Below are 56,135 nucleotides of genomic sequence, written 5' to 3' on the forward strand. Positions count from 1 at the left end.
CGAAGGTTTCGGCATCCGCATCAGCGCCATCGAAATTTGCTGATATTGAGTCTATGGCTTTTGGCATCGTTCTCTATGTCAGCGTCCCCTCACGCGGATCGAGAAGCTTGTCCAGATCGAGCTTTTGGCCTTCTGAGATCCCGCCGGCCAAGGCCCGATGAGCAATACGAATGCCGCACCTGATCGCCACATTAATGATGGCTTCGAGCGCCGGCCGCGCTGGTAAGAGAATTCTCCTGCGTCGCAGTTCTTCCACCACCATATCCGCCAATACATCGGCCTGGCGCGGGGGTTTGCGCGGCAGGTGTCAGCCAGCCTCAGCCTGTGAGTGCCCGCACGTTCGAAGGCACAAACGGACGCATCTTCATTCTGTCGAAAAGCAGGGCCAGATGCTCGCGCCGCGTCTGCGGGCGCTTGAAATAACGATCGATCTCATGGTGATCGACGCCGATCTGCCGCGCCAGAAATCGTAAGACGCCAGCCGGCAGGACCTCGCCATCCGCAAGCGGTCAGCCCGGATATCGTAGCGTGGCCAGAACACAGGCGAGGCCCAGCCTATTCGAGGCCTTGTTCTGTCGCATGATCAGGTCGAGATCCGATCGATCCAGCGTGTAATGTTTGGCGATCTCCCTTTCGTCATCCGGGATGATCGTCGCCTGTTGCCACCATGCCTCGCTCAGTAGTGCTCTTCGCGCCATTCTCTGATCTTCCCGTTTCGTTGCGGAGAGTGCAGCGAACCGGAAAATGCGTGTCCGACAAACGAACGTTTCGCGGCATCCACAGTTCTTGTCCGCAAACCTTGTCATGAAACGGCAAATCGGACAATGTCCGTATTCAACGGAAAAACGGACAAACCACGTCTCATGACCGCTATCGGCTATGCAAGGGTCTCCACCGGCGACCAGGACACCGCCCTGCAACTCGACGCTTTGCGCAAAGCAGGTTGTGAAAGGCTGTTCGAGGATAAGGCATCCGGCATGAAGACTGACCGACTCGGATTGGCGGAGGCGATCCGCTACGTTCGCGACGGCGACACGCTCACAGTCTGGAAGCTCGACCGCCTCGGCCGGTCGATGAAGCACCTCATCGAGATCATCACCGAACTGGAGGCCAAAGGCGTCGGCTTCCGATCCATCACCGAAAACATCGACACCACGACATCCGGCGGTCGCCTGGTCTTCCACCTGTTCGGCGCGCTGGCACAGTTCGAGCGCGATCTGATCCGGGAACGAACACGTGCCGGTCTGCAAGCCGCAGAGGAACGCGGCCGACGCGGTGGCCGACAAGTCGTCGTAACCCCGGACAAACTTGCCAAAGCCCGCCAGCATCTGGCGGCCGGTTTGAACGTCCGGGAAGCCGCGGCCCGCGTGAAAATCGGGAAAACCGCCCTCTACGAAGCTCTCAAGGCCGAAAAAGCAACGACATCCACGGTCAAACCAACCTGAGTTCCGGATACGTTCTTAAAAGTCGGACAGATTCGCCACCTTCGTGTCGTGACGCCGGCTTGGCATGTTTGGCATGTGGTTTCCTCTTATAATCCGGACTATTCGGCGGCCCGCACGGCTAAGTTCTCGGCCGCCGGTTGCGGATCCCCGGCCAGCGCCAGCGCGGCATCGACGAGACGTGTCATATCGCGGTCATCCACCGACAGGTAATTGCCCGCCATCGTGCGAACTGGATCGCCGGCGTAATAGCGCTCGTACTGAAGAGCGCGCGTGCCGAACGCCTCGCCTGCCAAGTCCCAGGCCAACTTGAAGAGCCTGACACGATCGACCGATGACATGCCTGCCCCTTGGTAGTACCGGCTCATGTCTTCCTTCAGTTCGGGCACTGTGAAGTCGCGCCCCGTCGGCATCATCATGAATCCGCCAGCCGCGATGGTCTGGATCGTCTCGATGACTTTCGGGTAGGCCTTGGGCAGGAACGTGCGCAGGGTCTGCAACGGCGCCAGCGACGTGCGCACGGTTCCGACTGCGGTCTTCTCGAATTCGACTTCGGAGCGAACAAGACCGCTCTTCAGTATCTCGACCGAGTTGAGGCACTCGCCGAGCATCTGCTGGACGTGCAGGAACTGGTCGGCCTTGATCGCGCGCGCAATCTGGATGGCGACACCGACAGCAAACTGCATCTTGATCAGCGCGCGGGTGTTGGTCTGGTGCGCGGTATGGTTGCGAAGCGCCGTGTCCGGATAGATCGAGTTAGACAGTTGCACATCCCGGTAGCAGAAGACGCGGTCCCACGGCACCAGGACGTTGTCGAAGATCAGCAGGGAGTCGTTCTCCTCGAAGCGGCTCGACAACGGATGGTCGAAGCTGGTCCGGTCGCCGCTGAGGGCGTACGGCTCGCGGCAGATCTGACGCAGGCCCTTGATACCGGTCGGGACCGCGAACATCAGCGCGTGGTCCTCGTCGCCGGGTTTGAGGCCGGGCAACGAGAACATCAGCATCTCGTCGGAGACCGGGCCCAGCGTAGCAATCATGCGGGCGCCGCTGACATAGATGCCCTCGTCGGTTTCCTTGACCACCCGCATATGCAGGTGTGCCTGCTCGGACGACTGTTTCGAACGGTCGTTCTGCGGGGTAATTAGCGCATGGCTAAGGAAGAGGTCGTTGTCGCGAACATATTTGTAGTATTTCTCGATATTGTCCGCATAGCGCTGTCCGCCGCGGGCGAGCACGTCGCGCGCTTCCCACAGGGCAAGGAGCGTCACGTTCAGGAAGTCCGGCGACCGGCCCATGAGGCCAAAGCCCACATCGCCCCGCCCGAATAGTAGCCCGCCGACTGGCCCTGATAGGCCGACGGCCCGGTCACATTGGCCTGCGCGCCCATTTCGGTCATGAAACTTTGCATCTCGCTTTCGACGCCGGCCAGGGCGGGAACCGGCGCCGCCAGCACAAGCGAAGCGGTAAGCACGGCAGCGACCGCGCGGCGCGAGACTTTATAAGGGACCCACCGAATATAGCAGTTTCCTTGGGAATCTCTGAGAATATTAGCCATCCAAGTGTCAAAGCACCCACGATTTGAAAATAGTCAAGCGGCGCTAGAACCGACACTTGTGTAGTGTGCAGCGACTCAGTCATTGTGATTTGCATTATTCCGGCCGCGACACCTGCACCAGCGAGAATGGCCAACGTCTCTGCGTCATGCTGCCTTCCGACGTAAAAGAGCAAGATGCCGCCTATTATTGCTGAGGACGCAAAGAACCAGAACACGATCGCCGCGACATGCTCGGTGTGCCGCAGTTGCCGAACCGTGGTGACGACACCGGCTGTGCCGAGGGCGCCAAGCAGAGCGATCGCAACTCCCTGGAGAGGAGCAGCATGAGCATCGGGCCCAACGGGCAGCATGATGATCGCGATGCCTGCCAGGCCCAGCATAACCGCCAGCCAGCGATGGCTTCCGGCCCGCTCACGGAGAATGAGCGATGAGAGGATTGTCGCAAACATCGGCGCGGTAAAGCCAATCGTAGTGGCAGTGGCCAACGGCAGCACGATGAGCGCTTGGAAGGCACAAAGTATCGAGGCGATACCCAGCGCGCATCGGCCGAGGTGCGCCCAAGGTCTACGCGTGCGGAGAGCGCTGATCCCCCTGCTTTTGAGCGCCCAGAACAGCACGACCGGTAATGCGAAGATCGCCCGGTAGAATAGCATCTCGCCGGCCACCACACCGTGTTCCGAGGCCTGCTTGAGCAGCGCCGCCATCAGTGAGTAGCTACCAACCGAGATCAGCCGGAAGGCAATGCCGCGCGGAACACTCTGGCGCTTGGGTTCGAAGGGGCTAGCTGACACTGAGTGAGCCCGCGATTTTGTCGCCCAACCCCTTCGCCCAAACGTCTTCGCCTGATACCAGTGTCGGGATCAAGTTCCCTCGACAATCATGACACGCCAATCGCCGCCTTTGAGACGATGGACGGTAGCCTCCTGATACAGCGGGCTATCGTACCATGCCCTGGCCTCTTCGGCCGATGGAAACTCGAGCACAACCACCGCCTCACTCGGCTCCCCCTCGAGTACGAGGGGTTTGCCGCCGGCAAGCTTGGTCGCTCCGCGCCCCTCAAGGGTGGCACCGACCAACGGTCCATAAAGCGCAAGCTCAGCCGCATCGGTTGTCTGCCTTCGGTCGAAGATGATATACGCACTCATATCGTTTCCTTTCAAAAATCTGCACTGCACTTCGCTCTAAGGATGTGCTTCTGGACTTTGCCCGAAGCGGTTTTCGGCATTCTATCGGGTATAAACATACATTCCCCAAGTGGCATGCCGTCTGACGTGAGTTTCGCCTGAATCCGACCGCAGGACAATCATTTTCCGTCCCGAGCGGCGTCGTCGGGCGCGCAAGGCGCTGAGACAGGGCAGATCGGCCCGCGAAGCCGCCGTGTTGTGCCCTGGTGGCGGTGTTTTTCAGCGCAGCGGACAGACCCATCCTGCCGTTTTCGTTCAGTTTGGGCGTGGATGGCGGTCATGCGCATAGCGGAGGCGCTCGCAATCGGCGGATGGCGGCGAGGATGGCGCGGACCATCGGACCGGTGACGGCCACCTCGGCCAGCTGGAAGGTGATGGCGCGGGCATGGCGGACGACACGTGCCCCGATCTTGATCAGCTTCAGTTGCAGGCTGGTCAACGACCAGTCGGCCATCGTCTCGGGCAACTCGATGCAGCGCAAGAAGATGGCCAGGTTGTAGGCCAGCGCATGCAGTTGCAGTCGCACCTCATTGTCGCGGAACTTCCGGCATGACAGCCGCGTCCAGTGGAAGGCATATTTACCTTCCTTGATGTGCTGCTCGGCGGTGCCGCGCTGGTTATAGAACCGCACCACCCAGTCGGGCTCCATCGGCAGGTTGGTGACGATGAAGCCGACACGCGGGAACAGTTCGCCCGGATGCCATTCGATCTTGGCGATCACCCGGCGTTCCTTGTCCCAGGATGCCGCCTGATACTCGAAGTCTTCGTAGAAGCGCTTGACCTTGGTCAGCGAAGGTCGCCCGACAGGGCGCGTCAGCCGATGCGCGATCTTCTCGCGCAGGACGTTGTTCGCAGGCAGCCGGATGGCGTAGAAGAATCGGGCTTCTTCCAGCCGCTCATAGATCGCGGGGATCGCGTAGGCGGCGTCAGCCCGGAAGAACCGGCCGCAAAGGTCGCGCTCCGCGTAGCGGGCGATGACGGGGTCGAGAACGTCCCGCCAGCCATCGGCGCTGTGGACGTTGCCATGGCGCAAGGCGCAGCGCTCCAGCATGCCGAACTGGTTGAACAAAAAGTTCGGGTGATAGCAGGTGCAGTCGAAATGCCCGTTCCAGGCCGCGCCCTCCTGATCGCCATGGGTGGGGCTGACCGAACTGTCCATGTCCAGAACGATGTACTTCAGCCCGTTACGGTCATGGAACCGGTCGATCCATTGGCCATTCAGGTCGGCCAGCGCGGCACGGTTCTCGGGCTGTGCCAGTGTCTCGGTCTCGAACCGTCCCATCTGCGAGGCCGAGGCCGCTTGCGCATCGACAGCCCTTCCACCCACGACCTGGCGCATCACCGGATCGAGGGCCAGGCGGTCGGCGTCGTTCACATCCTCGTATCCGGCCAGTCGCCCGAACACCGATTGCCGGAACAACCCGTCAAGCCGGTGGACCGTGTTCTTGCCGCGCCGGGTGTCGCGCAATGCTTTTGCCGCCAGATCGGACAGCCCGAGCGCGTCATCCAGCTCGCGCATCACCAGCAGGCCGCCGTCGGAACTGAGCTGCGCACCTCGGAACTCCACATGCACCCGGCGGTCGAACTCGACCCGATCTGCCCGCTTCGAACCCGCACCCTCTGGGTGATCCATCAAACGCGCCCCTCACGGCCATCAACACCATGATTTATATCGGAAATATTGAGATCCTGACAGCAAAATCAGCGATTTACTTGGGGAATGTGGGTATAAGCGCGATCGCCCTACCTGTCCGGTCGAGAAGGCGCGTCGTCGGGGCCATCAACATCGTCTTCTTCCGCCGCGCTCTATCGCCCGAGGAGGCTGCGCGCAAATATCTGGACCCGCTCAGGGACTGCGTCCGCCGTGCGGAGCAGGCGCTCGCCGAAAGGTTGGCGGGTTAGGCGCAGGCCCTCTTAAAAATGTTCACTCTGCAAACAAAAGCCAGATCAAAATTGCCCGCGATAGCCTTTCCGGCGAAGGATGCCGCTTTAAGGGGGCCGTCCCTCGGCCTCGTCAACAGGGAGGAATCGCTCGATGAATATTCTCGCCAGTGTGTCACGTCGCACCTTTGTCGGGCTCGGCCTTGCGTCGATGATGACGCTCGGCACTTCGGCCGCTTGGTCGCAAGAAGCTACGACGTTGAAGTTCGCGACATTTGTCGGCCCGACATCATTCCTGAACGTCCAGATCTTCGAGCCGTGGTTCAAACAGATCGAGGCGGAGTCCGGAGGCTCGCTAAAGATCGAGTTCCTGTCGGGCGGCTCCGCCGCCAAGCCCCAGGAAATCATCGACTCGGTGCGCGCCGGCATCGTGGACATCGGCTGGAGCATCACCGCATACAATCCGGGCCGCTTCAACGCCGCCGGCGTTTCCGAGCTCCCACTTCTGATCGACGGCCCCGTCCAGGGCTCGGCCGGAATGGCGTCGCTCTACGAACAAGGTCTTCTCGACGGCTTCGACGGCGTTAAGGTCCTCGGGGTCGGTACCGCGGATGTCGCGCGTCTCCACCACACTGGCGATATCGGTGGTCTCGCCGGCTTCAAAGGTGCCAAGGTGCGCGCCGCCGGCGCCGTTTTGTCGGACATGATCAGCCGCATCGGGGCCACGCCGGTCGGCATGCCCATTCCCACCGTTGCTGAAAGTCTTGCTAAGGGCGTCCTCGATGGGGCGGCGTCCGACTGGTTCGCGCTCGACGGCTTCCGGCTGATCGATGTAACCAAGACCCACATCGATCTTCCGCTGGGTGCGGCAGGGATTTACCTTATCATGAACAAGGCCAAATACGATACGCTGCCGGATGCCGCCAAGGCCGCACTCGATAAGTACTCCGTGCGCGATTTCTCCGAGTTCTGGAGCGAACGGCTCGAGGCTGAGAGCAACCGCGTCCGCGAACTGGTCTCGACGACCGAGGGACATAGCATCATCACGCCAAACGCGGAGGAAACCGCAACTTGGGAAGCGGCGGCCAACGAGGTGATCGCCGCGTGGTCGAGTTCGACCGCCAACGGCGAGGCGATCCTCGACAGCTTCCGCAAGGGCGCCGTCTCGCAATAGCATCCGGGTCGAACATCCATGGCGGGGGCAAGGCTCCTGCCATTTTTTCGCATTCTCCTGCCAGTGGGCGAACCAGCCATGATTGTGTCGATTTCCAGGCTCGCCGGTTACGTGGCAGGCAGCGCCCTGCTCCTCACCGCGCTCATCATCACCATTGACGTCATCCTGCGATGGGCGATCGCCGCGCCGATTCGCGGCCTTTTCGAATTGTCGGAACTCGCCTTCGCCTGCATCATCACGCTTGCATTCGCCTTTGCGAACTACCGCCGCGCGCATGTTTCGATGGGCTTGTTCGGCGGCATGACCGGCCGGACAAACGGTCTCAACTTCGTCGCCAGCATCCTGACGGCGCTGGTATTTGCCCTGTTCACCTACGTCCTGTTCGATCACGCGGCTTCCAAGGTGGAGTTCGGTGAGCGCACAGTCGTCCTCGGCCTCGGGCTTGGCCCGTTCTGGTATGCGGCCGCGGCGATGACGAGCTTGGGACTGATCGTCCAGGTCGCGGTGACCGCGGAGGATTTCACAGCCCTGATGCGCGACCGAACCGCCCTCATTCGCGAACTGGCGGCGCCCCTGCTGACGCTCGCCGTCGCGATTGCAGCCGCGGCGCTGCTGGTGTTCTACCACGCCGAGATGAGCCCCTTGACGAAGGTCCTTCTCGGCTTCGCCATGCTCTACCTGCTAGCGCTGGCGCATGTACCGATCGGCATCGCCATGGCGCTCAGCGGGCTCGCCGGCTGCTATGCGATCCTTGGCGGCAACGCGATGCTGCTGGTCGGCGGCAACAACCTGACCAGCGCGCTTGCAAGCGCCGACCTCGCCTCCGTGCCGCTCTTCCTGCTAATGGGCAACCTGGCGATCACCGCCGGTTTTGCCGACGATATCTTCGCCGCGGCGACCTCGCTGTTTGCGCGCCTGCGCGGCGGTCACGCGATCGCCACCGTCATGGGATGCGCCGGCTTCGGCGCCATCAGCGGCTCGTCGGTCGCCACGACTGCCACGCTCGGCGGCGTCGCTTATCGCGAAATGACGGCCCGCAACTACGCCCCCAGCTTTGCGACCGGCAGCATCGCCGCCGGCGGCACGCTTGGCGCGCTGATCCCGCCTTCGGTCATCCTGATCATCTACTGCGTCATCGCCGAGCAGTCGGTCTCCGAAGCCTTCATGGCGGCGCTGATCCCCGGTCTTCTGGCGACGCTGCTCTATGTCGTAGCGATCCTCGTCTATGTTCGTATCCGTCCCGACGTGGCGCCGCTGATCGACGATGGCCGCGAAGTCTCTCCGGTGCGGGCCATCCTCACCGCGTGGCGGCCAATCCTGCTGTTCCTGTGCGTCATTGGCGGCCTTTATGGTGGTCTGTTCAATGCCCAGGAAGCCGCCGCTGCCGGAACCGGTTTTGCCTTCGTCTTCTGGCTGGTCTCCGGCCGGGCGTCGGTCGCCGGCCTGCTGGAGTCGATCCGCGATGCGGTCGGCACGAGCGCGGTGCTCTACATCATCATCATCGGCGCAAACATCTTCGGCGCCTATCTCAACTTCGCCGGCGTCACCAATGCCGTGCTGTCGGTGATCGAGCCGGGCGTCACCCCCGCTTGGCTCATCCTGCTGATCCTGGTGATCATGTACCTCATCCTCGGCAGCGTGTTCGATACAGTCGCGGCCATAGTCGTTACCGTGCCTTTCGTCATCCCGATCATCGTCGCGCTGGACTACGACCTGATCTGGTGGGGCGTCGTTACCCTTACCCTTGTCGAAATCGGCATGATCACGCCCCCGGTCGGCATGAACGTCTTCGTCATGAAGAGCCAGGTTGGCGACGAGGTATCGATCACGACCATCTTCAAGGGCGTGGTGCCGTTTCTGATGGCGGACGGCGTCAGGCTGTTTCTCCTGATATCATTCCCGATCATCACGCTCTGGCTGCCGGCGGCGCTGCGATAGTCTTGGCCGGCAACATGGGAAGCGACCATGGCTGACGCCCCGATTACGATCTCATCATTGTCAGCGCCGGCCCGGTTGGCATGACGATCAACAATCTGGTCGCGCCTCACGGACTAAGGAATCTTGATAATCGAGCAACTCGGCGAGCTGATCGATTATCCGCGCGGGGTCGGCATGGACGACGAGTGCCCGCGCGTCTTCCAGGCGATTGGGTTGGCTGACAGGATCGTGCGTCACACCACCCCGCACCAGTGGATGGATTTCCACACTGCCCGCGGCGGCGATTTCACATTAACGCGAATTCGCCGACCGCATGAATGTCGGTCGTGCACAGGTGCGCGAGGCGATGAGCACGCTGGAATCCATGCGTTATCTTGAGCGCAGGCGGGGGTCAGGCGTCTTCTTGTGCAAGGAAACGGATGCGACGTCGCTTGATGCGCTGGTGCTCTTTGCCGGCATGGGGTTGCCGATCGAAAACTCCGTCAACGAGCAGTGTATCGAGGTTCGGCGGATGATCGAGGTGCAGGCGATCCGAATGGCCTGCGAGCGACGGACCGAAAAGGATCTGGCTCGGCTCGAGGATGTGCTTGCGCTCTATCGCGACGACGACGCTTTTGCCGCGGAAGCATCCGGCTATGACTTCGCCTTTCATCTGGCGATCATCAAGGCGACCCAGAACGAGATCCTCGTGCGCGTCATTCACCCGTTCTATCTGATGTCGCACAAGCGTCGCGAGGTGTTCTTCGCCGATCGTGCGCGGCGTGCGGCCTCGCATGCGCAGCATATCGAAATCGTTGAGGCGATCCGGCTGAGGGACGTCGATCTGGCCGAGAAGCGTCTTGCTTCCCACATCGGTCGCGTCGAAACATATTACAAGATGGCTCCCAACGCCGTCCCGGCAAGCCACAAGGTCGGGTAAGGTGGATCCAGCTGCTCTGCTGACCCTGCTGCAAGGCGGCGGCGGGGAAAAAGGATATGCTGGCCTTCCAGGATCGCCGTGGCGCCAGTATCCGGCCGAGCACAATGTTGGAAACCTGTACTCCGCCGAAGCGCCGCTTGCCGACTTCTACCGTGAACTCGACCTGACGAACAGTTTCAACGCGGGTATCGGAAAGATGTCCAAGTTCAAGTTCTATGGCTGCGGCTGCGGCGCGACCGGACATTCGGAGAGCCGCGGCTTCCACGACAAAGGCCGGCACATCGCGCCGGCCTTTGTCATTTTTCAGCCGTCTACGGATATCTGGATCTTCAGCGTATCCTGATTGCCCATGAAGTCTTCGATGGCCTTCTGGACATCGTCGAGCGGGCGAATGACGGAGGTGAAGAATTCGGTCTTGATGCGACCGTATTTCAACAGGGTCAGAGCGTTGTGGAAGTCGTCGCCCGAACTGGCGACCGTGCCTTTCATCGCCACTTCCTTCATGACGAACATCAGCGGGGATAGCGACGATCGAGCCTCGGCGCTCGAGACGCCGAAGGCGGCAACCCGGCCGCCGGGCCGAATCAGGTCGAATGCCTGTTCGTAGAGTTTGGCGCTGCCGACGCTCTCGATCACCACGTCTGCTCCCCGGCCGTCGGTGTACTGCTTTACGACGGCTGCAACCTGCGCCGGGTCCGAAACGGTGACATCAGCACCGGCTTTCTTTGCTGCCGCCAGACGATTTTCGTTGAGATCGACCGCAATAATCGGTGCGGCCCCGACCAGACGTGCCATCTGGATATGCAGATTGCCGATCGGACCGGCTCCCAGGACCACGACGCTTTGCCCGGCGCGGACATCGTTGCGCTCGAACAAGCGAACGCAGCAGGAGAGTGGTTCGGTCAAGGCCGCAATCTCGAACGGCATGTCGTTGGGGATCGGAATGATCAGTCGCTCGGGGACGAGCACATATTCGGCGAAGGCGCCATTGCGGTGAATGCCGATCTGCTTGATTTCGGAGCAGAGCACAACCTCGTTCTTGCGGCAGTAATAGCAATGCCCGCAGCCGACATTGATGTCGGCGACGATAGGCGTCCCGACCGCAACCATATCGACGTCAGAGCCGACGGCGGCCACGACGCCGGAAAACTCGTGTCCCGGAATGAGTGGGATGCTCTCTGCCGCGAAGTGCCCGCGGAAAATGTGGATATCGGTGCCGCAAACGCCGGCGCGCTTCACTTTGACCAATACGTCGCGCGGCCCGCATTTCGGCAGCGGTACCTGCTTGACCTCGAAGCGGCCGGGCTCGACCAGAACCGCGGCCTTCATTGTGTCGGGCAACATATTTTTTCTCCTCCTGAATTGCGAGCTCACTCCATCAGCTCCAAAGTGGCAATATCAATAAGGTTGATCGATCTGGCATGTCAATTGATTAACTTCCGGTCAGCGCTTTGGGGTTTAGAGGGGTCAGAACAAGAGCAGTGCGAAATCGTACCCTAAGGTCGAACAAAGTGAGAACTCATGCAGCTCGCCGTAGCCAAGCCGGGAGCCTCAGCGACCGGAAACCTTCCGGCAGATGCTGTTCGCTATCCCAGGTGTAGGTGCCTGTAAGATTGATGTGCTCCCAGCTCAGCGGCGAGATGTGCCTGAGCAGATGATCAGGGATCTCGCGACCCACGTCGCGTAAGTGGGTGACGGCCCGTTCGATATAGACCGTGTTCCAGTGTACGATCGCGCTGATGACGAGGTTGAGGCCGGAGGCGCGGAAGGCCTGGCTTTCGAAAGATCGGTCCCGGATCTCTCCGCGCTCGTGGAAGAAGACGGCGCGCTTCAGCTTATGCGCCGCCTCACCCTTGTTGAGGCCGGCCTGGCAGCGGCGGCGCAGCGCTGGGCTCGAATACCATTCGATCATGAATAGCGATCGCTCGATCCGGCCAAGTTCCCGTAGCGCCTTTGCGAGCTGGCTTTCCTTCGGGGATGCTGACAGCTTCTTGAGGATCGTGGATGGCACCACGGCGCGCGTCGTAATCGACGCTGCCAGATGGAGCAGATCGTCCCAATGGTCGAGAATCAGGGTAGCGTTGATCGGAGCGCCAATGTGATTAGACAGCGCCGGGTATATATCGCCTTTCTCGAAGGTGTGGAACTTCCGATCCTTGAGGTTGCGCAATCGCGGCGCAAAGCGCTTACCGATCAAGGCGAACAGCCCGAAGACGTGATCGCTCGCACCGCCGGTGTCGGTAAAGTGTTCCTGGATATCGAGGATCGTGTCCTGATCGAACAGCCCATCGAGCACATAGGCTGCCTCGCTTTCGGTCGGGCTGATCGGCAGGATGCTGAAGTAGCCGTACTGATCTGACAGATGGCTGTAGAATTTCGAACCCGGCTCGCTGCCGCAGTGCAGATTGACGTCGCCGCGCTTGGCGGCTCGGTCGCTCGCGCGGAAGAATTGGCCGTCAGATAATGACGTCGTCCCATTGCCCCAAACTCGGGCATGCGGGTGACGAGTATGGGTATCGGTGATACATGCTTGCGCCGCGCGATAGGTCTCCGACCGGGCGTGGAATGTGCGCATCCAGCCGATCTGATGCGCGCTGATTCCTTTGGATGCGCTGGCCATTCGCTTCGGGCCGAGATTGGTTGCATCCGCCAGCACGCCGGCCAGCATGGCCGAGACGTCCCTCGGAGAATCACCCGTGCGGACATGCGTGAAGTGATCGGCGAAGCCAGTCCAATCGTGCACTTCCCTCAAGAGGTCCGGCACCTCAACCATCGGATACATATCGCTGATCTCGGCATTCAGTTCTTCGGCAGCCGCCGGAACCTCGCCGGCGGTCGGCGTGACGATTAAGGTACCAGCTTCAAGACGAATACCTTCGAGCTTCCCTGTCCGCGCCCTGTGCGCAAGGCGCTTCAGGTTGAAGTCGAGCATCTGACGCGCTTCGGCAAGCCAAGCCACCCCATCACCATGGACACCCAGTCCAAGGCGACCCTCATCCTTCATGGTGGTGAATGTTGCCCGCGGCATTAGATGCTCGTCGATCGGCCGGAAGGATCGGCTGCCATCGACCCAAATGTCTGCAGATCGAAGCCGGTCTCGCAAGGCCGCGAGGGTGGCGATCTCGTAAAGTCGGCGATCAGGTCTCCCCTCTCCGAAGATGAGCCTCCGATCAGCTTGGCTGAGGTGGGTGACCGGGACGCGATCCGGAAGGGCCCGCCGCTTCTCGGCATGGAGCCGTTTCAGCAGCGAAATTGCCGCAAGAAGCGGATCGTGTCGCCGCGCCGACTGGAACGTGAACGCCTGCAGAAAAGCACCGACATACTTGTTGACGGTTGCATATTGCTCAGCCGCCAACACCAAGGGTGACGCCTCGTTGCCTTCGACCATCGACTCGAGTTCAGGCTTCATGCGGAGCAGCCGATGCCAGCCGACTTTCTGGTCGAGAACCTCCAAAGCATTCCTTCCATAGTCGTTGGCGGACTGCAGGGCTGTGATCGTGTCGAGGAACATGCGCAGCGCCTTCGCGGTATCCGGCCTGCAATCCATCTGCCGCTGCTTCTTGCGGTTGTTGGCCTGCGAGAACAGTCGACCCATCAGCTTGATGAACATTGACACAGCATCGTCGGTGAGCTTCTGGCCAAGCTTGATGACCTGCGCCACGATCAAAGCGTGCCGGCGACTCGCATTGAAGTCGTTCGCCAGCCATGCCGGCGTGGCATTGCCCTCACGGATCATCTGGTCCCAACGTCCAGAAGATATGCGCATCTGCAGTTTCGGATCGATTTCCAGCGTGCGCAGGAAGGCAATCCGTTCGGTCAGCCCGACCAGGTTCGACGCGCCCGGTGCTTCCGGTGCCGAGCGCAGCCAATGAAAGCGCGTTTGGCCGATCGACTGATCAACCTCCAAAAGCCTGTCCAATGATTGGAGTGTATCGAGCGAAATGTCTTCGATCAGAGTTCTCTCCGCCCGACGGCGGGCTATAGCACGGCCGGCAAGGCCGATGCGTTCGATTGTGTCGATTGCCGGCAGAAGAGATCCACGTTCACGCAATGTGGTGACAATGGAACTGGCTATCGCAGGACCGTCGTCGGACATCGCCGCCGTCTGAATTGCAGCCAATAGCGCGGCTCGACGATCCTGCGCCGTCGCGCTTCTCGTATCCAGGTACACCATGAGGCGCGCCGTGTGATCACGACGGGTTTCTTCACGCCGTGCATAAAGCGCAAATGCTTCTGGGTCGGCGCCGACTTGGTCAGCAACATATCGAAGCATGGCGCGGGGCGGGATCTCTTCCGCTCTCAGCACTCGGCCAGGGTATCGCATCAGGCATAACTGAACGGCAAAACCAAGCCGATTATGCACACGCCTTCGCAGCTCAATCTCCAGACGACCCGCCGGTGACAACGAATAGTGCCGGATCAGGCTATTCTCGTCGGCTGGTATATCGAAAACCTTCTGTCGATCATGAACCTTGAGAAGCTTCCGTTTTGCCATCGCCCGACTCCCCACGACCAATCTGCCGGGAGCGTTGTCGAGTCGGACGGACGAAGAAACCAAAACTGGTGCTTGACGACGCCAATCCACAGAGATCAGAGACCCGCATCCGAGATCCGACATAGTTCATGTTCCGTTCGACCTTAGGGTACGATTTCGCACTGCTCTTGTTCTGACCCCTATTCGCGTGGCGCATCCGCGTTGGAGATTTCGGCCTCTCACGAAGGCGTCGAGCGCTACATGAAGAACGCACAGGACAGCGCCCCGGCGCTGGCGTTCGTGGAACTGAAAGAGCGCTGGGGCGATCATATTCCCGGCAACCCCGCCGATCTTTGGGAATGGTGCATTCGCCATGGTGAGACAACCCGCGCGCTTGGCCCCTATTCGCTCGAACTGTTCGCTTCCGACCTGAGAGAGCTTTTGGACCGGCTCGAAATTGATCGGTGCCATCTAGCAGGCCATTCGCTCGGTGGCATGATCGCGCAGCGCTTCGCGCTCGATCATCCGTCGCGCCTCGACAGGCTGGTGATCCTGAGTGCTGCTGCCGGACGAACCACAGAGGAAGGGGCTTCACCGCCAATTCCTTTACATCGGTTTCACTCGATCCTCCGCTGGTGCTAGTCTGTCTTGGCAAGGAATCCTCAAACGCAGGGGCTTTCGAGGCCGCGCAACATTTCGCTGTCAATATTCTGGCCGAGACCCAGCGGGATGTTTCAGCCGTATTTGCCACTCGTGGCATCAACCGGTTCGGCAGCATAAACTGGCGCCGGGGCGACCTTGGCGACCCCATTCTGGAGGGAAGCACTGCCTGGTTCGAATGCCGCATGCACGATCGAATCGATGCGGGCGATCACATCATCCTCGTCGGAAACGTCCAATCATACGATCATTCGACAGCGAGTCCGTTGGGATATTGCCGCGGAACCTACGTTTCCTTCCAGCTTGAACAAGACATCGTCGCCGGGCGAAATCGGAAGACGCGAGTCGGCGCCATCCTTGAGGCACAGGGACGCATTCTCTTTCTCGCCAGTAAAAGTGGAATGCTTGCTCTACCGACCAACAGGGCGCTCGGCGCGGGATCGGAGCCTGGTACCCTTCGCGGCGACCTTGCTGCACTCGGTGTTAGCTATGATCTGGACTTCCTCTATTCCGTCTATGAGGAGAACGACACCGATACACTGAACGTGTTTTATAGAGGAACGGCGGCTGCGGTTCCTTCAGTGGGAGGCGTCATAGGCTATACACCGGAAGAGATTCCCCTAGACCGGCTAGAAGGCAATGCACTGCGAAAACTCATGTGCAGATATATCAACGAACGTCTTCACGCTCGTTTCTCCGTCTATGCCGGCGATGCAACAGTCGGGCGTTTCAAGATTGTCGTAGATTCATGAATAACCAACAGTTCACGTCGACCGCTCGGCCTATGAGTACGATCGGCATGCTGGTGACACCGCTCTAACTCTGCCAATAATCGCGCTGAGCTTGTGGCGTAATTAAGAGCACGGTGACGGATCAGATGATGACTATAAGCTTGCAGGTGCTCTTGGGACATTTCACGCTGCAAAGATTGCGGTGGCATTCATTGTGGTGGTTCCGTTGTGATCGGCGCACCAGAGTTCAACGGCCTCATCCTTGATGATGGCGTTGAGCGTGAATTCGGGGCCATCGAATAGCGGCGAAAGGCCTCTGTAGGAAAACTTCTTGGGGGACCGCCCGCCTTTCAAGCGCGAGGCGAAATTGACGAGCATCGTCGCCTGCAAGGGGCCGTGGACGACGAGGCCGGGGTAACCCTCGATATCGCGTGCATAGTCGCGATCATAATGGATGCGATGTCCGTTGAAGGTCAGCGCCGAATAGCGGAAGAGCAGCGTCGTCGTCGCCTGGACTGTCTCGCAATGATCAGCTTGGCGTGTTTGGACCGGCGTGGCGGGTTTGCCGCCTGCGGTCGCCTGCGCCCCACGATAGACGATGTCCTGTCTTTCACTGATTGCCAATGAATTGTTCGTCAATATCTGGTGTTCGACAGTGACGAAGACGAGATGGCCGGTGCGGCCGATTTTTTCGGCGACATCGGCAATACGGGACATGCGGGTGACGGTATCGCCGGCAATGATCGGCTGATGGAACTCAAGTGCTCCCCCGGCCCACATGCGGCGCGGAAGCGGGACGGGCGGCAGGAATCCGCCCCGGGCTGGATGCCCGTCCGATCCGATCTCGGCGGGAGGCACGGCAGGAGGGGCAAGGCACCAGTGAATTGCCAGCGGCAAGGCATCGGGCGTGGCACAGGCAGTGTCGCCAAGCATTGCCCGCAGCCGCTCCACCAATCCGGGCGTCACCACGTCGCTTTTCTGTTCTGTCCTGCCGATCCATTCGCGTAGATGCTCGATATCCACCTCAACCATCCGCATTCTCTGCAAACTCTTGCTTTACCTTTTCGGTATGGGCTCCCAGAGGCGGCACCGGGCCGCCCTTTATCTCGCGGCGCACTGGCGAAGCGACACCATTGAACACCCCACCCGGCGTTTCGAGTGCGATGCGGCGCAGGGCCGGATGGCCAGACAGGTCGGCAACCGTGGAGACGTTTGACCAGGCGAGTGTATTTTCCTCGAGGAGTGCGATGGCCTGTGCGCGCGTCATCTCGCCAAAAATCGAGCCAAGAATTTCGCCAAGGGTTTCACGGTTTTCGACCCGGCTTGGATTGTTGGCAAAACGGTGATCATCGATCAAGTCCGTCCGTTTCAGCACGCCGGTGCAGAAGCGCCGCCATTCGCCTGGATTCTGGATCACGATGACGACCTGGCCGTCGCTGCATGACACGCTGCCATAAGGATAAATGGAGGCGTGAGCGAGCCCGGTTCGCGGCGTTTGCTTGCCACCGTAGTCGTGATGCAGCAGCGGAACGCTCATCATGTCGGCCATGGCGTCGAACATGGCGATCTCTATCGCCTTGCCGCGACCTGTCTGCGCGCGCTCGATCAGCGCTTCCAGAATGGCGGCATGCGCATTCATGCCGGTGGAGACGTCGGCCAGCGACACGCCGACCTTGACCGGAGTGTCGCGTGTGCCGGTGACGGCGCAGACGCCGCTTTCCGCCTGGATCAGCATGTCGTAGGCGCGCATGTCTCTATAGGTCGAATCCTGCGGATAGCCGACAATATCCAGCGCAATGAGGCGCGGGTAGCGTGCCACGAGATCGGCAGCGCCAAGGTCGAGCCGCTGCGTGGCGCCCGGCGCGAGATTCTGGATGAAAACGTCCGCCTTCGCCACCATGCGCTCGAGCAGTGCCCGGTCATCCTTGTCCTTGATATCGAGGACGACGCTTTCCTTGCCTCGATTGAGCCAGGCGAAATAGGCGCTGGTGCCATGCACGGCTTGGTCGTAGTGGCGCGCCGTCTCTCCCTCGGCACGCTCGACCTTGATGACACGCGCCCCGGCATCGGCGAGGCGCAGCGTACAAGTTGGCGCGGCCACCGCCTGCTCGATGGAGACAACAAGCAAACCTTCCAATGGCAGCATAGATATCGTCCTCAATAAGAGCGGGGCATGCCAAGGACATGCTCGGCGACATAGCTCAGCACAAGGTTGGTCGAGATCGGCGCGACCTGATAGAGCCGGGTCTCGCGGAACTTACGTTCCACGTCGTATTCCTCGGCGAAGGCAAAGCCGCCATGGGTTTGCACACAGGCTTCCGCCGCCGCCCACGACGCTTCCGCCGCCAGCATCTTGGCCATATTGGCCTGCTCGCCGCAGTCCTGTCCGCTTTCAAACAGCGTGGCGGCCTGGTGAACCATCAGTTCGGCCGCGCGCATCTGCGCGTAAGCGCGGGCGATCGGGAACTGCACGCCCTGGTTCTGGCCTATCGGCCGGCCGAAGACGTTGCGCTCGCTGGCATAGGCCGATGCCTTCTCGATGAACCACTTGGCGTCGCCGATGCACTCGGCGGCGATCAGGATGCGTTCTGCATTCATGCCCGAAAGGATGTAGCGAAAGCCCTTGCCCTCTTCGCCAAGCAGGTTTTCAACGGGCACCTTCACATTGTCGAAGAAAACCTCGGTGGTGGAATGGTTCATCATCGTGCGGATCGGCTTGATGGTCATGCCGTCCTTGAGCGCCTCGCGCATGTCGACTACAAAGACCGACATGCCGTCGGTTCGCTTGGCGGCCTGCTCCTTCGGCGTGGTCCGTGCCAGCAAAAGCATAAGGTCGGAGTGTTCGGCGCGCGAGGTCCAGACCTTCTGCCCGTTGATGATATAGTGGTCACCCTCGCGCCGGGCGAATGTCTTGATCGACGTGGTGTCGGTCCCGCTGGTCGGTTCGGTCACGCCGAAGGCCTGTAACCGCAGTTTCCCAGCGGCGATGCCGGGCAGGTATTTTGCCTTCTGCTCGGTATTCCCGTGCCGCAGCAGCGCGCCCATAATGTACATCTGCGCGTGACAGGCCGCGCCGTTGGCGCCGGCGCGCTGGACCTCCTCCAGGATCGCCGCTGCCGCCGTCAGCGGCAGGCCCGAGCCGCCATATTCTTCAGGAATGAGCACCGACAGGTAGCCAGCATCCGAAAGCGCCTTCACGAATTCGCTCGGATAGGCGCTCTCGCGATCGAGCTTGCGCCAGTATTCCGGTGGGAATGTTTCGCACAATTTCCGCACGCTCTGCCTGATCTGAGCAATCTCGTCGCCTTGGGGGAGGTCCTTGATGGTCATTTGATATCCGTTTCTTATTGCTTGCTGGTGCTCGTCAGGCGAAGTGTCCGGCGGGCGACGCCGATCTTAGAACGCGGCGCGCCATCTCGATCACCGGGCGGTCCACCATGCGTCCATCCACGACAACGACACCGGATGAGGTGTCGGCGGCGGCAACGACGCGCCGAGCCTTTTCCAACTCGTCCTCAGTCGGCTGAAATGCCGTGGCGACGACAGAAACCTGCGCCGGATGAATGCAGAGCTTGCCGGTGAACCCCAGCCGCCGTGCTCGCGCGCTTTCGACACCGAGCGCGACCTTGTCGCTGATTGCGAGACTGACACCGTCTATTGGCGCTTCCAGGTCAGCGAGTCTGGACTGAAACACCAGCTGGGAGCGGTAAAAGAGCAATTCGTCGCCTTCGCCGTCGATACCCATATCGAGCTGGAAATCGACGGTGCCGAACACGAAGCGGCAAACGCCTTCTATTCTCGCCAATTCGGGAATATTGGCGAAGCCCCGCGCGGTCTCGATCAATGGCAGAAGAGGCACATGAGGATACCGTGCATTTAATGTTTCAAGGTCTCCGGCGTGCTCGGATTTGGGTAGGATCACGCCGGCGAGTCCCGGCTTCGAAATGGCTTGCATATCGGCCTCATGCCACGGCGTGCCGATTGCGTTGGGCCTGACGATGACCGGCCTCTCGTCGCTCAAGAACGCGGCGACAGCGGCACGGGCTCTGTCCTTAGCGTCGGGCGCGACCGCGTCCTCGAGATCGAGGATCACAACATCAGCGCCGGAAGACATGGCCTTTTCGAAACGTTCTGGACGATCACCCGGAACAAAAAGAAAGGTGGAGGCAGCACCCAGCCGCATCAGCCTTCCTTTCCGGTCAGCAGCCAGCCGACATGGTTGGCGGCCGTCAACGACCACAGGCGGGGTAGAAGGTGCTCCATCTCTGCTGTGTTTGCGCCATTACTGAAACGAGCGAGGCCTTTGACCTTGGTTTCGATTTCGGCGCGGCTCAGCGTGTTGCCGGGATCGCCTTTCGGCTCGTCCACCCGCGACTCGATCGTGCGCCCGTCCGTCGTCTGCACCCGCACCTTGCCGATCCATCGTGCCGGATAGGCAGTGTTGACTTCATCGTCGAGCACCATCTCCACCCGGTTGCGAAAGGCGACGACCTCCGGCTTGGCAAAGCCATCCTCGAATTCAACCATTCCGGCCTTGCCGTAAGAGGCGATGAGACCGAGGGTGGTGCCCATCGAGAACTTCGCCTGATGGACTGTGCTCGGATTGGTAACCGGTCCAAGGACATCGATTGCGCCCTGATGGACGAGCGTGGTCACGGCTGAGATATCCGAAATGCGCAGCTCGTTCTCCTGCATCGCGGTCAACAGAGCATCGGCGGCAGGATGGGTATGCCTGCAGGAGGCATGGAATTTGAACGATGTTTCCGCCAGTGCCCAACGCGAGCCAAGCCTGTCGGTCAGCCGCAGCGGATCGGCATCAGTCGACATGCCCTTGCCCATGCCTTGCAGACCTTCGAGGATTTGCTTGGCTCCCGTAAAACCTTCCTTCGCTAGATAGGCCGCAGTCAAACCGTTGGCGGCAGCCTTGGCGGTGTGAAGCGGTTTTGAATCAGCTGCATCTCGCAGAAATTCCCAAAGCCCCGCAGCCTGGGTGCCAGCTGAGCCGAATGCATCCAGCATGGCGGCGGGTGACAGGCCGAGCAGCCGCCCCACGGCGGCCGCGGCAGCGATCGTGCCTGCGGTGCCGGTCGTATGGAATATCTTGTAGTGTGATCTGCCGAGGAACTCGCCGACGCGGATGCCGACCTCGTAGCCTGCTGTCGCCGCCGTGATAAAATCGCGACCCGACGCACCAATTGCCTGCGCTACAGCCAGGGCTGCCGGGAATACCACCGCGGCAGGGTGAAACACCGAACCATTATGCACATCGTCCTGCTCGGCGAAATGCGAGGCGGCGCCATTGACCAGGGCTGCGAAAAACGGCGTCGTCGAGCTGCGGTCGATCAGGACCTCGCAGGGTCCCTGCGAGGGACCCATTGCGCGGGCAAAGCCTGCGACGAGTTCGACCGGACGTGCGCCCTTGCCCGCGAGGGCGGAACCGAACCAGTCGACAAAGAGGTCTTCGGCACGTGCCACGACCTCGTCGGGGATGTCGGCAAAGTTCAGCACCGCCGCAAAGGCGGCCAGTTCAGCGCTTGGGAAGGCTGTCTCTTTCGTCATGGCGCGTCAGTCCTGCATGCTCGTCGGTGATCGGGAGGTGATCCCTACACCCATGTCATTTGCCTTTCTGGACGAAGGCTGCAATTCGGTATTGCCAAAGGCAGCCTTTGCCTGCATCGAAACCATCAAGGGCAGACGCAGCGGCAGACCGGTCAGGAAGCAGATGTCAATTCCACACTATGATCTCGTCGATCTGCGGCTGTTCATCAACATTGCTGAGGCCGGCAACCTGACACGTGGGGCCAACAGGTCGAATCTGTCGCTCGGCTCAGTCAGCCTGCGGATCAAGAACCTCGAGGAGGCGCTTGGCACGCAGCTTCTACGCCGCCATAGCGCCGGCGTCGACCTGACCAGCGCCGGCAAAGTGCTGCTTGGCCATGCCCTGCGGGTGTATCAGCAACTTGAATGCTTGCATGGCGACCTTCAGGCATTTTCGCACGGGCTCAAGGGCAAGGTGCGGATTTTCGCCAACACGACGGCCATCACCGAGCTCCTGCCGGCAGCACTCGGTGCGTGGCTCGCCACACATCCGCAGGTCGATATCGACCTGGAGGAGAAGCTCAGTCCCGATATCGCGCGCGCGGTCGCGGATGGCAGCGTGGATATCGGCATACTGGCTGGAACCGTGCAAGCCGATGGATTGGAGATGATCCCCTATCAGCACGACAGGCTCGTGCTGGCGGTCCCATTCGGGCACGCTCTTTCAGAGGAAAATGAAATCGCCTTCGCGCAGGCCACAGGCCTCAATTTCGTCTCGCTCCATGCAGGAAGCGCCATTCATAGCTTCGCCGATCAGGTGGCGTCTGACATGGGCGTGAGTCTGAATGTGCGCATCCGTGTTTCCGGGTTCGAGGCCATGTGCCGGATGATAGAGGCGAATGTGGGTGTTGGTCTGCTCCCGGCATCAGTCGCGCTTCGCCTTCAGGCGAGCCACAAAATCAAGGCACTGCGCCTTAGCGACGAGTGGGCCGAGCGCGAGCTGAAAATATGCCTGCGCAATCTGCAGGGATTGCCAGCCTTTGCCCAGGAATTGGTGGAGTTCCTCGTTCAGGACCAAGTTGACTATATCTTTCGTTCCTCCTTGTAGCTTTTTCTACGGCGTCTTCGCTAACACTGTGATCGTGCAACGTTGATCATGCTTCGCCGTGGCCGCCGCCTCAGCACACGCCTTCAGCGCCGCCCGATTGGCCCGCACAAGGTCGCTGGCTGAAACCAGATTATTCCAGTCTCTGAGACTTCCCGATCTCATCAGCGAGATTCCGGCGTTCCAGCGGTCCTGACCTATGACGATCGCCGCAACATGACTGTCGACCGAAAAGGGCAGGAAGCGCGGCAACAGCAAAATCAGGAATATGCCGACGAACAGCCCGACAAGGCCGGCCATCCACATGCGGAAATCCTGACTTTTCCGGTCGTAGGCGCTTTTCGTGTGGGCGGCGAGGTTCCGGCCGGCGCGCTCGAGGTCGGACGCCTGCCGCTCGAGCTGCTGCGCGGCGGTGCGTATAAGGGCCTCGCCGCTGCGCTCGAGGACCGCCGCATAGTGCTGCGCGCCCTGCTTGAGAATGGGCGATTGCTCTACGCCGTGCATCCGCTCCGCAACATTGTCGAGCGCCTGCACGAGCTGGGCGAGCTGGGGCTTGTAGTCCTGCGCCGGCTCGATCCTTTCGAGCTGGTCGAAAGCAGCTTCCAGCCCGCGCCGCATCACGGTCATTTCCGCGCCGATCTGCGCGCCCTGCGTCTCGATCGTGCGCCGTAGCGCATCGAACGCGGCGGCCGGGTCGCCGGCGTCCTCGTCCAGTGCTTCCGGCTCGATTCCTTCCCTGTCGTCGTCCAGCTCCGCCATATTCTCCGTGCCTACCTTTCCATGCCGATGCCCCGACTAAGCCGGTGGCCGCGTGTCATTTCGTCTTGCAGCTCGCGGGCGATGCTCTGGTCCCGGCGAAGCTCCTGCCCGATTCCAAGCTCCCGGCTGCGATTCCGCACGATGGATTCCGCCTGCGGGTCGCGTTCAAGGCTCTTGGCAAGGCCGCTCATCTGGCTTTCGACCTTGGCGCGGGCGTCGTCATGTTGCCAGCCGCGAAGCTCCCGGCGCTGGCCCTGTAGTTCCTGCCAGCGTTCAACGAACCGCTCGGCCCTGACATTCGGGTCTTGCAGCGCGGCGTTTTCGCGCTTCATCCCGTCGATAACATGCGCGACACGCTCCCGGCCGGAAAGCTCGGTCATGGCGCGCGCCGTCGCCGGGTCGTTTTGCAGCGTCGAGCGCATCAAATCTTTCATGCCGTCGCGCACCTGGTCGAGCTGCTGGCCGGCATCGCGCATTTCCTGCCGCTGCATGTCGAGAACCGGCAGACCCTCGCGCCGATGCTGCGCGACCGATTCATAAGCCCGCGAATAGCGGTCAACGGCCTGCTCAAGCGGCGACTGCCCCCGCGCCCGCTCGGCCAGCCGGTCGGGCGCCGGCGCCGGCCGCAAGCTCCCTTCCCTTTCCGGCCGCTCGCCGCGCTCCTGTGAGGGGGCAGGATGCGCATTGAGCTTGAGGCCGGCGAACATACCGCGCCGCTGCTTCTCGGCCTGCTGTGGCCGTTTCTGGTCGATCTGCGGGCCGTTCTCGTCGGCGCGGTCCTGCTGCGGCCCCTCGGCCGCCGCGCCGCGCCCGAGTTTCAGGCCCTCGAACGGCCGTTGACGCTGCTGCCGATCGCCGGCGAGATCCTCGCGCGGATCTGCACGAAGATCCTGCGCGAGATCCGCGCGGATTTTTTGCGAGGATCTCCGATCAAGGGCATGATCCTCGGCCGTCGACTCCCGCTCCGCACGTAGCCCGGCGCGCTCGGCCGGAATCTCGATCTCGCTGCGGACGCCCATTTGCTCCGCGATCCCGCGCCGCTCGGCAAAGTCGCGGGTATAATCGAGCGTCGTTTCCTTCACGCCCGACCGGGACAGGCGGCGTTCTAGCTGGCTATAGGCCAGCTCGCCGGCGTCCTGAACCTTCCATGTGTTCCGGTGCGTCTGCGTGCCATCGGGCAAGGTGACGGGGGTGGAACCCTCATGCTGTAGGCCGATCTTCTCCCCGATCTCCGGCGCGGCCTCCTTCATGGCGCGCTCTAAATCGACGCCCCATAGGGTGCGCTGCTCGCCCTTGTCGTTTTCCAGCGTCACGAAATAGCTGCCGGACTTCTGCGGGTCATGCTCGAAGGGCGCGGCCCCATGCTCGACCAGCCGGCCGGCATTGGTGAACTCGTCCTGTGCCGCGTAGAGCTGCACCCCGTCACGATGCCGGGTCATGGCGACATAGGTTAGATGCCGGTCCATCGTCCCCGACGCCATCACATAGGCGCGGTCTACCGTCGCCCCCTGATTTTTGTGAATCGTCGTCGCATAGCCGTGGTCGATCGCCTGATAATCGCCCATCGGCACGAAAACGCTTCGCTCGCGGCCGTCCAGCGTGGCGATGATGCGGCCCGGCTCGACATGCTCGACCGTGCCTAGCATCCCGTTTTTCACGCCAAGGTCGCGGTTGTTCTCCAAGAACACGATGCGGTCGCCGGGGGCGAACTCCCGCTTGCCGTCATTGGTCTGGAAGGTCAACGCGCCGGCGTCCTCGCCCTGCGCCAGCTCGCCCCGGTCCTGTAGCTCGGTCCTGATCGCGTCATTGATGGCGCGAACATCGGCCCGGCGATGCGCCATCGCTACGCGGGTTCCCTCCGGCCGCTCGTCGCGATCGGCAAGATAATCGCGCACGATCTGGCCGCGCGCGTCCTCGCCGCTTTCGGCAAAGCTGATATTGCCGTGATCCCGATAAGCCGCCAGCCCCTCGGCCGTCCGGTGCGTGGCGAAGTCAACGGAAGCCTCCCGCTGCCAGTCCACGCGCTGCCGGCGTATCTCGGACAGCTCGGCATGGCCGATTTCCTCCGTGATCGCCCGGAACGGTGCGCCGGCCCCGATCGCCTGTAGCTGCTCATGGTCGCCTACAAGGACGATCTTCGCCCCGCGCGCCTCGGCCTCGCCAACGAAGCGGGCGAGCTGGCGGCTCCCGACCATGCCGGCCTCGTCGATCACGAACACGTCGCCGCGGCCGATCGTGCCGCGGTCGTTCTCCCAACCGCGGGACCATGACGCGAGGGTGCGGCTCTGGATGCCGGAACTTTCCTCCAAGCCCTCGGCCGCCTTCCCCGACAAGGCCGCACCGTGGACCTGATAGCCCTCGGCCTCCCATGCCTCGCGCGCCGCCGCGAGCATGGTGGACTTGCCAGCGCCGGCATAGCCGACAACGGCCGCGATCCGCTCCGGCCCGGTGATATGCTCGATCGCCCGGCGCTGCTCATCGGACAGCCGGGCGGAAGCATCGCCGGCGCTGCGCTGAATGGCGGCGTCCTGCCGCTCTATGGCGCGCTCGACATGCCGGCGATCGACGCCATGACCATGCGCGCCGTGCATCCGCTGCGCGCTCTCGATCATGCCGGATTCGATCTCGACCATTTCGCGGGTCGAATAGCGCGCAAGCTCGATCTCGCCCGTTGCGGGGTCCGCGCGCTCGGCCTGCAATTCCACCAGCGCCGGCGAGGCCATCACCTTCGCAAACGCGCTCTGGAACTCCTGCGGGTCGTCGTTGATGTAGCGATGCAGCGCCCGCGCAACGTCGTGCCGGTCGAACACGCTCTTTTCCCCGGTGATGAGGGTTAGAACCTGCTCGGGCTTCTCCCGGATCAGCTCGGCATTGCGCCGGGCCGCTTCCTCGTCCAGCCTCGCCCGCGACACGTCGAGCCCGCGCCGCTCCATCTGCGTGGCATGGACGCCCATATGCTCGGTCGGCGCGATCTCAAGCCCGCGCTCCATGTGCGAACGATGGTCGATCCGGATATCAAGCCCGGCCATCGCCAGCCGCTCGTTGGCGATCCCCTCCCACCTCTGGCGAAGGTCGCGGAGCTGCATATCGGTCGTCGGCAGGTCGTGCGCCAAGAGCCATTTGTTTTCGCGCTCAAGATAGGTCTTCTCGCCTAAGCCGTCCCCCGTCACCTGCCGCGTCGTCATCATCACATGCGCATGATGATTGCGAACGTCGCTCGCATCGTGCGGTGCGTGAATGGCGAAGTCCACGGCAGCGCCGTAGCGGTCGGCCAGCTCCTGCGCGAACTCTCGGCTGGCCTCTAGCCGTTCCTCGGCCGAAAGCTCGTGCGGCAAGGCAATCTCGAATTCGCGGGCAACGCGGGCGTCCTTCCGCTTCTCGGCAAACTCGGCGGCGTTCCACAAGTCCGACCGATCCCGCGCCCAATCGGCCGAAACACCTTGCGGCAAGACGATCTCCGCATGTTCCACGCCCTGCTTGGCCGTGTAGTCATGCGTGATTCCGTCGCGCTCGTTGGTCAGCTTCTCCCCGGCACGATAAGCCATCGAGGCGACGGCGCTACGGCCGCTCGCTCTCGAAACTGGCTTCATGCTCAAATGGTAGATTGCCAACTTGTTTCCTCGATCCCGTTTCAAGGTTTCCCGCCAGCCTACAAGCTGGCGGCGCGCTGAGTTACGCAGTAACTCGTAAGTGCGCCCTTCTAAACTCAATCGCTACGCTCTTTCGTCGCTAGGTGTGGCGCTTGCGGCAACGCTAGCGCAAGAAAAGGTGAGGCCGGATTGTGCTACAAATGCAAGGAATTTTCAAGGCTACAATGCAAACAGCTTGAGCAACACTCATGTTCGGTTACACTGCAAACAAACTGACAACGACAGAAGGGTTTTCCTATGGCGGAAGAAAGAAATCAGACTCTCGATGCCGCGCTCGCTCTCGATGATGGCTTGATGCACGTTCGGCCAAAACCTGTTATCGACAACAGTTCAGGCGTGTCTGGTATTCCGGAGGATGTAACAGAAGTTCCTGATGATCGCGATACATCGGCGCAACGGACAGCGCACGCGCGTAAGGCAGAAGCATGAGGGATAGTGAGGACGGCGTTCAGGAGATTAGAAGTGGTGTGGGAGTGATCTACACGCCGGACATGCCGGTCGATATTATTGAGAGCATTGCCACCCTCATCAGGGCGCGGCCCGACATTCATTCTATCATGGTTCGCGATGTGGATGGCAACGAGATGACAGCCTTTAGAGGCAAGTTACCGGAAAGAGATATGGCATGGCCCGAAAAACCATAGAACAACGATTGGCTCAACTCGACGCCCAACGCGCCTCCCTGAAAGCGCGCCTCGGCAAACAGGAACGTGCCAACGATACACGCCGTAAGGTGCTGCTCGGCGCGCTCGTCCTGCATCGCCTCGAAAGCGGAAAGGATGAATTTTCTCGGAACCTGGGCGAGTGGCTCCGCCGGGAGCTGCCCGGCTTCCTGACGCGCGACGGCGACAAGGAGCTCTTTGCCGATCTGATCGGCAAGACGGCCGATGCACAAACGGCGGGGAGCGCCGGCGAGGCAACATCGTGAACCGGGCAACGCTCGCATGGGGCGCTTTCAAGAATATGCTGCGCACCGCCGCGCATGATCCTGTATGGGCTTTTGCCTCCCTGATAACTCTGCCGTTCCGCATCTGGCAAACGGTGCTGCGCGTTCTGTTTATCCTCATCGTTGCGCTTTTCGTCGTTGGTATGGGTGGCCGGTTTGCGCTTAACGATCTCGGCTATGGTCCCGGCACGATTCCCTTCATCGCGCTCGATCTCGTCACGCTGTTGGTGCTGGCCGCCATCGTCTTCCGCGTCATCACCAATCCGCTGATTATCCATTTCGGGAACATGGAAGGCGAAACCCACGGCTCGGCCCGCTTCGCTACCGACAAGGAAATGGCTCCCCTCGCCCGCGCCGATACCGGCTTGCTGATCGGCCGGGACGCCAAAACGGGAAAGCTCCTGCGCTATGACGGCCCGGCCCATCTGCTGACGATGGCCCCGACGCGCACCGGCAAGGGGGTGGGAACCATCATCCCGAATCTGCTCACCGCCGACCGCTCCGTGATCTGCTCGGCCGCGCAGCGCCATACCCATTTCCTCGACAGCCCGCGCATGGTCGCAGTCCTCGGCCGCTCCGATTTCCGCTTTGCCGATCTCAAGCGCCGCAACGTCTCGGTGTTCCTCGTCCTGCCGCCCGATCGCCTGTCCACCTATTCGCGCTGGCTGCGCCTGCTCGTCGCGCAAAGCCTCACCGACATGGCCCGCGATCCCGCCAAGCCGGCCGTGCCGGTCCTCTATCTGCTCGATGAATTCGCCGCCCTCGGCCACCTGGCCCCCGTCGAGCGCGCAATGGGCCTCATGGCCGGCTACGGCGTCCAGCTCTGGCCGATCCTGCAAGACGTTCACCAGCTCCGCGCCACCTACGGCCAGCGCGCCGGCACATTCCTGTCGAACGCCGGCGTCCTACAGGTCTTCGGCGTCAACGATCACGATAGCGCCCGCCTCGTCTCCGATCTGCTCGGGCAAGAGACGGTCGTGTTCCAGACCATGAGCCGCGCCCTCGATGCCGAAAAGACCGGCATTACCTACGGCGAGCAACACACCGCCCGGCCGCTGCTGACCCCCGATGAAGTCCGCAACCTGCCGCAAAATCTCGAATTGCTGTTCCTGGCCGGGCAACGGCCCGTCGTCGCCGGCGAGCTCGCCTATTACGCCGATGCGGAGTTCAGGGGGCTATATGACGCTCCCTGAAAGCCTCGCCCGTCTGCCTGACAGAAAGCGGCGCGAACTGGAACGGGTCGCCGCGATCCTGTTCGATGAATTTGAGGACGCCCTAAAAACCAAGCTCTCCGATAAGGGTAAGCGTGGCCGCATCCTCAAGCTGATCCTGTTCGGTTCCTATGCGCGCGGCGATTGGGTCGAGGACCGCAAGAGCGGCTATCGCTCGGACTATGATTTACTCGTCGTCGTCAACTACGACAGCTTTGCGGAACAGCATGAAGCCTGGGAAAAGGCCGCTGAACGCTTCCTGCAGGAGCTGACCGTGACAAAGCACCTGGCAACGCCGGTCAGCTTCATCGTCCATTCCCTCCACGATGTGAACGACCAGCTCGCCCACGGCCGCCCTTTCTTCGTGGACATAGCCCGCGACGGCCTCGTGATCTATGAAGCGCCCGGCTTCCCGCTCATTGAACCTAAACCGTTAGCGCCGGAGGTTGCTAAAGCCGAAGCGCGCCGACATTTCGACCACTGGTTTCCGGGCGCAGACCGCTTCCTGAAACTCGCCACGGTCGCGATAGATGACGGGTTCCGGAATGAGGCCGCGTTTCTGCTGCATCAAACCGCCGAACGGCTCTATCATTGCATCCTGCTCGTCCTGGCGCTCTACTCTCCTAAGTCCCACCGGCTTACCTTCCTGCGTTCCCAGGCTGAACGCCTTGCCCCGCAGCTCATCGCCGCGTGGCCGCGCGACAAGAAATTCGCCCGGCGCTGCTTTACCCGCCTCGATCGTGCCTATGTCGATGCCCGCTATTCGCCGGCCTATGAAATCACCGGCGAGGAACTGGCCTGGCTGCTCGACCGCGTGAAGGCGCTGCAAGAGGCCGTCGCCGCGATCTGCGCCGAACGCCTCGCCCCCGAAGGGCAGGCCGCAACATGGACCTATGACAACATCGTCGCGGCACAAATCGCCATCGGGATTCTGAACCAGGCGCGCGGGATGATCTCGGCCCGCCTCCACGAAATCAAGGACACGAACCCCGCCCTAGCCAAGACATTGCGCGACAAACGGCGCGAGCTGCTGGCGCTGCAAGAAACGATCAATCCCGATGATCCGGACACGGCCAAGGCGATCACCGCGACATGGGGGCCGCGCGTCAAGGATGACGCCCGGTTCTGGCTGGAGCTGTAGCCCCTACCCTCGGCGTGACTCTGGAGTGAGATGCGGTCCCGGCGCTGCGCGCCGGGGCTTTGTCACTGGCGGCCCTCCGGTCACTTCGGCGCAATGGGGAAGCGCGTTCCCTCCGGTCCGGTCGCGGCTTTCGCCGCTCGGCACGACGATCAGCCCCCGGCCGGCCCGCTCTTATCATATTGGGCCGTAGGGACGGCCGGGGCGGGTTACAGGCATGCGCCTGTGCAAATTGCACTAGAACACCTCGCCCTCTTGACTGTCGGATTACCGACGAGCCTATGCGGCCTCGGCAATATCGAGCCGCACCGCAAGCCCGGCCTGGGTGGCTAGATTAATCAGCGTATCGAGGCTGAAATTCGTGATCCGGCCGCGCAGCAGGTCGTTAAGCCGGGGCTGCGTGATCCCGAGACGCCGTGCCGCTTCGGCCTGGGTGACGCCCCAACTCCGTACCCGCTGCTCAACGGCAATCAACAGATTGGAACGCATGGTCATGTTCGCGGCCTCGGCCGGCGTATCTTCCAGTGCATCCCATACATTCGCAAAGCTCTGACGTTTCATTGTCACGCCTCCGCTAGATTTGCCGCAACCGGGTCGCGGCTAGGTCCAAATCTCGTTTCGCTGTCTGCTGCGTCTTCTTCTGGAAGGCGTGCAGCACATAGACGGCATCCTCTATCTTAGCGATGTAGAGCACCCGGAAGGCTCCGGCCTCGTCGCGGATGCGGATTTCCCGCACCCCCTGCCCTACGCTCACCATCGGCTTCCAGTCGCTTGGTTCAAAACCCTGCTGAACCTTGTGAAGCTGGACACCGGCCTCTTTCCGCGCCGTCTCGGGAAACTCCCGCAACTGCTCAAGGGAATCCCCGAGAAATTCGAGCCGCTTCATGTCAGCCATGAATCCCGTATATCAAAATTTGTATAAGCGAACAAGCGAAACCGCTACTGCTCGCCTTCGCCAAGTGCGCTCATTGCCCGCTCGATCGTCTCGGCAAGCGTGATCTCGTGGCGGTCGGCATAGGTATAGATCGCCTCGATAGTGTCGGCCCTCAGCCGGGTTGCGAACTGTTCCGTGCGGCCTGTCTTGCGCCGAGTACGGCGCGGGGGTCGCCCAGGAGAAGACGGCAATAGCTCGGCGGCTTTCGGAGTTTCGCGGAAACCCGCAGCGCGGGCGGCGGCCTTGACCGCGTTCGGATCAACGGGCGGCACTGGCGGCGTGTTGAGTTCCTCGCCAAAGTCGAGCGTTGCGCGTTTCTTGTCATCGGCAGTCATGCTGCGTTCCCTCCCCTAATGGCGTTGATGACGGCTTGCGCATATTCGCGGGCGTTTTCCTTGGCTGTCTCCAGTCCGGACACATCGGCCGTTTCCAGCTCGTGCAGCGTGCCGCCCAAGGAAAACAAGGTCCGATAGGCCGCCCTGTCGATCAAAGTCGCCGGCAGCACCGGGACCGCAGCGCCGGTAAACTGCCGCTCTATGTCGCGTGCCGTCCGCTCGCGGATCGCGGGCGGCACGCGGGTAAAGAACACGCGATATGGAATTTCCCGGTTCGCCACCTTCCACATTTGGCGCACCAGCTTGACCGATTTCGCGGCCTCGGCTGCGTCGAGAACCGAGCTTTGCAACGGAATCAGAACCAAATCCGACCGGGCGACTGCGAAGCCGACGCGATCGGTCGCGGTCCCTTCTAAGTCAACTATGACGAAATCGGCGTCAGTGCGGGCATCCTCGATCGTGTCTATGATTGTTTCGGCCGAGTCATCGACTATGAGCCGAAGGGATTCCGGAACCGGGCGAAGCTGCGACCAGGCTACAAGGGGCCTGTTGGGGTCCGCGTCGATCAACGCGACCTTGCGACCCGCCGCGACTAGCTCGCCGGCGAGGACAACGGCCGAAGTCGTTTTGCCAACCCCGCCTTTGCTCGAAACAAATGATATGACCGCCATGCGACCTCCGCTCATCTAATTACCAGCAGCATGTTAGCTGCGGGCACTTTATAAGCGGTTAAACAGCCGCTTGCAATCTTATTGTAAATTGCTAGCCGCTAGTAAACAGCTAGCTTCTTTAGGCGCAGCTCTCGCCTTTTCTTTCTCTCGAAAGCCCATGTGACATTGGCCGCAGGCGAGGCGGTTGGTGATTTTGCTCTGAGTGTGTCGGGCCGGACCGCTTCTTACGCGGTCCGGAACCGCCGCAGGGCCGCGTGAGCGGCCCGAACAGCGGCGTCCGCTTATGTTTTCACATAGAGAATAGAACTAGAGGGGGATTCAGTCTGGTTATCGGACTCACGTTTCATGAAGGTCTTTGCCATCCTCACAAGGGTCTGCCCGAGCGGGCTATCGCCGGCGTCGAGCTGCGTTCGCTCGTCGAGGGGCAGGGCCGTCCTGTAGGCGTCGATTGCCTCGGCCCAGGTCCGTTGATCCTGTCCATGATCCGCAGGCGGGGGAGGGGCCTTGCCGAACCGGCCAAGGAACTGCCGGGCCTTTTCCGGCAGGGACAGGCGATAGGCATTGCTCGCCTGCTGCACCCGGGGGCCGCGCCCCTCGTTCCCGGTCGGCTCGTAACGCCGCAGCCAGTCGATGAAGCCATGCGCCCGCAGGTTCTTCAGCGCTCGCACGATCGTATCGCGTGAGCGGCCCAGGCGATCCATGATTGTGGTGATTGACGGCTCCAGCCGGCCGGTGCGGAAGTCGATCAGATTGACGAACAGCCGTAGCACGTCGAGCGCCACCGATCCGAGCGGGCCGCTGCGCTCGCCCTTCTCGTGCAAGCCGGCCTCGTTGTAGATTTCGGCCGCCTTCAAGATCGCCTGCACGTCCTTGCGCGTCGTCGCCTGCCAGATACGGCCCTCCGATCGCCCCTTGAAATAGCTGCGCCGACGAACCGGCGTCGGGCAGCGTGCGGCCGGGGGAGGCAGGACCAGGCCAAGCGCGGCTTGTCCCGATCCGCGCCATGCGGCCCGGCGCTCCTGGGCGAGCGCGGAGAGCTGGCCGGCGTCTTCCTCGGAAAGCTGGCCGGCGCTGTAGCGCGTCCAGACCTCCCGCATGATTTCATCAAGCGCGTTCGCACGCGCGCAGCCAATCGCGGCCGCAATTTGCGTCCTCAACATCTGTCCTTCGTCCTTTCATTCGGAGGACATGACGGCGCGGACGGCGGACAAAGATTCCCCGTTCCCGGCGAGACTCACTCTTGCCGGGTGGTTCACACTCGACTATGTTAGGGGCTGTTCAGGCGGTCCTAACAAAGCCGTTTCCGAAATCCGAAAACCCCTTGCCGCTGCTAACGGCTAGGGGTTTTTCATTTCATGCCCTCGGGTGCTTTCTCGATATAAAACCTCAAAGCTTCTTCGATAATCGGCGCGCGACCAAGCTCGCCCCGCTGTTCCTTGATCTTGTCGATTTGCGCGAGAAGATCAGTCGGAACATACGTAGTCAGCGCGATACGACCGGCCGCAAGCTGCCGTGCCCGATGGGCGGCAACATCCTTCCGAATCTTTTCTGTATTGCGCTTCATGCTTAGCAGTAAGGAGAGATTTGCCCGATTCTGCAACCCCGAATCTCTAAAGTACGGAAATATCGCGCAAATCGGATGCTCTGATGTGCAATCCAGGCAAGGCTTCAAGCCCGATCGGAAGTCGATTCAAGCGCCCTATAAAGGGTGGCGCGATGCACGCCCAGGAGCCGGGCGACTTGCGTAACCGGCTTCTTTTCCTCGTTGGCCCCTGAACATCTGTGGACACCCCCGGAAGTGCAAGAGAATTTTTCAGGCAAGTATTTGCGCGTAGTCCGGGTAGGCGCAGGATACGTGTAAAAACCGGTCACAAGGGAACTTCAAACGGCAGAGGGGCCGGATTGAGTGGTTGAGGGATATCCTCCATGTCGATTGAGTATTTGCCGAAGCGCCGGATTTTCGCTCGCGCGTAGGGGCTGAGGGCGGCTGCGAGCTCTGGCGTGACAGTCAGACCGTCGGCAGCCATGGAGTTGATGACGTCGGTTAGGTCGGCGACGTTGGACAGCATGATGGCATTGGCGACGAGGCTTGCATATTTGACCTGCTTTTCCTGCTCGACGGGATCGCCGCTCTTGATGACGGGGCCTCCAAAGGTAATCCAGTCGAGGAAATCGTTGAAGGATTCAATCTTGGTCGTTTCAGCGCGAATGGAACGTCGGACTTGTGGGTCGGAGATATAACGCAGCAGAAACAACGTTCTTTCGACCCGCCCAAGTTCTCGGAAGGCTTGGTAGAGCCGGTTTTTGCGGTTGTTCGAGCTGAGTTTTCGCAGCAACATAGAGGGCACCACCAGACCCGCCTGAATGGAGAGGATCACTTGCATCATGTCCTGCCAGTGCGTTTCGATCAGCCTCCAGTCGATCTCGCGGCCGAAGAGCGCATCGATGTGCTGGTAGGAGACCGATTTATCGGGACGATAGAAGGTCACGTCTGCCCAGTTACGCATACGCGGCATCAGCTTGATCCCAAGCAGACGCGCCAGCCCGAAGACGGGTTCACTCTGGCCCTGCGTGTCGGCATGCAGAGTGTCCGGCTGAACGGTCGAACGGTTTTTCAGGAGCCCGTCGAGGATATGGATGGCCTCCCAGACCCCGCAGGGAATGAAGGTGGTGAACAGCGCGACGTAATTGTCGGCTATATGGTGGTAGGCGATGCCACCGTAGGCGCCGTAACGGATATGCTGAGAGCCCAGCAGATTGTTCTCGCGCAACGGAATGTGAGTGCCATCTGCGATCGCCGCCTGACCGGCGCCCCACAGTTTCGGCAGCTCGAAACGGTCATAGGCATTGATCAGGTCGGTCATGGCGGCTTCGAGCTTGCCAACATCGATATGCTGGGCATTGAGCCGACGAAGGGTGTCGGCGCTGGCGATGCCGACAGCATGACGAGCAGTCTGGACGGGGCCGAGATTGCAGCCATAGCCGAACACCGTGAGGATATAGCGTTGCAGCGCCCTTGCAATTTTCGGGTCGGCTCCCGATGGCGGTCCGAAGTGGCGGGTGAAGGCAGTCCAGCTGGTGCTGTCCTTCAGAATATCGAGCAGGTGCCGCTCGCTTATACGGGCATGGACTTCGGCTTCGAAGATCATCAGACCCTCCGGCTGGCCGGATGCCTTCTGTTGCTTGAGGTGCGGCACACCGCTCGCATCGATGCTCAACTCCGTATTTTCCGGAAAGCCGGCATCCACAGCGGCGGTGGCTGCCATCAGTTGTTCCTTCATCCATGCGGCAAACTCCTCCCCGGAGCGCGGTAGCCCAAGGTCGGCACAATAATCGGCCAGACGTGCCTCACACTCCGTCCAGGTCAGGAGCTGGGTGCGGTAATCATTGAAGGTTTCGGCCCCCACAACAAAAAGGTCGCCGGCTTGCAGCGCATCGGCCAGATGGATAAACACACAGACTTCGAGGGCACGCCGATCGAGCATGACGCCCGTTTTGCGGCGCTTGATCACAAAAGCTTGCCAGCGTTGCGAGGCGAACGACAGGTCAATATCATAGGTCAGTTCGTCGCGACGGGCGCTCCTGTTGGCAATGACGATGCCACACGCTTCCAGCAGGCTGAGGTCTTGCGTCGCCGACCTGATATCCATGAGCTCGAGCAACCTGAACAGCAGGGCGCGAACCTTGGCATGGATCGGCCACAGGAGCGGCAGGTCATTGTTGTGGTGGAACGCCGAGACGGTCTCGCATTGCTCCGACAGAAGATCGAGGCCGCCACGCTCCGCCAGGACAGCCCTGATCCGACGGCCAACTTCCATGTTTGTTTCGCTCTGCCGGGTGTTTTCCAGCACCTGCCCCAATACCGTGATCAGTTTCTCTTCGATCTCCCGGTGCTCGTCTTGCAGGGATTTCAGCTTTTCCTTGGCAGCGTTCTGGGTCTTGCGGACCCGGCGCAACAGCATCTCGATCAACTCGTCGCGGCATTGCGCGCGTGCCTGCTGGAGCAGGCAAAGAAGGAGAGTATGGCGCTTGCCCGGCCGGCGGATATCGAGGAGATCGCTCACCTCCATGCTGCGGGCCTCGGCGGCGAACTGACGACGCTTGGTATGAGCGATCTCATTGAGGAGAGGATCGGGATCGAGCATGCCGGTCAGCCATCCAAGCCGTTCCGTCCAGAGCTTGATCGTTTCAGGGCGGGCCGGGCCCGGGGCATGTTTGAGGCGATTGAAGCCGGTCGTCACAGCGCCGGGTGCCACAACCAGCAAATCATCCAGCAAGGCAACCTCTTCATCGCCCAGGCGCTCTGCGGTCCGGGTGTAGATCGTCGTATGGACTTTCGTGCGCAGGTGATTGGCCAGCCGATCGAGTGTGCTGAACGCCGGCAGATCGATCGACGCCTTACCCAGAACCTCGATCGCCAGATTGATCAGGTCGGCCGGATCGCTCATCGTCGACGCCGCTTCCGTGAGCGCGCCCGTCAGCAGATCTTCGCCCCTCTCGTCATAGGTCACGACATCGAGAAAGGCACGGACCGCCGTTCGATACCTGTAGAGTGTCTTTTCGCCGGCGTCTTCAACCACACATATCGGCGGATCGACCAAACCAAGTTGCGCTGCCAAATGGGCAATAGTTTCGCTATGGAGGTCATCAGGCGCCGGAAAGAAACCGAGATCCTGGCGCGCCTTCAGCAAGGCTGCCAGCGTCAGGCGGCCGGAAGCACCGCGCGCTTTACCGCGGATAAAGACGAGATCGGCCTCGCTCAGACCGTATCGGCGCTCCAGTTCCTCCCGGGTAAGACGCTCACCAGAGCGAGGGTAGGCAGTGCGGTCAATCGCTGTCATAAAGGTGTCCGGAAAAGGGTATGCCGAAGGGGTCGTGGAAAGTGCCTAAATCAAAGGCTTCGGGCCATAGCGTTTCGTCGTCCAAAAAGGAATACATTAAAGGACGCCGCCGCCCGGCACCCGCGCCACAACAGAACCATGCGGCCCTCTACCTGCGCGTCTCCACGCCCGACCAGAAGCCAGACCTGCAATATGACGGCCTGCGTGCTTACGCCGAGCGCGCCGGTCTCACCATCGTCGGCGAATATTGCGACATCGCCGTTTCCGGCCGCCGCGAAGGGCGCCCCAAGCTCAACGCTCTGATGACCCGCGCCCGCAACCGCGAACTCGATTGTGTCCTGGTCTGGAAGTTCGACCGCTTCGCCCGCTCGACCCGCCATCTCCTGACGGCGCTCGAAGAATTCGACCATCTCGGCGTGCGCTTCATCAGCCTGCAGGACCAGATCGACACCGCAAGTCCCATGGGACGGGCGATGTTCACCATCATCGGCGCCATGGCCGAGCTGGAATCGTCCCTGATCAGCGAACGGGTCACGGCCGGAATGAAAGCGGCCGCCGCTCGCGGAAAGCATCTCGGCCGGCCAAGGCTCAGCTCCCGTCTGGTCGAGGAAATCGAGACCCTCGCCACCGCCACCGATCTCAGCATCCGCAAGATCCAGGAGGCAGTCGAGGGCCGGGCCAGCCGAGGTCGCGTCGGAGAGATCGTCAAGCAGGCCCGATCACGCAATAAAAACGGCAGGCCCGCCCTGGCGATGGAGGATCATCCATGAACGCAAACAGCTTCAATCTGAATGCCCTCGTCAAATTCCTCGGCCGGGACGATTGGGCGCTTCAGTTCGAGGAGGTGATGGGCGACCACTTCTGGCCCGTCATGGACGAATTCGGCCTCGATCACGAAGAGATTTTCGAGCTTCTCGGCAGCCACTGGGCCATGACCCTTTGGGGATGCGCCTTTGAGGATTTTCTCACCCAGGCCTTCGAACCGGACGGTCGCACCTTCGTCGATATCTATCTCAAAAGCCGGGGGTTTAAGGAAACTGCCCGCAGTAAGGCCTATCTCAAGGCGATCAGTGCCTCCGTCATCAGCCTTTACGAGGTTAGCGAGATCGTGCCCGGAAAAAGCTTTCTCGCGCGCGATCTCCTGCGCGGTGTCGACCCCGTGACGGTCAGCGAAGGAACCGCGACCCAAACCCTGCGGCAATGGGAGAAGATTGCCGCCCGCATCGTCCATGTCGGTGGCACCAACGTCATCACAGGTGGCCTGTTACCCTATTCGCCGGAGGCGACAGAAGCCCTGTTCGAGGGGCTCAAGGAAATGACCGGCAAGAAGCGACCCCGCAAGACACTGATCCTCGACGACGACACTCTACGCCTGGCAGCGCCTCTCTTCACCCATGCGTGGTTGTTCGACACCTTGCCCAGGGTGCTTGGCGAGGTTCAGCCGCTCGTCTGCAACAGCGATGGCGACGACATCGTGTTTCACGAGGTGCGTTTCCCCCTCGAAACCGGCATCATCGACAAAGACATCGCCGATCGCTTCGCCGGAATGGACGACCTGCGCCAGGAAAATCCACTGTTCTGGAACTGGCTCGGTCGCCCGCCGGCCAAGGGAGACGGCCGGCCCAGTCACCCAGATGCGCTTGTCGCCGGCGTCACCATGGAAGACGGTACGCCCGTCCTTGGCAACCTCGAAATCAAAGGCCGCTTTCTCGTCCTGATGGTCAACTCTGCCGAGCGGGCGCAAAGAGGTGTCGAACTCGTGCAAAATATTCTCGGCAAAATGGTACGTACGCCGCTCACCAGTATCCAGACCATCGAACAGGCCAGAGAAGCCTACGCTGGTCGCAGGCCATCCTCCGGCGATATTCCGCTCGATGTCGCAACGCCGCTCGTTCACGCCATGCTCGACAAACAGTACCGCGCCACACTCGACGAACCCGTCGGCATGCTCGGCGACAAGTCCCCGCGCGCCGCCGCCCGGACCAAGGCCGGTCGCGAAAATGTCGCCGAATGGCTCAAATATCTCGAAATGCGATCATCGTCCGGGCCTGACCCCCACGACCCCATGGCCACCTACGATTTCTCATGGATATGGAACGAACTCGGCGTCGAGGACCTCAGACGATAGCCTCCTAAAACGCTTGTGACCGGTTTTTACACGTATCCTGCGCCTACCCGTAGTCGGGTGCTGACATCTGTCCGGCCTCTGATGCGACCACAAGATGTCGCGGGCCCGTATGGGAGTTCGCGGATCGGCTCCAAATCATTAAAGCGTGCTCTGAGGCACTTCGTTCAGGCCTGGTTTTCCGATCCCGTCTCTATCGACCGTGCGCCATACTGTCCTTTACATCCTCCTACACCTTCGACGCCCCTTAAAAGCCGGGTTATCTGGCCTCTATGGGAGCTCCGTAGACCCCACCTTTCGCCAGCAGCGCCCAGACGATGCGGGCGAGCTTATTGGCAAGGGCGACGATCACCAGCATGCGTGGCTTCCGCGCCAGCATGCGCCCGAGCCAAGAGCCCTCTGGCACGCCCCGATAAGCGGCTTGCCGGACCACCGAGCTGGCTCCGAGAATAAGCAACCGTCGTAGCGTTCGTTCGCCCATTTTCGATGTTGCACCGAGCTTCTGCTTTCCGCCAGTTGATCGCTGAAGTGGTGTCAGACCGAGCCAGGCCGCAAAATCACGTCCTTTTCTGAAGGTCGACGCACAGGGAGCCAAAGCTATCAATGCGGTCGCCGTTATCGGTCCGACACCTGGGATTGTTGCAAGCCGCCGTGCGTTTTCGTCTTCCCGAGCGCGGCGTGCGATCTCATGGTCGAGCCGTCTGACGCGATCCTCCAGATCTCGGAGCGTTTCGACCAGCATGGCAAGCGCTGATCGGGCTGCATCCGGCAAAGTGTTTTTGTCATCCGCCACGCATTCTATGAGTCCGGCAACATGGGCTGGCCCTTGAGCGGTGATGAACCCGTATTCTGCAAGGTGGCCGCGGAGCGCGTTGATAACCTGTGTTCTCTGGCGCACCAGCAAGTCTCGTGCTCGAAACACAACGCCGCTGGCCTGGGCATCCTGGCTTTTAACCGCTACAAACCGCATCGTCGGGCGTTGCGAGGCCTCGCAAATTGCTTCCGCATCGGCCACGTCACTTTTCTGTCGCTTGACTAATCGTCAGGTGGCCATAATGCGAAGGAACGTGCGCAGATCGGCTGATTGTCGGCATTTCCGATCACATTCCTCCGCATTATTTCAGAGCGTGTCGAGCCAGGCGAGCACACTTGCATCGCGCTTCCAAGATGGCTGGCCGGCGGGTGTGGTTGGAACGGCGACCTTTTCCAGGGCTTTCCGTTTTGTTTCCAGATTGGCCCTGGCATAGTGGTTGGTCGTGTCGAGGCTCACGTGGCCGAGCCAACTTCGAATGACCGTAACGTCGACGCCCGCCGAGATGAGGTGCACGGCGGTGGCGTGCCGGAAGGCGTGTGGCGTTGAATTGCAGGATCGTAAGCGTTTCATCTGGCGTGGGTGTGTCGCTCGTTGCGGCTGGCGAATGTCGTTTCTTGCGCGCTGGTTTCAAAAATGCGGGCCTCGGCGATAATCATCGCTCTCCTATACCGCATTCACCCAACTCCGGCACCTGCCACACAAATCCTCATGCTCCCCTTATTGCAGAAATACCCACGGAGCCCCAACATCATCATGGTGCTCAAAGCCCACGCCAAATCCTGATGTTCACCAATCGTTCTTCAACTTGGCCAAAATCACAGATTCGAGCCGATAGGGCCTATTGAGAGCTTTTCGAGTCCGACTCTAAGCCCTGTGCTGGACATCGCGACCCCCATTAGTTGTTCGGCACGTGCGATCATGTCGCGCAGGGGGCGTAACAAGGTCATTCCAGCTTCGTCGGGTGCCATCGCGTTGCGGAAGAAAACTATGTTAACGGCACCGATCGGTTTCCGCCCTATGCGCACGGGCAAAGCTATGGCACTGAATTTTGCTTCAACCAGCCCTTCCGATACAGCGTAGCCGCGAAGGTGCACTTTTTCGAGTTCCTGGTTGATCCGTACCGAACGCGCGCGATCGGCAGCGTCAAGATTGCCGACCCTTTGAGCGATTTCAATTGTTTTGTTGAGATTCTCAATATTAAGCGAGCTCAGATATGCCATCCCTAGCGCCGAGCGAAAGAGCGATCGGGTCTTGCCTATCAAACGGCGATGGACAGAAACCGGGCTGTATTTGTGACTGGATGCCTGGATCACCATATGACCTGCATTGAAGCTGGCGAAGTCGCTTGGCCACATTATCTGTTCAGTCAGTTCGCGAAGTGTCTGCGACATCACCTGGACGGCAATATCCTCGTGACGTACGCCGTCGCCGAGTTCGAGGATACGATTGGCGAGTGACATCGTGCCATCCTCGGCGCGGCGCTCCAGATAGCCCTTGAGTTCGAGCGTGTGAATCAGCCGGTAAGTAGTGCCGCGGTCAATGCCGGTATAGTTCGCCAGTTGACCGACGTTTGCCCAGCCAAGTTCAGAAACCGCCTCGAGCAAATCCAAGGCGCGCGAAACGGCACGAATCTCCCGGTAAGGGGACTCAGAGCTACTTTTAGAGGATTTTGGCATGGGCACCTCGTGTTCATGTGGTGAACATCATGGCGATTTTAGTTGAGGGGTGTCAATATTTCCCTCACTGATTTCGTGGTCGAGCGATGGAAGTTCATTCGATGGCGGGCGCTGGCACCGATCCGTGACGCAAGGTTGAGGCGGATGCCGAAGGACAGGAGGCGAACAGAAATGATCGTGGGAAGTGTTTGCATGTCGCACAGTCCAATCATGGACCGCAACCGTGCGGGGCCAGACGCAGAGAAGCGGTTCTGGTCGGCGATCGAGAAGGCGGCCGATTATGTGGCCGAGGCAGACCCGGATCTGGTAGTGCTGTTCCACCCCGACCATGTGAACGGCTTCTTCTACAAGCTCCTGCCGTCGTTCTGCATAGGGATCGAGGGAGTTTCGGTAGGCGATTTCGGCACCGTGGCGGGCAAGCTCGACATTCCCGAGAACCGGGCCATGTCCTGCGCCGAGCACGCGCTGAAGGAAGGCGTGGACGTTGCGGTCTCGTACCGGATGGATGTGGATCACGGCGGGGCGCAGCCGATCGAATTGCTGTCGGCCAAGATGCCGCTGACGCGGATGATCCCGATCTTCGTGAACTGCGCCTTGGCACCGCGGCCGACAATGGCGCGGGTGCGCGCCCTGGGCGCGGCGGTGGGCCGCTGGGCGGCCGCGTGCCCCGAAAGGGTGCTGATCCTGGGCTCGGGCGGGCTGTCGCACGATCCGCCGATTCCTTCGCTGGCGACGGCGACGCCCGAGGTGCGCCAACGCCTGATCGACGGTGGCCCGCTGCCCCATTCGGCCCGCATGACGCGACAGAACAACGTTCTGGGCGAGGGGCCGCGCTACGCCGCCGGGCAGTCGAAGCTGCTGCCACTCGACACCGACTGGGACAAGCGGCTTCTCGACGGTTTCGCGTCCGGCGACCTGACCGTGCTGGACGGTTCCGACGACGAGACGATCACCAGGACTGGCGGACGCGGCGGGCACGAAGTGCGCTGCTGGGTCGCCGCGCTGGCGGCTTTGGGCGAAGGCTACCGCTCGGATGTTCTGTTCTACGAGCCAATTCCGGAATGGCTGACGGGCATGGGCATAATGACGGCCACGCCGGCCTGACGCCATCGGTTTCAACCAGACGGCCAGCACGCGTGGCAAAAGCCATGAGGCGCGATCGCCGACACAAAAAGCAGGAGTACGAAATGGGAGTTCGCAACGGACAGCAATTTATCGACGGGTTGAAGGCCAATCCGCGCGATGTCTGGATAAACGGCGAGAAGATCGGTGATGTGACCACTCATCCTGCCTTCTCGCGGATCGTGCGCCAGTTGGCGCGGCTTTACGATGCGCAGGTGGACCCTGCCACCCGCGACAAGCTGACCTATGTGGTCCCCGAAACCGGGGATCGCGCGGGCATGGCCTTCATGCCGGCGAAGACGGCCGCCGACCTGCGCCGGCGCCGCGAAGCCTATTATCACTGGGCGTCCATGAACTTCGGTTTGATGGGCCGCTCGCCCGACTTTCTTAACGTCAGCCTGCTGGCCTTTGCCGAGGCGCGCGAGATTTTTGGCCGCGCTGGCCAACGCTATGCGGACAACGTCCTGAAATACTACGAGTACATCCGCGACAATGACCTCTTCCTCAGCCATGCGCTGATCACCCCGCAGAACGACCGCACCAAATCTTCGGCCGAACAGCAGAATCTGCACATGCGGGTGGTGAAAGAAACCGCCGAGGGTATCTATGTGAAAGGCGCGCGGATGGTGGCCACGCTCGGCGCCGTGGCCGACGAGATGCTAATGTACTGCCTGCCCGGCATCCCGGAAAGCGACGCTGACCATGCCCTGGCATTCGCAGTGAAGGTTTCCGATCCCGGCATCCGCCAGATCTGTCGCGAGCCTTACGCACTCGATGGCCAGCGGTCGGATTTCGACCATCCCCTGTCGAACAATTTCGAGGAGAACGACTCGCTCCTGATCTTTGACAACGTCTTCGTTCCTTGGGAGCGGGTGTTCATGTATCGTGACATCGCGCTGAACAATGCGCTTTATACCGAGACGGCGCTGCGCAACTACTCGGCGCATCAGACCAACACCCGCGCGCTGGTGAAGATGCAATTCGCCGTGGGCGTGGCCATGGCGGTGGCGCGCTCGATCGGCGCGGACAAGTTCCTGCATGTGCAGCGGATGCTGGGCGAGGCGCTGATTGGCGTGGAGTTCCTCAAGAGCGGCCTGGTCCGTTCGGAGGTCGAATGCGAGCCCACGGCCTACGGCACCGTGCGGCCGGCGCTGCCGCCGCTTCAGGCCCTGCGCACCTTCCTTCCGACAGCCTATCCGAAGGTGGTGGAAGCCATCCAGACCGTGGCTGCTGGCGGGTTCATGATGATGCCCTCGGGGGCGGATTTCGCCGCGCCTGACCTCGCGGGGGACACCGATCTTTACTACAAGGGTGCCGGCGGGATGTCTTCGCTCGACCGGGCGCGGCTGTTCAAGCTCGCCTGGGATCTTTCCGGCGAGGCCTTCGGCACCCGGTTGCTTCAGTACGAGCGGTACTATGCAGGGGACCCGGTTCGAACCACCGCTTCGAACTACCTCCAGGTGCAGGATGACGAGATGATGCGGCTGGTGAACGAGGCGCTGGCGATGGCCGGCGATCCCGAACCCGCACGCAAGCTTTTTTCTGACGCGGCCGAGTGATCTGATCGGAGGACAAGATGACCAAATCTCAACACGCATCCATCTGGACCGACCTGACGCGGACGGCCTTCACTCAGGGCTATCTGGACGCGGGCGGCATCCGCACCCGCTATCTGGCAGCGGGTGACGAGGGCCAGCCGTTGCTGATCCTGATCCACGGCACCGGCGGCCACGCCGAGGCCTACAGCCGCAACCTTGCCGCCCATGCCGAGCATTTCCGCACCTATGCGATCGACCTCGTGGGCCACGGCTGGAGCGACAAGCCGAAGCTGGATTACGAGATTGCCGACTACGCGCGGCATGTGATCGCAGTGATCAAGGCGCTTGGGCACCAGAAGGCGCATATATCGGGAGAAAGCCTTGGCGGCTGGGTGGCCGCCTGGATGGCCGTGCATCATCCCGAATGGGTGGACCGCGTCGTGCTGAACACCGCCGGTGGCTGGACTGCCTATCCCGAGGTGATGGAACGGATTTCGCGGCTGACCATGGAGGCCGTGACCGATCCCTCGCCGGTGCGGATCCGCACCCGACTGGAATTCTTGATGCAAGACCATTCGAAGGTGAACGACGATCTGGTCGAGGTACGCCGGGCGATCTACTCTCAGCCCGGCTATCCCGACATCATGAAGCGAATTCTGTGTCTGCAGCAGATGGATATCCGTCGCCGCAACATGTTCAGCGCCGCAGACAGCGCCAGCATCAAGGCTCCGACCCTGGTTCTTTGGACCTCGCACGATCCGACCGCAGCCCCCGAAGAGGGCCGCAAGATCGCCGATGCCATCCCCGGCGCGCAGTTTCATGTGATGAACGAATGTGGGCACTGGCCACAATTCGAGGACCCGGAGACCTTCAACCGCATCCACCTCGACTTTCTGTTGGGGCGCTGAGCCACCGGCCATCAAAGAGAGCCACATGATAACGATTCACACCCAGCCCCCCGGGCGCAGCGCGACCGATACGATGCCCCCCCTTGCGTCAGCCGCGTTTCGCGATGCCTTGGGCCACTTCGCCACGGGCATCACCGTGATGACGACGCTGGATGTAGAGGAGGGCCGCTACGGCGTGACGGCCACCTCGTTTGCCTCGCTGTCGCTCGACCCGCCGCTTGTGCAGTGGAGCCTGCGGAACGCGGCCTATTCCCTGCCGATCTTCCAACGATCGGGGCATTTTACGGTGAATATTCTGGCCGCCGATCAGGAGGCCGTATCGCGCCGGTTTGCCACCCCCGGCGTGGACCGCTTCGCCGGCCTCGACGTGGAGGAGGGGCTGGCGGAGATGCCGCTGATCGCCGGAGCCGCGGCCTGGATCGAATGCGCCCTTGAGACGACGCTGCCTGGGGGAGACCACACGATCCTGGTGGGTCGGGTGCTTCGGGCACGCACCTTTTCAAAGACGCCGCTGCTGCACTGGCGCGGCGGCTATCTGCCGATCGAGAACGATCCGCACGCCAAGGGAGGCACCGCATGAGTGATCGCATTTCCGAGATGGCCGAGGTGCTGGTGCGCGCCCGGACCGACCTGAAACAGATTCCGCCACTGCGCGAGAGCCATGGTCTGAGCACAGTGGCTGACGCCTACGCGGTGCAAACAGCGGCGAACCGCCACTGGCTGGAGCGTGGGCGGCGCCTGGTCGGGCGCAAGATCGGCCTTACGTCGCCGGCGGTGCAGGCGCAGATGGGGATCGACCAGCCCGATTTTGGCATGCTCTGGGCCGACTACGCCTTCACCGAAGGTGAGGTGGTGGACACCCGCCGCTTCATGCAGCCGAAGGTCGAACTGGAACTGGCCTTCGTGATGGACCGCAGTCTGGATGACCCACAGGCGCCAATGACCGAACTGATCCGTCGCGTGGCCTATGCTGCGCCCTCGCTGGAGGTGGTAGACTCTGCGATCCGCGACTGGGACATCCAGCTGGTGGACACGATCGCGGACAACGCCTCGGGCGGGGGGTTCCTGCTGGGTCTGGGTATGCGTCGGCTAACCGACCTCGACCTGCGGCTTTGCGGGGGCATCCTGTCGCGCAACGGCAAAGTCGTCTCGCGCGGGCTGGGTCTGGACTGCATGGGCAGCCCGCTCAACGCTGCGCTGTGGCTGGCGCGTCGCATGGCCGAACTGGGCGAGCCGCTCAAGGAGGGCGACGTTGTCATGTCGGGGGCCTTCGGGCCCATGGTCCCGGTGAAGCCGGGCGAGGTCTATCTGGCCGAGATTGCCGGGTTCTCGCCGATCCAAGTGAGTTTCGACGACGGGAAGGCGGGAGCATGAGCGGAAAGATCAAGGCCGCGATCATCGGCTCGGGCAATATCGGCACGGATCTGATGATCAAGATTATGCGCAATTCGAAGTTGCTGGAAATGGGCGCGATGGTCGGCATCGACCCCCAGAGCGACGGCTTGGCCCGCGCCGACCGGCTGGGCGTCGCTGTCACCCACGAAGGGATCAAGGGGCTGACCCAACTGCCCGTCTGGCCAGAGATCGGCATCGTCTTCGACGCCACCTCGGCGGGCGCGCACCCAGGCAACGACGAAATCGTGCGCGGTGCCGGCAAGATCATGATCGACCTGACCCCGGCGGCGATCGGACCCTACGTTGTTCCCGTGGTCAACATGGACGATCACCTCGACCAGACGAACATAAACATGGTGACCTGCGGCGGGCAGGCCACGATCCCGATCGTGGCGGCGGTGTCGCGGGTGGCCGAGGTGAGCTATGCCGAGATCGTCGCATCAATCTCGTCGCGTTCAGCGGGACCCGGCACACGCGCCAATATCGACGAATTCACCGAAACCACTTCGCGCGCGATTTGCGAGGTCGGCGGGGCGAAGAAGGGGAAGGCGGTAATCGTCCTCAACCCCGCTGAGCCGCCGCTGATCATGCGCGACACGGTCTATTGTCTGGCCAAGACCACAGACCGCGAGGCGGTGCGCCGCTCGATCGAGGCGATGATCGCCGAGGTGCAGGACTATGTGCCAGGCTACCGGCTGAAGCAGGACATCCAGTTCGAGACCATCGGTGACAATGCCGCAGTACGCATCCCCGGCGTGGATGACCGTGCCACAGGGTTGAAGGTGAGCGTGTTTCTCGAGGTGGAAGGCGCCGGCCACTACCTGCCGAAATATGCTGGCAACCTGGACATCATGACCTCTGCCGCGTTGAAGACCGCCGAGCGGCTCGCGCAGCGGATGTTGGCGGAGGCTGTGTGACATGACCGATTCCGATAAGACCCGGATCTACGTGCAGGACGTGACCTTGCGGGACGGGATGCACGCGATCCGCCACCGCTATACACTGGATCAATGCGTGGCGATCGCCACGGCGCTGGACCGGGCCGGCGTGGCGGCGATCGAACTCAGCCACGGCGACGGGCTGGCCGGATCGAGCTTTGCCTACGGCTTCGGTCGGCACACCGACCTGGAATGGATCGCCGCCGTGGCCGACAAGCTGGAGAATGCGGTGCTGACGGCGCTGCTGGTGCCGGGGATCGGCACCATCCACGACCTTCAGGCTGCCTATGAGGCCGGGGTGCGGTCGGTGCGCGTAGCAACCCATTGCACCGAAGCGGACGTGGCCGCCCAGCACATTGCCCACGCCCGGAAGATCGGCATGGACGTTTCGGGCTTTCTCATGATGTCGCACATGATGGGGCCGAAGGATCTGGCCCGGCAGGCGCAACTGATGGAGAGCTACGGCGCCCATTGCGTCTATGTCACCGACTCGGCCGGCGCGCTGCTCATGGATGGCGCCCGCGAGCGCATCCGCGCCTATCGCGACGTGCTGAAGCCCGAAACCCAGGTGGGCATCCATGCCCACCAGAACCTGTCGCTCGCGGTGGCCATTTCGGTCGTCGCTGTCGAGGAGGGGGCCTACCGGGTCGATGGCTCGCTGGCTGGAATGGGTGCGGGAGCGGGCAATACGCCGATCGAAGCCTTCGCGGCGGTAGCAGATCGGTTGGGCTGGGAGCATGGTTGCGATCCCTTCGCGCTGATGGATGCCGCCGACCGGCTTGTGCGCCCGATCCAGGACAGACCTGTGCAGGTGGACCGCGACACGATCGCGCTTGGCTATGCCGGGGTCTATTCCAGCTTCCTGCGCCATACCGAGACCGCAGCCAAGACCTACGGCCTCGATTCCCGCGACATCCTGGTCGAACTGGGACGCCGCAAGATGGTTGGCGGGCAGGAGGACATGATCGTGGACGTGGCGCTGGACCTGCTGCGCGCGCGCAAGGATGTGGAGTGATTGTTCGCTGGGTGAACAAAAGTAAATTAGGCTATTTCCAGTGATACATAACCGAATAAGTTCTCGGTGCCGTTGCCGACCGAAAGAAGGTGGCGCGCGACTGGGAACCGGGGGAGGATATCCTTTAATGAAGGCTGGTACTGTACGCCCTTTGATTGTCGGGGTGGGTGGAAGTTTACGCATGCAATCAACCGGGCAGAAGGCGCTGGCCCATGTGCTGGCGCGCGCTGCGGAACGCGGAGCGCGGACCGAGTTGATCTCGGGGCCGGCGCTCGACCTGCCGCTCTACTCGCCCGATACCGCCGAGCGCAGCGAAGCCGCCGCGCGCCTGGTGGCGCTGATGCGCGAGTGTGACGGGGTGGTGATCTGCTCGCCGGCCTATCACGGCTCGGTTTCGGGGCTGGTGAAGAATGCGATCGACTATACCGAGGACATGAACCGCGATGCGCGGGTGTATTTCGACGGGCTGCCGGTGGGCTGCATCGCCTGCGGCGCCGGCTGGCAGGCCGCCGGGCAGACGCTGGCGGCACTGCGCGCCATCGCCCACGCGCTGCGCGGCTGGCCGACACCGATGGGCGGAATGATCAATTCGACCCAGCACGTCTTCGATGCCGAAGGCACCTGCGTAGACGCTTCGGTGCGCTTCCAACTCGACACCATTGCCGATCAGGTGACCGAATTCGCGCTGCGGAAGGCGCGGGTAGAACAAGCTCAAAGCACAATGGGAGGATAGATTATGCGATTTGGAGCGTTTCTCTTGCCGGCCTCGGCCGCCAAGCATGACGAGTTGAAGAACGAGAAGTACCCGGGCGCCAATCCGACCTACTACCAGCGGACGTTGAACGAGCACGCTCGTGTGATCAAGCAGCTGGAAGACCTCGGCTTCGACTTCGTGGCCTTTTCGGAGCACCACTTCCACCTAGAAGGCTTGGAGATTTCGAACAATCCGATCCTTCTGGGCGCCTGGGCAGCGGGTTTCACCAAGCGTATCCGCATCGGCCAGATGGCCACCGTGCTTCCTGCACGCAATCCAATCCTTGTGGCCGAGGATCTGGCGATGCTGGACCATTTCTCGGAAGGGCGGATGTTCGCGGGCTTTGCACGCGGCTACCAGTCGCGGCATGTGACCACCATCGGCCAGAAGAACGGCGCCGTGGCGACCTTTGCCACCGATCCTGACTACGCTACCAACGATGCCCGCAACCGCGAGCTGTTCCAGGAAGCCTATGACGTGATCAAGGGGCTGCTGAACAACACTACCTTCTCGTACAAGGGCAAACACTGGCAGGTGCCGCCCGACAATGTGAAGTGGGATCACCCGAAGACCAAGCTTCTGGCACCGGACATGGTCGAGGGCGACATTCTGAAGAAGATCGGCATCGCGCCGAACACACTTCAGGATCCGTCAACCATCGAGGTGATGGTGCCCTTCACGCTCAGCCCCAACACCATGCGCTGGTCCGCGCAGGAGGGGGCCTGGCCGATCGTCTTCAGCCCCATCGACGAGATCCTGCGGTCGTGCCTGGACGCCTATCATTCCGAGGCGGTCAAGCGTGACCCGAACATCAAGTGGGGCCAGAACGTGGGCCACTTCCGCGATATCGTCGTGGCCGATACCGACGAGGAGGCCTTCAACATCGGCAAGGACGCGCTGGGTTACATCTGGACCGGCTGGCATGATCACTTCGGCTTCAACGAGGCGCTCCGCCGTCCGGGCGAGACGGGGCCGATCCCCAACACCTATGAATCGATGGTGGACCGCGGCTACGCCATCTGCGGCACGGTGGATACCGTGGCCCGCAAGTTGGAGAAGGCGATCACGACCTACGGCATGGAAATGCTGGTGCCGTGGATCGGTGTGGGTCCGGGCCCGGTGGACAAACTGCTGCGTTCGAACGAACTGCTGGTGGAAAAGGTGCTGCCGAAGATCGGGATCAAGCTCGAACAGCGCAAGCCCACCTTCCGCAAGGAACTGCGCGAGCCCACCTGGCGCGACCGGCCGCTCTAAGACGGCCCTGCGTCGTTAACATTTCCCTGCGGCGCCGGCCTGAAAGGCGTCGCAGGCGATGAACAAATGAAGGGGAGGATGACGTTGAAACGATTTTTCGAGAATGCCCTGCGCTGCACGGTCCCGCTACTTTCGATGGCAACGCTAGGGCCGCTGGGAGCCGGCGCGGCGCTGGCTGCCGACGCACAGCCGCGCGACTTCATGCCGGCACCGGCGGGAACCCATCTTGGGTTGCTCTATTATCTCCACGGTTCGTCCGACACCTTCGTAGACTCCAACGGCGACGAGGTTCCCGGATCAGGACTCGACACCAATATCGGCATCGCCCGCTACGTGTATTTCTTTGATGTCGGCGACATGCGGGCCGACATCAACGTGGTGCAGCCTTTCGGCGGCCTGAGCGACATGTCGATCGGCGGCGCGCCCCTCGCCAGCGACGACTTCAGCCTGGGCGATACCTCGATCGTGGCCACGTTCTGGCCTCTCAACGATCCAGAGAACAACCGCTACTTCGCGGTCGCCACCTACCTGACGCTGCCCACCGGCGAATACGACCCCAACGTGGCCAGCCTGGGCTCAAATCGCTGGGCGGTGACGGTACAGCCTGCCTACTACTTCAACATCGCCCCGAAATGGTCGGTGGACGTTGTCGGCGACGTGACCATCTACGGTGATAACGACGACGGGCCGGGGGGCATAACGATCGAGAAGGATCCAAATTTCACCGCGCTTAGCTGGCTGAACTACCATGCCAGCGACGCCACCACCGTTTCCTTCGGCGTCAGCACCACGTGGGGCGGCGAGGAGACCTGGGGAGGGGTTGACCGCGGTGACAGTCAGGTGACCACCCTGCGGTTAGCTTGGTCGCAGATGCTGAACCCCACCACCCAACTTGTGACCGAACTGAGCACAGATGTCGATGCTGAGAACACCTTCAAGCGCGACTTTGGGGCTCTGCTTCGGCTGGCCAAGTTTTTCTGACCACGCGATCATGAGGGGATCCGTCTCCTCGCGGCAACACCCTGACCCGACCGGAGGAGACGCGAATGGCTAACGATCAGACAATCCGGCAAGTGCCGGGCCTTTACCGCAGGCGTGTGGGCGACTTCGTCGTGACGGCGGTGAATGATGGCATCGTTCCTATCCCGGCCGAGGTGATGGTTGGCATGGCGCCCGAGGAGGTGCAGAAAGCCCTGGCAAGCCGCTTCCGGCCTGCCGACCCTCATGTGACCATCGGCACCTATCTGGTGGAGCACGGCGGGTCGCGCACGCTGGTGGATACTGGCTCGCGCAATCTGATGGGACCGACGCTGGGCAAACTGTTGAAGAACTTGGCAGTTCTCGGCGTGATCCCCGATCAGATCGACCGGATCGCGCTGACCCACCTTCATCCCGACCACGCCGGCGGGATGCTGGACGACGAGGGCAAGGCGGTCTTTCCCAGGGCCGAGGTGTTCATCTCGTTGGACGAAGAGAAGTACTGGCTGGGAGGCGAGCCGCCGACCGACGCGCTGGGAATTTCGGCACAGGTCAACTCCTATGCATCGCAGTTGCGCAAGGTCTACGGCGACCGCTGGCACGCGATCGGAGAGGAAGAGGTGATCCCCGGGATGCGAAGGGAGGCGCTGCCGGGCCACACGCCAGGACACAGCGGCTATCACATTTCGAGCGGCACGGACGAGTTGCTGATCTGGGGCGACATCACTCATGTCCCTGTGGTGCAGATTGCCCATCCCGAGGTCGGGTTGGCCTTCGACGTGGATGTGGAGCAAGGGCGCGCCACGCGGCGGCGTATTCTCGACCGCATTTCCGCCGACAGACTTGCCATCGGCGGAATGCACCTGGAGTTCCCGGGCTTCGGCCATGTCGTGCGCAACAGCTCGGGCTACGAATATGTGCCCGATCTGTGGATGCCCGAAATCTGAACCCAGGTGCGACGGGCACGGCGGATTCCGCCGTGCTGAAAGGAGGCGGCGATGCTGAAACAAGGAACGGCGACCCACGCAGGACGTGGCGGTCGAGTTGCGGTGGTGACGGCGGCAAGCACGGGCATCGGACTCGGCGCTGCCCGTGCATTGGCCGCGCGCGGCTGGTCCCTGGTGCTGATGTCGCGCTCGGAGAAGATCGAGACGGTGGCGGCGGAACTGGGCGCCATGTGGCTGCGCGGCGACGTGACGAGCGAAGACGACATGGCGAGGCTGGTCGCCATGGCACTGGATCGCCATGGCCGGATCGACGGCGCGGTGATCAACACGGGCCACCCGCCCAAGGGCGATATTCTGCAGATTGCGGACGAGGACTGGCACAAGGCGATAGAGATCGTGCTGATGCCCACGGTTCGGGCGCTGCGGCACCTTGCCCCGGTTTTCGCCCGGCAGAAATCCGGCGCGGTCGTGTCGGTATCGAGCTACACGGCGCGCGAGCCCGAACTGACCTATCCGCTGTCGGCGGTGTTCCGCGCCGCGCTGGCGAGTTTTCTGAAACTCTGCGTGGCGCACCACGGCGGCGAGGGATGGCGGATCAACGCGGTGCTTCCCGGCTTCGTGGACAATTATTCCGCCACGCCCGAGGCGCTGGCGAAGATTCCGATGGGCCGCTACGCGGCGGTCAAGGATGAACTGGGCGCTACCATCGCGTTTCTCCTGTCGGAGGAGGCGGGATACATCACCGGCCAGGGTCTGCTTGTGGATGGCGGCCTGGTGCGGGCGATCTGAGGGGAATGGGGCAGACGAGTGTCGCAGGCAAGGGGACCTCAACTGCCGAGGGGAGGCAATGAACACCAAGCGGCATCGCGTGTCCGGTTCGGGTGGGACTGCGCGCGCGTGCATGCTGTTCACCTTCAGATGACTGGCACAGCCGATGCGCCCCTCAGTCTGCTGAACGGGAAGGGAGCGGGCGCGCAGGTGCCGGTCGATTGTGCCTTTGCGACGCTGATCGCCGTCGTTGATGGATGCCTGCCACATACGCCCCATAGGCGATGACCATTGCCCACAGGGAACGGTTCGGTCCGAATCTTTCCTTTCAAAGCTTCGTCACAAGCAAGCACTGCAACCCTGAATCTCAAACTGGCTTTAGAATGGAGATGGTCATGCTCTTAGTCTCAATCCGCCGCACGATCGCAGCAACCTTCTGTTTCGCGGGTCTGACTGTTGCGACAACCGCCCTCGCGCAGGAGATTACCTTGCGCTTTGCCAGCTTTCCCGGTCCGACCAACTTTCTCAACACCAGCCTCTTCATGCCCTGGTTCAAGAAACTGGAAGACGAGTCGGGCGGCAAGCTCAAGGTCGAGTTCCTCATGGGCGGCTCGGCGGCAGCGCCCGCAGAAGTGTTCGACTCGGTCGAAGCCGGCCTTTTCGACATTGGCTGGAGCATCACCTCGTACAATCCGGGCCGTTTCGCCGCCGCCGGCGTCACCGAACTTCCGCTGCTCGCCTCTGGCTCCTCAGAATCTTCGGCAGCCATCGCCGCGCTTTACGACAAGGGGCTGATCGATGGCTTCGATAATGTGAAGGTCATCGGCATCGCCACCGCCGACATCGCGCGCCTGCACCATGCGGACGAGATCTCTGGCCTGTCCGACTTCAAAGGCGCCAAGGTGCGCGCCGCCGGCAACGTGCTTTCGGCGATGATCACCGCCACAGGCGCAACGCCGGTGGGAATGCCAGCACCCTCTATCGCGGAAGCCCTGTCCAAGAACGTCGTTGATGCCGCGGCTGCCGACTGGTTCGCTGTCGAAGGTTTTTCGCTGCTCGACGTTACCCGCAGCCATGTCGATATCCCGCTCGGCACCACTGCGATGTATGTGGTGATGAACCAGGCCACCTACGACAGCCTGCCGCCCGAAATTCGCAAGGTGTTCGACGACAATCCGCCCTCTGCCTTCGCCGCCTTCTGGGGAGCGGGCCTGGAGAAGGAAAGCCTGCGTGTCCGCAGCGTGGTGGAAACAACGCCGGGCCATCGGATCATCACACCAACCGAGGGTGAACTGGCCGAATGGGGCGTGGCCGCCGATGGGGTGATCGCCGAATGGGTCGAAGCCACGCCCAACGGGGCCGCCGTCCTTGAAGGCTACCGGGCCGAACTCGAGACCTACCGGTCGGCACACAAGACGCCGGGGCCCTGAAGATGACGAGCAGACTTGCCGTGCAGGCTGAACGCGCAGCCAACCTTCTGGCCAATCTGGCCGGGATCCTGCTGCTCGGCCTCGCCCTAGCCTTCACGGTCGATGTCCTGCTGCGCTGGACCATCTCGGCGCCGATCCTCGGCCTCTACGAGGTTGCCGAACTTAGTTTCGCCGTGGTCATGGCACTGGCGCTGGTCTGGACGAACATGCGGCAAAGCCATGTCTCGATGGGCATCCTCGGCCAGATCACCGGCGAAGCCGCGCCACGCCTGGTCGCGGCGGCGCTGGGGCTTGGGGTGTCCTGCCTCTTCGTGTGGTTCCTCGCGCGCTACGCGGGGGCCAAGGCGGGTAACGGCGAGACATCGCTGGTGCTGGGGCTGCCCAAGGGCCCGTTCTGGAGCGCGGCGGCAGTGGCGATGGCGCTGGCCACGCTGGCACAGTTGGCGGTCTTCCTGTCCGAACTGACCAGCTATCTTCAGCGCCCGGCGCACCGGCTGCGCGATTTGGCGCCGCCGGGGCTGATGGTGGTCGCCGCACTGGCGCTGCTGCTGGTCACCGCGCAATACGCCCCGGTGCTGGGCGCGGGGCCGAAGATCCTGGCATCGTTCGTCATCCTCTACCTGCTGGCGCTGGCCCATGTACCGATCGGCATGGCGCTGGCGATAGCGGGCCTCGGTGCCGTGTTTCTCCAGATGGGGATGCGCCCGGCGCTGCTGGTGGGCACCAACAACCTTGTCGGAAGCCTCGCCAGTGTCGATCTGGCAGCGGTGCCGCTGTTCCTGATCATGGGCAATCTTGCCGTCGCCGCCGGATTCGCCGACGACATCTTCACCGCCGCCGCTTCGGTCTTCGGCAGGGTGCGCGGCGGTCACGCCCTGGCCACCGTGATCGGCTGCGCCGGCTTCGGCGCGATCAGCGGCTCTTCGGTCGCCACCACCGCCACGCTGGGCGGCGTCGCATTCCGGGAGATGGAGGCGCGCGGTTACGCGCCGGGGTTCTCGACCGGCAGCATCGCTGCGGGCGGGACGCTCGGCGCGCTGATCCCGCCCTCGGTGATCCTGATCATCTACTGCGTGATCGCGGAAGTCTCGATCGCCAAGTCGTTCATGGCCGCGATCGTGCCGGGGGTGCTGGCCCTGGTCCTCTATATCATCTCGATCCTCATCCAAGTGCGGCTTCGCCCCGAACTGGCGCCCGCGCCCGATGGCACCGAGAGCTTTGCACCCATCCGCGCCCTGCGCATCGCCTGGCGGCCGCTCGTCCTGTTCCTTGTCGTGCTGGGCGGGCTCTATGGCGGCGTCTTCACCGTTCAGGAGGCAGCGGCGGTCGGTGCCGGTTTATCCTTCGTGGCCTGGCTTGTTTCGGGCCGCGCCTCGGTGGCGGGCCT

Annotated in this window: 54 protein-coding genes and 3 pseudogenes (1 of these 57 running past the window's edge); 30 read left to right on the forward strand and 27 right to left on the reverse strand. The window is 61.8% G+C overall.

Annotated features, from left to right (window positions below; genetic code table 11):
• Window positions 1–73: 73 nt before the first annotated feature.
• Window positions 74–271, reverse strand: coding sequence for a hypothetical protein (locus RNA01_RS24150; protein ID WP_235916777.1), 198 nt, complete (start codon window positions 269–271; stop codon window positions 74–76).
• Window positions 272–317: 46 nt separating this feature from the next.
• Window positions 318–806 (reverse strand): annotated as a pseudogene (locus RNA01_RS24155) (DUF4158 domain-containing protein).
• Window positions 807–863: 57 nt separating this feature from the next.
• Between RNA01_RS24155 and RNA01_RS19340 the strand changes: the two are divergent.
• The gene (locus RNA01_RS19340; protein ID WP_035218831.1) at window positions 864–1,445 is read left to right on the forward strand and encodes a recombinase family protein; all 582 of its coding nucleotides are present in this window, start codon (window positions 864–866) and stop codon (window positions 1,443–1,445) included.
• A 98-nt stretch (window positions 1,446–1,543) separates the two neighbouring features.
• Here the strand turns inward: RNA01_RS19340 and RNA01_RS19345 are convergent, their stop codons facing one another.
• From RNA01_RS19345 to RNA01_RS19365, 5 genes are all read right to left on the reverse strand, one after another.
• Window positions 1,544–2,737, reverse strand: coding sequence for a 4-hydroxyphenylacetate 3-hydroxylase family protein (locus RNA01_RS19345; RefSeq protein ID WP_147181808.1), 1,194 nt, complete (start codon window positions 2,735–2,737; stop codon window positions 1,544–1,546).
• Window positions 2,713–2,850: a conjugal transfer protein TraH gene (locus RNA01_RS24480; protein ID WP_210245781.1), complete on the reverse strand. Its 138-nt coding sequence runs from the start codon at window positions 2,848–2,850 to the stop codon at window positions 2,713–2,715. Before RNA01_RS24480 ends, RNA01_RS19345 begins: the two co-directional genes overlap by 25 nt.
• Entirely contained in the window at window positions 2,835–3,788 is a 954-nt protein-coding gene (locus RNA01_RS19355; protein ID WP_147181809.1) for a DMT family transporter, read from the reverse strand. The genes RNA01_RS24480 and RNA01_RS19355 overlap by 16 nt, the downstream gene beginning before the upstream one ends.
• Window positions 3,789–3,857: 69 nt before the next feature.
• Entirely contained in the window at window positions 3,858–4,142 is a 285-nt protein-coding gene (locus RNA01_RS19360; protein WP_147181810.1) for a DUF1330 domain-containing protein, read from the reverse strand.
• Between the two features lie 316 nt (window positions 4,143–4,458).
• A complete protein-coding gene (locus tag RNA01_RS19365) occupies window positions 4,459–5,814 on the reverse strand; it encodes an IS1380-like element ISKpn23 family transposase (protein ID WP_003168745.1) in 1,356 nt (451 codons plus the stop codon).
• Between the two features lie 402 nt (window positions 5,815–6,216).
• Here RNA01_RS19365 and RNA01_RS19375 point away from each other — a divergent pair, with 402 nt between their 5' ends.
• The 5 genes and pseudogenes from RNA01_RS19375 to RNA01_RS24490 all read left to right on the forward strand — a co-directional run bounded on the left by RNA01_RS19375 (window position 6,217) and on the right by RNA01_RS24490 (window position 10,436).
• Window positions 6,217–7,236, forward strand: coding sequence for a TRAP transporter substrate-binding protein (locus RNA01_RS19375; protein WP_147181812.1), 1,020 nt, complete (start codon window positions 6,217–6,219; stop codon window positions 7,234–7,236).
• Between the two features lie 78 nt (window positions 7,237–7,314).
• A complete protein-coding gene (locus RNA01_RS19380; RefSeq protein ID WP_170253553.1) occupies window positions 7,315–9,174 on the forward strand; it encodes a TRAP transporter large permease in 1,860 nt (619 codons plus the stop codon).
• Between the two features lie 123 nt (window positions 9,175–9,297).
• Window positions 9,298–9,552 carry an FAD-dependent monooxygenase gene (locus tag RNA01_RS24485; RefSeq protein ID WP_170253555.1) on the forward strand — a complete coding sequence of 85 codons (255 nt, stop codon included), beginning with the start codon at window positions 9,298–9,300 and terminating at the stop codon, window positions 9,550–9,552.
• A pseudogene (locus RNA01_RS19390) lies at window positions 9,482–10,093 on the forward strand (FadR/GntR family transcriptional regulator); the annotation flags it as partial. The gene RNA01_RS24485 and the pseudogene RNA01_RS19390, both read left to right, overlap by 71 nt.
• Window position 10,094: 1 nt before the next feature.
• On the forward strand, window positions 10,095–10,436 hold the full coding sequence (locus RNA01_RS24490) for a hypothetical protein (RefSeq protein ID WP_284727935.1): 342 nt from the start codon (window positions 10,095–10,097) through the stop codon (window positions 10,434–10,436).
• Here the strand turns inward: RNA01_RS24490 and RNA01_RS19400 are convergent.
• Both RNA01_RS19400 and RNA01_RS19405 read right to left on the reverse strand, forming a co-directional pair.
• Window positions 10,397–11,437 (reverse strand): zinc-dependent alcohol dehydrogenase, encoded by a 1,041-nt coding sequence (locus RNA01_RS19400; protein ID WP_235916779.1) that lies wholly within the window; start codon window positions 11,435–11,437, stop codon window positions 10,397–10,399. The two genes, RNA01_RS24490 and RNA01_RS19400, sit on opposite strands and share 40 nt — an antisense overlap.
• A 175-nt stretch (window positions 11,438–11,612) precedes the next feature.
• Window positions 11,613–14,588, reverse strand: a complete 2,976-nt coding sequence (locus tag RNA01_RS19405; RefSeq protein ID WP_147181815.1) for a Tn3 family transposase — start codon at window positions 14,586–14,588, stop codon at window positions 11,613–11,615.
• A gap of 201 nt (window positions 14,589–14,789) precedes the next feature.
• On the opposite strand from RNA01_RS19405, the gene RNA01_RS24165 reads away from it, so the two are divergent.
• On the forward strand, window positions 14,790–15,209 hold the full coding sequence (locus RNA01_RS24165) for an alpha/beta fold hydrolase (protein WP_235916781.1): 420 nt from the start codon (window positions 14,790–14,792) through the stop codon (window positions 15,207–15,209).
• Window positions 15,203–15,979, forward strand: a complete 777-nt coding sequence (locus tag RNA01_RS19415; RefSeq protein WP_235916783.1) for a flavin reductase family protein — start codon at window positions 15,203–15,205, stop codon at window positions 15,977–15,979. Before RNA01_RS24165 ends, RNA01_RS19415 begins: the two co-directional genes overlap by 7 nt.
• A 162-nt stretch (window positions 15,980–16,141) precedes the next feature.
• On the opposite strand, the gene RNA01_RS19420 is transcribed toward RNA01_RS19415, so the two are convergent.
• Genes RNA01_RS19420 through RNA01_RS19440 form a run of 5 tightly spaced genes read right to left on the reverse strand, consistent with a single transcriptional unit; the run spans window position 16,142 to window position 21,517 of the window.
• Window positions 16,142–16,990: an HTD2 family dehydratase gene (locus RNA01_RS19420; RefSeq protein ID WP_147181817.1), complete on the reverse strand. Its 849-nt coding sequence runs from the start codon at window positions 16,988–16,990 to the stop codon at window positions 16,142–16,144.
• Window positions 16,983–18,104, reverse strand: coding sequence for a CaiB/BaiF CoA transferase family protein (locus RNA01_RS19425; RefSeq protein ID WP_147181818.1), 1,122 nt, complete (start codon window positions 18,102–18,104; stop codon window positions 16,983–16,985). The genes RNA01_RS19420 and RNA01_RS19425 overlap by 8 nt, the downstream gene beginning before the upstream one ends.
• Window positions 18,105–18,115: 11 nt before the next feature.
• Entirely contained in the window at window positions 18,116–19,288 is a 1,173-nt protein-coding gene (locus tag RNA01_RS19430) for an acyl-CoA dehydrogenase family protein (protein WP_147181819.1), read from the reverse strand.
• Between the two features lie 34 nt (window positions 19,289–19,322).
• A complete protein-coding gene (locus RNA01_RS19435) occupies window positions 19,323–20,141 on the reverse strand; it encodes an HpcH/HpaI aldolase/citrate lyase family protein (RefSeq protein WP_147181820.1) in 819 nt (272 codons plus the stop codon).
• Window positions 20,141–21,517, reverse strand: a complete 1,377-nt coding sequence (locus RNA01_RS19440) for an MmgE/PrpD family protein (protein ID WP_147181821.1) — start codon at window positions 21,515–21,517, stop codon at window positions 20,141–20,143. The genes RNA01_RS19435 and RNA01_RS19440 overlap by 1 nt, the downstream gene beginning before the upstream one ends.
• Here RNA01_RS19440 and RNA01_RS19445 point away from each other — a divergent pair.
• On the forward strand, window positions 21,516–22,604 hold the full coding sequence (locus RNA01_RS19445) for a LysR family transcriptional regulator (RefSeq protein ID WP_210245782.1): 1,089 nt from the start codon (window positions 21,516–21,518) through the stop codon (window positions 22,602–22,604). The genes RNA01_RS19440 and RNA01_RS19445 overlap by 2 nt on opposite strands.
• A gap of 6 nt (window positions 22,605–22,610) precedes the next feature.
• Here RNA01_RS19445 and RNA01_RS19450 read toward each other — a convergent pair whose 3' ends face one another.
• Both RNA01_RS19450 and traA read right to left on the reverse strand, forming a co-directional pair.
• Window positions 22,611–23,360: a DUF6118 family protein gene (locus tag RNA01_RS19450; protein ID WP_147181822.1), complete on the reverse strand. Its 750-nt coding sequence runs from the start codon at window positions 23,358–23,360 to the stop codon at window positions 22,611–22,613.
• A gap of 11 nt (window positions 23,361–23,371) precedes the next feature.
• Window positions 23,372–26,971 (reverse strand): Ti-type conjugative transfer relaxase TraA, encoded by a 3,600-nt coding sequence (traA, locus tag RNA01_RS19455; RefSeq protein WP_147181823.1) that lies wholly within the window; start codon window positions 26,969–26,971, stop codon window positions 23,372–23,374.
• A 276-nt stretch (window positions 26,972–27,247) separates the two neighbouring features.
• On the opposite strand from traA, the gene RNA01_RS19460 reads away from it, so the two are divergent.
• The 5 genes from RNA01_RS19460 to RNA01_RS19480 are packed head-to-tail and all read left to right on the forward strand — an operon-like array spanning window position 27,248 to window position 30,308.
• Window positions 27,248–27,439: a hypothetical protein gene (locus tag RNA01_RS19460; RefSeq protein WP_147181824.1), complete on the forward strand. Its 192-nt coding sequence runs from the start codon at window positions 27,248–27,250 to the stop codon at window positions 27,437–27,439.
• Window positions 27,436–27,654 carry a hypothetical protein gene (locus RNA01_RS19465; RefSeq protein WP_147181825.1) on the forward strand — a complete coding sequence of 73 codons (219 nt, stop codon included), beginning with the start codon at window positions 27,436–27,438 and terminating at the stop codon, window positions 27,652–27,654. The genes RNA01_RS19460 and RNA01_RS19465 overlap by 4 nt, the downstream gene beginning before the upstream one ends.
• Window positions 27,636–27,938, forward strand: coding sequence for a mobilization protein (locus tag RNA01_RS19470; protein ID WP_147181826.1), 303 nt, complete (start codon window positions 27,636–27,638; stop codon window positions 27,936–27,938). The genes RNA01_RS19465 and RNA01_RS19470 overlap by 19 nt, the downstream gene beginning before the upstream one ends.
• 35 nt (window positions 27,939–27,973) lie before the next feature.
• Window positions 27,974–29,149: a type IV secretory system conjugative DNA transfer family protein gene (locus RNA01_RS19475; protein WP_371864081.1), complete on the forward strand. Its 1,176-nt coding sequence runs from the start codon at window positions 27,974–27,976 to the stop codon at window positions 29,147–29,149.
• Complete coding sequence (locus tag RNA01_RS19480; protein WP_147181853.1) at window positions 29,136–30,308, forward strand: nucleotidyltransferase and HEPN domain-containing protein; 1,173 nt, start codon at window positions 29,136–29,138, stop codon at window positions 30,306–30,308. Before RNA01_RS19475 ends, RNA01_RS19480 begins: the two co-directional genes overlap by 14 nt.
• A gap of 276 nt (window positions 30,309–30,584) precedes the next feature.
• On the opposite strand, the gene RNA01_RS19485 is transcribed toward RNA01_RS19480, so the two are convergent.
• The 8 genes from RNA01_RS19485 to RNA01_RS19520 form a co-directional block, all read right to left on the reverse strand.
• Complete coding sequence (locus RNA01_RS19485) at window positions 30,585–30,866, reverse strand: helix-turn-helix domain-containing protein (RefSeq protein ID WP_147181828.1); 282 nt, start codon at window positions 30,864–30,866, stop codon at window positions 30,585–30,587.
• Between the two features lie 13 nt (window positions 30,867–30,879).
• Window positions 30,880–31,191, reverse strand: a complete 312-nt coding sequence (locus RNA01_RS19490; protein WP_147181854.1) for a type II toxin-antitoxin system RelE/ParE family toxin — start codon at window positions 31,189–31,191, stop codon at window positions 30,880–30,882.
• Between the two features lie 53 nt (window positions 31,192–31,244).
• A complete protein-coding gene (locus RNA01_RS19495) occupies window positions 31,245–31,574 on the reverse strand; it encodes a hypothetical protein (protein ID WP_025031073.1) in 330 nt (109 codons plus the stop codon).
• Window positions 31,571–32,260, reverse strand: coding sequence for an AAA family ATPase (locus RNA01_RS19500; protein WP_307725732.1), 690 nt, complete (start codon window positions 32,258–32,260; stop codon window positions 31,571–31,573). Before RNA01_RS19500 ends, RNA01_RS19495 begins: the two co-directional genes overlap by 4 nt.
• Before the next feature lie 266 nt (window positions 32,261–32,526).
• Window positions 32,527–33,405 (reverse strand): helix-turn-helix domain-containing protein, encoded by an 879-nt coding sequence (locus RNA01_RS19505; protein ID WP_147181829.1) that lies wholly within the window; start codon window positions 33,403–33,405, stop codon window positions 32,527–32,529.
• A gap of 188 nt (window positions 33,406–33,593) precedes the next feature.
• Window positions 33,594–33,809, reverse strand: coding sequence for a ribbon-helix-helix protein, CopG family (locus tag RNA01_RS19510; protein WP_147181830.1), 216 nt, complete (start codon window positions 33,807–33,809; stop codon window positions 33,594–33,596).
• 104 nt (window positions 33,810–33,913) lie between these two features.
• A complete protein-coding gene (locus tag RNA01_RS24340) occupies window positions 33,914–34,117 on the reverse strand; it encodes a helix-turn-helix domain-containing protein (RefSeq protein WP_268906701.1) in 204 nt (67 codons plus the stop codon).
• Window positions 34,114–37,086, reverse strand: coding sequence for a Tn3 family transposase (locus tag RNA01_RS19520; protein WP_147181831.1), 2,973 nt, complete (start codon window positions 37,084–37,086; stop codon window positions 34,114–34,116). The genes RNA01_RS24340 and RNA01_RS19520 overlap by 4 nt, the downstream gene beginning before the upstream one ends.
• Before the next feature lie 41 nt (window positions 37,087–37,127).
• Between RNA01_RS19520 and RNA01_RS19525 the strand changes: the two genes are divergently transcribed.
• Both RNA01_RS19525 and RNA01_RS19530 read left to right on the forward strand, forming a co-directional pair.
• The gene (locus RNA01_RS19525; protein WP_147181832.1) at window positions 37,128–37,856 is read left to right on the forward strand and encodes a recombinase family protein; all 729 of its coding nucleotides are present in this window, start codon (window positions 37,128–37,130) and stop codon (window positions 37,854–37,856) included.
• The gene (locus RNA01_RS19530) at window positions 37,853–39,214 is read left to right on the forward strand and encodes a DUF7986 domain-containing protein (RefSeq protein ID WP_147181833.1); all 1,362 of its coding nucleotides are present in this window, start codon (window positions 37,853–37,855) and stop codon (window positions 39,212–39,214) included. The genes RNA01_RS19525 and RNA01_RS19530 overlap by 4 nt, the downstream gene beginning before the upstream one ends.
• A 256-nt stretch (window positions 39,215–39,470) precedes the next feature.
• On the opposite strand, the pseudogene RNA01_RS19535 reads toward RNA01_RS19530, so the two are convergent.
• The 3 genes and pseudogenes from RNA01_RS19535 to RNA01_RS19545 all read right to left on the reverse strand — a co-directional run.
• Window positions 39,471–40,247 (reverse strand): annotated as a pseudogene (locus tag RNA01_RS19535) (IS110 family RNA-guided transposase); the annotation flags it as partial.
• Between the two features lie 84 nt (window positions 40,248–40,331).
• Window positions 40,332–40,595 (reverse strand): tyrosine-type recombinase/integrase, encoded by a 264-nt coding sequence (locus RNA01_RS19540; protein ID WP_268906702.1) that lies wholly within the window; start codon window positions 40,593–40,595, stop codon window positions 40,332–40,334.
• A gap of 245 nt (window positions 40,596–40,840) precedes the next feature.
• Window positions 40,841–41,701, reverse strand: coding sequence for a helix-turn-helix domain-containing protein (locus RNA01_RS19545; protein ID WP_147181834.1), 861 nt, complete (start codon window positions 41,699–41,701; stop codon window positions 40,841–40,843).
• A 171-nt stretch (window positions 41,702–41,872) separates the two neighbouring features.
• Here RNA01_RS19545 and RNA01_RS19550 point away from each other — a divergent pair, with 171 nt between their 5' ends.
• From RNA01_RS19550 to RNA01_RS19615, 14 genes are all read left to right on the forward strand, one after another.
• Window positions 41,873–42,805, forward strand: coding sequence for a 3-carboxyethylcatechol 2,3-dioxygenase (locus tag RNA01_RS19550; protein WP_268906703.1), 933 nt, complete (start codon window positions 41,873–41,875; stop codon window positions 42,803–42,805).
• 83 nt (window positions 42,806–42,888) lie between these two features.
• Complete coding sequence (locus tag RNA01_RS19555; protein ID WP_147181836.1) at window positions 42,889–44,382, forward strand: 4-hydroxyphenylacetate 3-hydroxylase family protein; 1,494 nt, start codon at window positions 42,889–42,891, stop codon at window positions 44,380–44,382.
• Between the two features lie 17 nt (window positions 44,383–44,399).
• Window positions 44,400–45,269 carry an alpha/beta fold hydrolase gene (locus RNA01_RS19560; protein ID WP_147181837.1) on the forward strand — a complete coding sequence of 290 codons (870 nt, stop codon included), beginning with the start codon at window positions 44,400–44,402 and terminating at the stop codon, window positions 45,267–45,269.
• 25 nt (window positions 45,270–45,294) lie between these two features.
• The gene (locus RNA01_RS19565; RefSeq protein WP_210245783.1) at window positions 45,295–45,849 is read left to right on the forward strand and encodes a flavin reductase family protein; all 555 of its coding nucleotides are present in this window, start codon (window positions 45,295–45,297) and stop codon (window positions 45,847–45,849) included.
• Window positions 45,846–46,643 (forward strand): 2-keto-4-pentenoate hydratase, encoded by a 798-nt coding sequence (locus RNA01_RS19570; protein ID WP_050475431.1) that lies wholly within the window; start codon window positions 45,846–45,848, stop codon window positions 46,641–46,643. The genes RNA01_RS19565 and RNA01_RS19570 overlap by 4 nt, the downstream gene beginning before the upstream one ends.
• Window positions 46,640–47,581: an acetaldehyde dehydrogenase (acetylating) gene (locus tag RNA01_RS19575; RefSeq protein ID WP_147181838.1), complete on the forward strand. Its 942-nt coding sequence runs from the start codon at window positions 46,640–46,642 to the stop codon at window positions 47,579–47,581. Before RNA01_RS19570 ends, RNA01_RS19575 begins: the two co-directional genes overlap by 4 nt.
• Before the next feature lies 1 nt (window position 47,582).
• Window positions 47,583–48,617, forward strand: a complete 1,035-nt coding sequence (gene dmpG / locus RNA01_RS19580) for a 4-hydroxy-2-oxovalerate aldolase (RefSeq protein ID WP_147181839.1) — start codon at window positions 47,583–47,585, stop codon at window positions 48,615–48,617.
• Window positions 48,618–48,744: 127 nt separating this feature from the next.
• Window positions 48,745–49,350: an NADPH-dependent FMN reductase gene (locus RNA01_RS19585; protein ID WP_147181840.1), complete on the forward strand. Its 606-nt coding sequence runs from the start codon at window positions 48,745–48,747 to the stop codon at window positions 49,348–49,350.
• 3 nt (window positions 49,351–49,353) lie between these two features.
• Complete coding sequence (locus tag RNA01_RS19590) at window positions 49,354–50,625, forward strand: LLM class flavin-dependent oxidoreductase (RefSeq protein ID WP_147181841.1); 1,272 nt, start codon at window positions 49,354–49,356, stop codon at window positions 50,623–50,625.
• A gap of 78 nt (window positions 50,626–50,703) precedes the next feature.
• Entirely contained in the window at window positions 50,704–51,606 is a 903-nt protein-coding gene (locus tag RNA01_RS19595; protein WP_170253559.1) for a transporter, read from the forward strand.
• A 65-nt stretch (window positions 51,607–51,671) separates the two neighbouring features.
• Window positions 51,672–52,550, forward strand: coding sequence for an MBL fold metallo-hydrolase (locus RNA01_RS19600; RefSeq protein WP_147181843.1), 879 nt, complete (start codon window positions 51,672–51,674; stop codon window positions 52,548–52,550).
• A 51-nt stretch (window positions 52,551–52,601) separates the two neighbouring features.
• Entirely contained in the window at window positions 52,602–53,339 is a 738-nt protein-coding gene (locus RNA01_RS19605) for an SDR family oxidoreductase (protein ID WP_210245785.1), read from the forward strand.
• Window positions 53,340–53,713: 374 nt separating this feature from the next.
• Complete coding sequence (locus RNA01_RS19610) at window positions 53,714–54,748, forward strand: TRAP transporter substrate-binding protein (RefSeq protein WP_170253561.1); 1,035 nt, start codon at window positions 53,714–53,716, stop codon at window positions 54,746–54,748.
• 2 nt (window positions 54,749–54,750) lie between these two features.
• A protein-coding gene (locus RNA01_RS19615) for a TRAP transporter large permease subunit (protein WP_147181845.1) crosses the window boundary here: on the forward strand, window positions 54,751–56,135 show its 5' portion. The gene runs 493 nt beyond the window's last position; 1,385 of the gene's 1,878 nt are visible here — the first part of the coding sequence; it begins with the start codon at window positions 54,751–54,753; its stop codon lies beyond the right edge, outside the window.

It is taken from the genome of Paenirhizobium naphthalenivorans (assembly GCF_007992095.1).
GTDB classification, from domain to species: domain Bacteria; phylum Pseudomonadota; class Alphaproteobacteria; order Rhizobiales; family Rhizobiaceae; genus Allorhizobium; species Allorhizobium naphthalenivorans.

What these genes read in the sequence shown, in the direction of transcription:
- RNA01_RS19340 (WP_035218831.1), top strand. Translation starts at nt 864, where the DNA reads ATGACCGCTATCGGCTATGCAAGGGTCTCCACCGGCGACCAGGACACC.
- RNA01_RS19345 (WP_147181808.1), bottom strand. Translation starts at nt 2,737, where the DNA reads ATGGGCCGGTCGCCGGACTTCCTGAACGTGACGCTCCTTGCCCTGTGG.
- RNA01_RS24480 (WP_210245781.1), bottom strand. Translation starts at nt 2,850, where the DNA reads ATGCAAAGTTTCATGACCGAAATGGGCGCGCAGGCCAATGTGACCGGG.
- RNA01_RS19360 (WP_147181810.1), bottom strand. Translation starts at nt 4,142, where the DNA reads ATGAGTGCGTATATCATCTTCGACCGAAGGCAGACAACCGATGCGGCT.
- RNA01_RS19365 (WP_003168745.1), bottom strand. Translation starts at nt 5,814, where the DNA reads ATGGATCACCCAGAGGGTGCGGGTTCGAAGCGGGCAGATCGGGTCGAG.
- RNA01_RS19375 (WP_147181812.1), top strand. Translation starts at nt 6,217, where the DNA reads ATGAATATTCTCGCCAGTGTGTCACGTCGCACCTTTGTCGGGCTCGGC.
- RNA01_RS19380 (WP_170253553.1), top strand. Translation starts at nt 7,315, where the DNA reads ATGATTGTGTCGATTTCCAGGCTCGCCGGTTACGTGGCAGGCAGCGCC.
- RNA01_RS19400 (WP_235916779.1), bottom strand. Translation starts at nt 11,437, where the DNA reads ATGTTGCCCGACACAATGAAGGCCGCGGTTCTGGTCGAGCCCGGCCGC.
- RNA01_RS19405 (WP_147181815.1), bottom strand. Translation starts at nt 14,588, where the DNA reads ATGGCAAAACGGAAGCTTCTCAAGGTTCATGATCGACAGAAGGTTTTC.
- RNA01_RS19420 (WP_147181817.1), bottom strand. Translation starts at nt 16,990, where the DNA reads ATGGTTGAGGTGGATATCGAGCATCTACGCGAATGGATCGGCAGGACA.
- RNA01_RS19425 (WP_147181818.1), bottom strand. Translation starts at nt 18,104, where the DNA reads ATGCTGCCATTGGAAGGTTTGCTTGTTGTCTCCATCGAGCAGGCGGTG.
- RNA01_RS19430 (WP_147181819.1), bottom strand. Translation starts at nt 19,288, where the DNA reads ATGACCATCAAGGACCTCCCCCAAGGCGACGAGATTGCTCAGATCAGG.
- RNA01_RS19435 (WP_147181820.1), bottom strand. Translation starts at nt 20,141, where the DNA reads ATGCGGCTGGGTGCTGCCTCCACCTTTCTTTTTGTTCCGGGTGATCGT.
- RNA01_RS19445 (WP_210245782.1), top strand. Translation starts at nt 21,516, where the DNA reads ATGGCGCGTCAGTCCTGCATGCTCGTCGGTGATCGGGAGGTGATCCCT.
- RNA01_RS19440 (WP_147181821.1), bottom strand. Translation starts at nt 21,517, where the DNA reads ATGACGAAAGAGACAGCCTTCCCAAGCGCTGAACTGGCCGCCTTTGCG.
- RNA01_RS19450 (WP_147181822.1), bottom strand. Translation starts at nt 23,360, where the DNA reads ATGGCGGAGCTGGACGACGACAGGGAAGGAATCGAGCCGGAAGCACTG.
- RNA01_RS19460 (WP_147181824.1), top strand. Translation starts at nt 27,248, where the DNA reads ATGGCGGAAGAAAGAAATCAGACTCTCGATGCCGCGCTCGCTCTCGAT.
- RNA01_RS19465 (WP_147181825.1), top strand. Translation starts at nt 27,436, where the DNA reads ATGAGGGATAGTGAGGACGGCGTTCAGGAGATTAGAAGTGGTGTGGGA.
- RNA01_RS19470 (WP_147181826.1), top strand. Translation starts at nt 27,636, where the DNA reads ATGGCCCGAAAAACCATAGAACAACGATTGGCTCAACTCGACGCCCAA.
- RNA01_RS19475 (WP_371864081.1), top strand. Translation starts at nt 27,974, where the DNA reads ATGCTGCGCACCGCCGCGCATGATCCTGTATGGGCTTTTGCCTCCCTG.
- RNA01_RS19480 (WP_147181853.1), top strand. Translation starts at nt 29,136, where the DNA reads ATGACGCTCCCTGAAAGCCTCGCCCGTCTGCCTGACAGAAAGCGGCGC.
- RNA01_RS19485 (WP_147181828.1), bottom strand. Translation starts at nt 30,866, where the DNA reads ATGAAACGTCAGAGCTTTGCGAATGTATGGGATGCACTGGAAGATACG.
- RNA01_RS19490 (WP_147181854.1), bottom strand. Translation starts at nt 31,191, where the DNA reads ATGAAGCGGCTCGAATTTCTCGGGGATTCCCTTGAGCAGTTGCGGGAG.
- RNA01_RS19495 (WP_025031073.1), bottom strand. Translation starts at nt 31,574, where the DNA reads ATGACTGCCGATGACAAGAAACGCGCAACGCTCGACTTTGGCGAGGAA.
- RNA01_RS19500 (WP_307725732.1), bottom strand. Translation starts at nt 32,260, where the DNA reads ATGAGCGGAGGTCGCATGGCGGTCATATCATTTGTTTCGAGCAAAGGC.
- RNA01_RS19505 (WP_147181829.1), bottom strand. Translation starts at nt 33,405, where the DNA reads ATGTTGAGGACGCAAATTGCGGCCGCGATTGGCTGCGCGCGTGCGAAC.
- RNA01_RS19510 (WP_147181830.1), bottom strand. Translation starts at nt 33,809, where the DNA reads ATGAAGCGCAATACAGAAAAGATTCGGAAGGATGTTGCCGCCCATCGG.
- RNA01_RS19520 (WP_147181831.1), bottom strand. Translation starts at nt 37,086, where the DNA reads ATGACAGCGATTGACCGCACTGCCTACCCTCGCTCTGGTGAGCGTCTT.
- RNA01_RS19530 (WP_147181833.1), top strand. Translation starts at nt 37,853, where the DNA reads ATGAACGCAAACAGCTTCAATCTGAATGCCCTCGTCAAATTCCTCGGC.
- RNA01_RS19540 (WP_268906702.1), bottom strand. Translation starts at nt 40,595, where the DNA reads ATGAAACGCTTACGATCCTGCAATTCAACGCCACACGCCTTCCGGCAC.
- RNA01_RS19545 (WP_147181834.1), bottom strand. Translation starts at nt 41,701, where the DNA reads ATGCCAAAATCCTCTAAAAGTAGCTCTGAGTCCCCTTACCGGGAGATT.
- RNA01_RS19550 (WP_268906703.1), top strand. Translation starts at nt 41,873, where the DNA reads ATGATCGTGGGAAGTGTTTGCATGTCGCACAGTCCAATCATGGACCGC.
- RNA01_RS19555 (WP_147181836.1), top strand. Translation starts at nt 42,889, where the DNA reads ATGGGAGTTCGCAACGGACAGCAATTTATCGACGGGTTGAAGGCCAAT.
- RNA01_RS19560 (WP_147181837.1), top strand. Translation starts at nt 44,400, where the DNA reads ATGACCAAATCTCAACACGCATCCATCTGGACCGACCTGACGCGGACG.
- RNA01_RS19565 (WP_210245783.1), top strand. Translation starts at nt 45,295, where the DNA reads ATGATAACGATTCACACCCAGCCCCCCGGGCGCAGCGCGACCGATACG.
- RNA01_RS19570 (WP_050475431.1), top strand. Translation starts at nt 45,846, where the DNA reads ATGAGTGATCGCATTTCCGAGATGGCCGAGGTGCTGGTGCGCGCCCGG.
- RNA01_RS19575 (WP_147181838.1), top strand. Translation starts at nt 46,640, where the DNA reads ATGAGCGGAAAGATCAAGGCCGCGATCATCGGCTCGGGCAATATCGGC.
- dmpG (WP_147181839.1), top strand. Translation starts at nt 47,583, where the DNA reads ATGACCGATTCCGATAAGACCCGGATCTACGTGCAGGACGTGACCTTG.
- RNA01_RS19585 (WP_147181840.1), top strand. Translation starts at nt 48,745, where the DNA reads ATGAAGGCTGGTACTGTACGCCCTTTGATTGTCGGGGTGGGTGGAAGT.
- RNA01_RS19590 (WP_147181841.1), top strand. Translation starts at nt 49,354, where the DNA reads ATGCGATTTGGAGCGTTTCTCTTGCCGGCCTCGGCCGCCAAGCATGAC.
- RNA01_RS19595 (WP_170253559.1), top strand. Translation starts at nt 50,704, where the DNA reads ATGACGTTGAAACGATTTTTCGAGAATGCCCTGCGCTGCACGGTCCCG.
- RNA01_RS19600 (WP_147181843.1), top strand. Translation starts at nt 51,672, where the DNA reads ATGGCTAACGATCAGACAATCCGGCAAGTGCCGGGCCTTTACCGCAGG.
- RNA01_RS19605 (WP_210245785.1), top strand. Translation starts at nt 52,602, where the DNA reads ATGCTGAAACAAGGAACGGCGACCCACGCAGGACGTGGCGGTCGAGTT.
- RNA01_RS19610 (WP_170253561.1), top strand. Translation starts at nt 53,714, where the DNA reads ATGCTCTTAGTCTCAATCCGCCGCACGATCGCAGCAACCTTCTGTTTC.